The sequence below is a fragment of the Pseudomonas sp. Q11 genome (assembly GCF_024494355.1).
In the GTDB taxonomy this organism is placed as follows: domain Bacteria; phylum Pseudomonadota; class Gammaproteobacteria; order Pseudomonadales; family Pseudomonadaceae; genus Aquipseudomonas; species Aquipseudomonas hefeiensis.
The window spans coordinates 115,344-173,014 of the sequence record NZ_JAKNQY010000007.1; the positions used below are offsets into that span (position 1 = coordinate 115,344).

44 protein-coding genes and 1 pseudogene (2 of these 45 cut by a window edge) are annotated in these 57,671 nt (G+C 59.8%); 23 read left to right on the forward strand and 22 right to left on the reverse strand.

What is annotated here, in order from left to right:
* The 8 genes from ccoP (MA884_RS10125) to ccoN (MA884_RS10160) all read right to left on the reverse strand — a co-directional run.
* Positions 1 to 487, reverse strand: the 5' end (the start) of a protein-coding gene (gene ccoP, locus MA884_RS10125; protein ID WP_076385618.1) for a cytochrome-c oxidase, cbb3-type subunit III. 497 nt of this gene lie to the left of the window's left edge; 487 of the gene's 984 nt are visible here — the first part of the coding sequence; the start codon lies at positions 485 to 487; the stop codon falls past the left edge of the window.
* Positions 484 to 669: a CcoQ/FixQ family Cbb3-type cytochrome c oxidase assembly chaperone gene (locus tag MA884_RS10130; protein ID WP_003183474.1), complete on the reverse strand. Its 186-nt coding sequence runs from the start codon at positions 667 to 669 to the stop codon at positions 484 to 486. The genes ccoP (MA884_RS10125) and MA884_RS10130 overlap by 4 nt, the downstream gene beginning before the upstream one ends.
* Before the next feature lie 5 nt (positions 670 to 674).
* Entirely contained in the window at positions 675 to 1,283 is a 609-nt protein-coding gene (gene ccoO, locus MA884_RS10135) for a cytochrome-c oxidase, cbb3-type subunit II (RefSeq protein WP_014339380.1), read from the reverse strand.
* On the reverse strand, positions 1,283 to 2,725 hold the full coding sequence (gene ccoN, locus MA884_RS10140) for a cytochrome-c oxidase, cbb3-type subunit I (RefSeq protein WP_047227187.1): 1,443 nt from the start codon (positions 2,723 to 2,725) through the stop codon (positions 1,283 to 1,285). Before ccoN (MA884_RS10140) ends, ccoO (MA884_RS10135) begins: the two co-directional genes overlap by 1 nt.
* A gap of 498 nt (positions 2,726 to 3,223) precedes the next feature.
* Positions 3,224 to 4,180, reverse strand: a complete 957-nt coding sequence (ccoP, locus tag MA884_RS10145) for a cytochrome-c oxidase, cbb3-type subunit III (RefSeq protein ID WP_256230367.1) — start codon at positions 4,178 to 4,180, stop codon at positions 3,224 to 3,226.
* The gene (locus tag MA884_RS10150) at positions 4,177 to 4,380 is read right to left on the reverse strand and encodes a cbb3-type cytochrome c oxidase subunit 3 (protein ID WP_256230368.1); all 204 of its coding nucleotides are present in this window, start codon (positions 4,378 to 4,380) and stop codon (positions 4,177 to 4,179) included. Before MA884_RS10150 ends, ccoP (MA884_RS10145) begins: the two co-directional genes overlap by 4 nt.
* Positions 4,381 to 4,384: 4 nt before the next feature.
* Positions 4,385 to 4,993 carry a cytochrome-c oxidase, cbb3-type subunit II gene (gene ccoO / locus MA884_RS10155; RefSeq protein ID WP_256230370.1) on the reverse strand — a complete coding sequence of 203 codons (609 nt, stop codon included), beginning with the start codon at positions 4,991 to 4,993 and terminating at the stop codon, positions 4,385 to 4,387.
* Positions 4,994 to 5,003: 10 nt separating this feature from the next.
* Entirely contained in the window at positions 5,004 to 6,428 is a 1,425-nt protein-coding gene (ccoN, locus tag MA884_RS10160) for a cytochrome-c oxidase, cbb3-type subunit I (protein WP_256230372.1), read from the reverse strand.
* 96 nt (positions 6,429 to 6,524) lie between these two features.
* On the opposite strand from ccoN (MA884_RS10160), the gene MA884_RS10165 reads away from it, so the two are divergent.
* Positions 6,525 to 7,211, forward strand: coding sequence for an alpha/beta family hydrolase (locus MA884_RS10165; protein ID WP_256230374.1), 687 nt, complete (start codon positions 6,525 to 6,527; stop codon positions 7,209 to 7,211).
* Between the two features lie 235 nt (positions 7,212 to 7,446).
* Here the strand turns inward: MA884_RS10165 and MA884_RS10170 are convergent, their stop codons facing one another.
* On the reverse strand, positions 7,447 to 9,012 hold the full coding sequence (locus MA884_RS10170; protein WP_256230375.1) for a methyl-accepting chemotaxis protein: 1,566 nt from the start codon (positions 9,010 to 9,012) through the stop codon (positions 7,447 to 7,449).
* A gap of 76 nt (positions 9,013 to 9,088) precedes the next feature.
* Positions 9,089 to 9,877, reverse strand: a complete 789-nt coding sequence (locus MA884_RS10175) for a CPBP family intramembrane glutamic endopeptidase (protein ID WP_256230376.1) — start codon at positions 9,875 to 9,877, stop codon at positions 9,089 to 9,091.
* Positions 9,878 to 10,318: 441 nt separating this feature from the next.
* Between MA884_RS10175 and MA884_RS10180 the strand changes: the two genes are divergently transcribed.
* The gene (locus MA884_RS10180; protein ID WP_256230377.1) at positions 10,319 to 12,613 is read left to right on the forward strand and encodes an S-type pyocin domain-containing protein; all 2,295 of its coding nucleotides are present in this window, start codon (positions 10,319 to 10,321) and stop codon (positions 12,611 to 12,613) included.
* Positions 12,610 to 12,882, forward strand: coding sequence for a colicin immunity domain-containing protein (locus MA884_RS10185; RefSeq protein WP_256230378.1), 273 nt, complete (start codon positions 12,610 to 12,612; stop codon positions 12,880 to 12,882). Before MA884_RS10180 ends, MA884_RS10185 begins: the two co-directional genes overlap by 4 nt.
* A 77-nt stretch (positions 12,883 to 12,959) precedes the next feature.
* Here MA884_RS10185 and acnA read toward each other — a convergent pair whose 3' ends face one another.
* Positions 12,960 to 15,701, reverse strand: a complete 2,742-nt coding sequence (gene acnA, locus MA884_RS10190; protein WP_256230379.1) for an aconitate hydratase AcnA — start codon at positions 15,699 to 15,701, stop codon at positions 12,960 to 12,962.
* 172 nt (positions 15,702 to 15,873) lie between these two features.
* On the opposite strand from acnA, the gene rlmM reads away from it, so the two are divergent.
* Positions 15,874 to 16,962 (forward strand): 23S rRNA (cytidine(2498)-2'-O)-methyltransferase RlmM, encoded by a 1,089-nt coding sequence (gene rlmM, locus MA884_RS10195; RefSeq protein WP_256230380.1) that lies wholly within the window; start codon positions 15,874 to 15,876, stop codon positions 16,960 to 16,962.
* 158 nt (positions 16,963 to 17,120) lie between these two features.
* The gene (gene tusA, locus MA884_RS10200) at positions 17,121 to 17,372 is read left to right on the forward strand and encodes a sulfurtransferase TusA (RefSeq protein ID WP_047227197.1); all 252 of its coding nucleotides are present in this window, start codon (positions 17,121 to 17,123) and stop codon (positions 17,370 to 17,372) included.
* Here tusA and MA884_RS10205 read toward each other — a convergent pair.
* Positions 17,369 to 18,772 (reverse strand): MATE family efflux transporter, encoded by a 1,404-nt coding sequence (locus MA884_RS10205; protein WP_256230381.1) that lies wholly within the window; start codon positions 18,770 to 18,772, stop codon positions 17,369 to 17,371. The genes tusA and MA884_RS10205 overlap by 4 nt on opposite strands.
* 295 nt (positions 18,773 to 19,067) lie before the next feature.
* Here MA884_RS10205 and pdxB point away from each other — a divergent pair, with 295 nt between their 5' ends.
* The gene (pdxB, locus tag MA884_RS10210; RefSeq protein WP_256230382.1) at positions 19,068 to 20,210 is read left to right on the forward strand and encodes a 4-phosphoerythronate dehydrogenase PdxB; all 1,143 of its coding nucleotides are present in this window, start codon (positions 19,068 to 19,070) and stop codon (positions 20,208 to 20,210) included.
* A gap of 192 nt (positions 20,211 to 20,402) precedes the next feature.
* On the opposite strand, the gene MA884_RS10215 is transcribed toward pdxB, so the two are convergent.
* Positions 20,403 to 20,582 (reverse strand): PA1571 family protein, encoded by a 180-nt coding sequence (locus tag MA884_RS10215; RefSeq protein WP_092403097.1) that lies wholly within the window; start codon positions 20,580 to 20,582, stop codon positions 20,403 to 20,405.
* Between the two features lie 249 nt (positions 20,583 to 20,831).
* On the opposite strand from MA884_RS10215, the gene MA884_RS10220 reads away from it, so the two are divergent.
* The gene (locus MA884_RS10220) at positions 20,832 to 22,610 is read left to right on the forward strand and encodes an ABC transporter transmembrane domain-containing protein (protein WP_256230383.1); all 1,779 of its coding nucleotides are present in this window, start codon (positions 20,832 to 20,834) and stop codon (positions 22,608 to 22,610) included.
* Positions 22,611 to 22,830: 220 nt separating this feature from the next.
* Here the strand turns inward: MA884_RS10220 and MA884_RS10225 are convergent, their stop codons facing one another.
* Positions 22,831 to 24,759, reverse strand: coding sequence for a transglycosylase SLT domain-containing protein (locus MA884_RS10225; RefSeq protein ID WP_256230384.1), 1,929 nt, complete (start codon positions 24,757 to 24,759; stop codon positions 22,831 to 22,833).
* A gap of 225 nt (positions 24,760 to 24,984) precedes the next feature.
* Between MA884_RS10225 and MA884_RS10230 the strand changes: the two genes are divergently transcribed.
* Positions 24,985 to 26,901 carry an ATP-binding cassette domain-containing protein gene (locus MA884_RS10230; RefSeq protein ID WP_256230385.1) on the forward strand — a complete coding sequence of 639 codons (1,917 nt, stop codon included), beginning with the start codon at positions 24,985 to 24,987 and terminating at the stop codon, positions 26,899 to 26,901.
* Between the two features lie 119 nt (positions 26,902 to 27,020).
* Here MA884_RS10230 and MA884_RS10235 read toward each other — a convergent pair whose 3' ends face one another.
* Positions 27,021 to 27,461, reverse strand: coding sequence for a universal stress protein (locus tag MA884_RS10235; RefSeq protein WP_047227202.1), 441 nt, complete (start codon positions 27,459 to 27,461; stop codon positions 27,021 to 27,023).
* A 108-nt stretch (positions 27,462 to 27,569) separates the two neighbouring features.
* Here MA884_RS10235 and MA884_RS10240 point away from each other — a divergent pair, with 108 nt between their 5' ends.
* The 7 genes from MA884_RS10240 to MA884_RS10270 all read left to right on the forward strand — a co-directional run bounded on the left by MA884_RS10240 (position 27,570) and on the right by MA884_RS10270 (position 36,132).
* Positions 27,570 to 28,007, forward strand: a complete 438-nt coding sequence (locus tag MA884_RS10240; protein WP_256230386.1) for a hypothetical protein — start codon at positions 27,570 to 27,572, stop codon at positions 28,005 to 28,007.
* Between the two features lie 594 nt (positions 28,008 to 28,601).
* Positions 28,602 to 30,749, forward strand: coding sequence for a fatty acid oxidation complex subunit alpha FadB (gene fadB, locus MA884_RS10245; protein WP_256230387.1), 2,148 nt, complete (start codon positions 28,602 to 28,604; stop codon positions 30,747 to 30,749).
* A gap of 30 nt (positions 30,750 to 30,779) precedes the next feature.
* Positions 30,780 to 31,955 carry an acetyl-CoA C-acyltransferase FadA gene (gene fadA / locus MA884_RS10250; protein WP_025212747.1) on the forward strand — a complete coding sequence of 392 codons (1,176 nt, stop codon included), beginning with the start codon at positions 30,780 to 30,782 and terminating at the stop codon, positions 31,953 to 31,955.
* A 110-nt stretch (positions 31,956 to 32,065) separates the two neighbouring features.
* The gene (locus MA884_RS10255) at positions 32,066 to 32,302 is read left to right on the forward strand and encodes a DUF1653 domain-containing protein (RefSeq protein WP_047227205.1); all 237 of its coding nucleotides are present in this window, start codon (positions 32,066 to 32,068) and stop codon (positions 32,300 to 32,302) included.
* 115 nt (positions 32,303 to 32,417) lie between these two features.
* The gene (topA, locus tag MA884_RS10260) at positions 32,418 to 35,030 is read left to right on the forward strand and encodes a type I DNA topoisomerase (RefSeq protein WP_256230388.1); all 2,613 of its coding nucleotides are present in this window, start codon (positions 32,418 to 32,420) and stop codon (positions 35,028 to 35,030) included.
* A 237-nt stretch (positions 35,031 to 35,267) separates the two neighbouring features.
* Positions 35,268 to 35,792, forward strand: coding sequence for a DUF6586 family protein (locus MA884_RS10265; RefSeq protein WP_256230389.1), 525 nt, complete (start codon positions 35,268 to 35,270; stop codon positions 35,790 to 35,792).
* A gap of 106 nt (positions 35,793 to 35,898) precedes the next feature.
* Positions 35,899 to 36,132, forward strand: coding sequence for a hypothetical protein (locus MA884_RS10270; RefSeq protein WP_047227208.1), 234 nt, complete (start codon positions 35,899 to 35,901; stop codon positions 36,130 to 36,132).
* A 72-nt stretch (positions 36,133 to 36,204) separates the two neighbouring features.
* Here the strand turns inward: MA884_RS10270 and sulA are convergent, their stop codons facing one another.
* Both sulA and lexA read right to left on the reverse strand, forming a co-directional pair.
* On the reverse strand, positions 36,205 to 36,678 hold the full coding sequence (sulA, locus tag MA884_RS10275; RefSeq protein WP_256230390.1) for an SOS-induced cell division inhibitor SulA: 474 nt from the start codon (positions 36,676 to 36,678) through the stop codon (positions 36,205 to 36,207).
* 10 nt (positions 36,679 to 36,688) lie between these two features.
* The gene (gene lexA / locus MA884_RS10280; RefSeq protein WP_256230391.1) at positions 36,689 to 37,297 is read right to left on the reverse strand and encodes a transcriptional repressor LexA; all 609 of its coding nucleotides are present in this window, start codon (positions 37,295 to 37,297) and stop codon (positions 36,689 to 36,691) included.
* Positions 37,298 to 37,538: 241 nt separating this feature from the next.
* Here lexA and MA884_RS10285 point away from each other — a divergent pair, with 241 nt between their 5' ends.
* The 5 genes and pseudogenes from MA884_RS10285 (at position 37,539) to MA884_RS10305 (ending at position 43,594) form a co-directional block, all read left to right on the forward strand.
* On the forward strand, positions 37,539 to 38,246 hold the full coding sequence (locus MA884_RS10285) for a TetR/AcrR family transcriptional regulator (RefSeq protein ID WP_256230392.1): 708 nt from the start codon (positions 37,539 to 37,541) through the stop codon (positions 38,244 to 38,246).
* Positions 38,247 to 38,292: 46 nt separating this feature from the next.
* Positions 38,293 to 38,421 carry a hypothetical protein gene (locus tag MA884_RS10290; RefSeq protein ID WP_256230393.1) on the forward strand — a complete coding sequence of 43 codons (129 nt, stop codon included), beginning with the start codon at positions 38,293 to 38,295 and terminating at the stop codon, positions 38,419 to 38,421.
* Complete coding sequence (gene nagZ / locus MA884_RS10295; protein WP_256230394.1) at positions 38,418 to 39,428, forward strand: beta-N-acetylhexosaminidase; 1,011 nt, start codon at positions 38,418 to 38,420, stop codon at positions 39,426 to 39,428. Before MA884_RS10290 ends, nagZ begins: the two co-directional genes overlap by 4 nt.
* 11 nt (positions 39,429 to 39,439) lie before the next feature.
* A complete protein-coding gene (locus MA884_RS10300) occupies positions 39,440 to 40,180 on the forward strand; it encodes an S-methyl-5'-thioinosine phosphorylase (RefSeq protein WP_256230395.1) in 741 nt (246 codons plus the stop codon).
* A 119-nt stretch (positions 40,181 to 40,299) separates the two neighbouring features.
* Positions 40,300 to 43,594 (forward strand): annotated as a pseudogene (locus MA884_RS10305) (SNF2-related protein).
* A gap of 201 nt (positions 43,595 to 43,795) precedes the next feature.
* On the opposite strand, the gene MA884_RS10310 reads toward MA884_RS10305, so the two are convergent.
* Genes MA884_RS10310 through mfd form a run of 3 tightly spaced genes read right to left on the reverse strand, consistent with a single transcriptional unit; the run spans position 43,796 to position 50,527 of the window.
* The gene (locus tag MA884_RS10310; RefSeq protein WP_256230397.1) at positions 43,796 to 46,489 is read right to left on the reverse strand and encodes a DEAD/DEAH box helicase; all 2,694 of its coding nucleotides are present in this window, start codon (positions 46,487 to 46,489) and stop codon (positions 43,796 to 43,798) included.
* A gap of 11 nt (positions 46,490 to 46,500) precedes the next feature.
* Positions 46,501 to 47,067: a CsiV family protein gene (locus MA884_RS10315; RefSeq protein WP_256230398.1), complete on the reverse strand. Its 567-nt coding sequence runs from the start codon at positions 47,065 to 47,067 to the stop codon at positions 46,501 to 46,503.
* A gap of 10 nt (positions 47,068 to 47,077) precedes the next feature.
* Positions 47,078 to 50,527, reverse strand: a complete 3,450-nt coding sequence (gene mfd, locus MA884_RS10320; protein WP_256230400.1) for a transcription-repair coupling factor — start codon at positions 50,525 to 50,527, stop codon at positions 47,078 to 47,080.
* A 168-nt stretch (positions 50,528 to 50,695) separates the two neighbouring features.
* Here mfd and MA884_RS10325 point away from each other — a divergent pair, with 168 nt between their 5' ends.
* The gene (locus tag MA884_RS10325) at positions 50,696 to 52,159 is read left to right on the forward strand and encodes a glyceraldehyde-3-phosphate dehydrogenase (RefSeq protein ID WP_047227217.1); all 1,464 of its coding nucleotides are present in this window, start codon (positions 50,696 to 50,698) and stop codon (positions 52,157 to 52,159) included.
* 615 nt (positions 52,160 to 52,774) lie between these two features.
* Here MA884_RS10325 and MA884_RS10330 read toward each other — a convergent pair.
* Positions 52,775 to 54,073 (reverse strand): MFS transporter, encoded by a 1,299-nt coding sequence (locus MA884_RS10330; protein WP_256230402.1) that lies wholly within the window; start codon positions 54,071 to 54,073, stop codon positions 52,775 to 52,777.
* Between the two features lie 398 nt (positions 54,074 to 54,471).
* Between MA884_RS10330 and MA884_RS10335 the strand changes: the two genes are divergently transcribed.
* Positions 54,472 to 55,461 carry an FAD:protein FMN transferase gene (locus tag MA884_RS10335; RefSeq protein WP_256230403.1) on the forward strand — a complete coding sequence of 330 codons (990 nt, stop codon included), beginning with the start codon at positions 54,472 to 54,474 and terminating at the stop codon, positions 55,459 to 55,461.
* A 210-nt stretch (positions 55,462 to 55,671) separates the two neighbouring features.
* Positions 55,672 to 57,066, forward strand: coding sequence for a Si-specific NAD(P)(+) transhydrogenase (gene sthA, locus MA884_RS10340; RefSeq protein WP_256230404.1), 1,395 nt, complete (start codon positions 55,672 to 55,674; stop codon positions 57,064 to 57,066).
* 42 nt (positions 57,067 to 57,108) lie between these two features.
* Here the strand turns inward: sthA and MA884_RS10345 are convergent, their stop codons facing one another.
* On the reverse strand, positions 57,109 to 57,671 hold the 3' portion of the coding sequence (locus MA884_RS10345; RefSeq protein WP_256230405.1) for a glycerophosphodiester phosphodiesterase family protein. Its footprint extends 160 nt past the window's final position; only the last 563 of its 723 coding nucleotides appear in the window; its start codon lies beyond the right edge, outside the window; the stop codon is at positions 57,109 to 57,111.

Sequence of the window (57,671 nt, forward strand, 5' to 3'; positions counted from 1 at the left end):
AACCGTGGCAGACCGAGCAGTTGGAGGCGAACAGGCGGCCACCCATCTTCAGGGCTTGCGGGTCCTTGGCGACTTCTTCAATCGGCATGGAAGCAAACTTGGCGAAGATCGGACCGAACTTGGCGTCCGAACGAGCCATTTCCTTTTCCCACTCGTGAACACCGGTCCAGCCGGTCTGGCCATTGGCGAAAGGGGTCTGCTTTTCGGTGTCCAGATAGTTATAGCCTGGCAGCAGGCCTTTCCAGTTGCCCAAGCCCGGGTAGAGCACCAGGTAGCCCAAGGCGAAGACAATGGTGCCCACGAACAACATGAACCACCATTTCGGCAGTGGGTTGTCGTACTCTTCGATACCATCGAACGAGTGACCAACCGTCTCGTCCGTTTGTTCGGCGCGCTGGCCCTTGCGGGTCGACAGCAGCAGCCAGGTCAGGGCGAAGATCGTACCCAGACTGAGGACTGTGACGTACAGACTCCAGAACGTAGTCATTCTTTGTTACTCCTAGAAGCTTGCTCGACGTGCTTGATGGCTTCGGGATCATCCGCGAACGGCAGCAAGGTCGCGTCGTCAAACTCCGACTTGCGCTTGGGGCTGAACACCCACAACGCCAGACCGATAAAGGCCACCATCACGACGACGGTGCCCAGGCCACGAATCATCCCGATATCCATCTAAATCACCGTTTGCTTTTGATGATGGTGCCCAGGCCTTGCAGATAGGCCACCAGCGCGTCCATTTCAGTCTTGCCCTTCACGGCATCCTTGGCACCGGCGATGTCTTCATCGGTGTAAGGCACGCCCAGGGTACGCAAGACTTCCATTTTCTTGGCGGTGTCTTTGCCGTCGAGCTTGTTTTCTACGAGGAACGGGTAAGCCGGCATTTTCGACTCAGGCACTACGTTGCGCGGGTTGTACAGGTGCGCACGCTGCCAGTCGTCGGAGTAACGGCCGCCAACGCGAGCCAGGTCCGGGCCGGTACGTTTGGAACCCCACAGGAACGGGTGATCCCAGACGCTTTCACCGGCAACCGAGTAGTGGCCATAGCGTTCGGTTTCTGCGCGAAACGGACGGATCATCTGCGAGTGGCAGCCGACACAGCCGTTGGCGATGTAGACGTCGCGACCTTCCAGTTCAAGGGCGGTGCGCGGCTTCATGCCTTCGACCGGCTTGTTGGTCACGTCCTGGAAAAACAGCGGAACGATCTGGGTCAGGCCGCCGATGCTGACGGCGATGACCATGAAGAAGGCCAGCAGGCCAATATTCTTCTCTACTGTTTCGTGCTTCATCAGTGAGCTCCAACTACGGCGATCTTGGCGGCGGCTTCAGCTTCGGCCGGGTCAGAGGCACGAACAGTGCGGTACACGTTGTACGCCATGAACAGCATGCCGCTGGCGAAGAACGCGCCGCCCAGGGCACGGACGATGAAACCAGGGTGGCTGGCTTGCAGCGCTTCGACGAACGAGTAGGTCAGGGTGCCGTCGTCGTTGATTGCACGCCACATCAGGCCCTGGGTGATGCCGTTGACCCACATCGAGGCGATATAGAGCACGGTGCCGATGGTGGCGAGCCAGAAATGGGTGTTGATCAGACCGGTGCTGTGCATCTGCGCACGACCGAACAGTTTCGGGATCATGTGGTAGATCGCGCCGATGGAGATCATCGCAACCCAGCCGAGCGCACCGGCGTGTACGTGGCCGATGGTCCAGTCGGTGTAGTGGCTCAGGGAGTTGACGGTCTTGATGGCCATCATCGGGCCTTCGAAGGTCGACATGCCGTAGAACGCCAGGGAAACCACCAGGAAGCGCAGGATCGGGTCGGTGCGCAGCTTATGCCAGGCGCCCGAGAGGGTCATCATGCCGTTGATCATGCCGCCCCAGCTTGGCGCCAGCAGGATGATCGACATCGCCATGCCCAGGGACTGCGCCCAGTCCGGCAGCGCGGTGTAGTGCAGGTGGTGCGGGCCGGCCCAGATGTACAGGGTGATCAGCGCCCAGAAGTGGACGATGGACAGGCGATAGGAATAGATCGGACGCTCGGCCTGTTTCGGCACGAAGTAATACATCATCCCCAGGAAGCCGGTGGTCAGGAAGAAACCCACGGCGTTGTGGCCGTACCACCACTGGATCATCGCATCGGTGGCGCCCGAGTAGGCCGAGTAAGACTTGAAGAAGCTCACCGGCAGGGACGCGTGGTTGACGATGTGCAGCATGGCGGTCACGACGATGAAGGCACCGTAGAACCAGTTGCCGACATAGATGTGCTTGGTCTTGCGCTTGACGATGGTGCCGAAGAACACCAGACCGTAGGTCACCCAGACGATGGCCAGCAGAATAGCCAGGGGCCATTCCAGCTCTGCGTATTCCTTGGTGGTGGTGAAACCCATCGGCAAGGTCACGATCGCACCGACGATGACCGCTTGCCAACCCCAGAAGGTGAAGGCGGCGAGGCTGTCGGAAATCAGTCGCGTTTGGCAGGTTCGCTGCACGACGTAGTAGGAAGTGGCAAACAACGCACAACCACCGAAGGCGAAGATCACCAGGTTGGTGTGCAGCGGGCGCAGGCGTCCAAACGTCGTCCATGGCAGATCGAAGTTCAACTCCGGCCAGACCAGTTGCGAGGCGATGAAGACACCTAGCCCCATGCCAAGGATCCCCCAGACCACCGTCATGATGGCGAACTGGCGGACTACCTTATAGTTATAAGCAGTCGGACTGATTGCTGTGCTCATTCTAAGGTTCCACGGTTTGGGTGTTTTATTAGGATAAAAATCGGTCGCAAGTATGGAGAAAGCGGGGGGTCATTGCAACGCGCCATGACCTGGGTCAATGCTTTCCAAAGCTGATTCTGCGGCCTTTCCATGCGCGAGGTAGGGACAAAATCGGTCCTCGGCAAATTGTCGCGGCGAAGGAAAGAGGCGAGGGGGTCGGGTCGGTTGTAACGGGGTGTGTTCCAACACGGCATTCGGGTCATGGGAGGCCCTGGGCGCAATAGCCGGTATCCACCGGCCTTTGCGGCCTTTTTATCGACCGGATTGTGGAACACATCGGTTCGGATCGACCTGAAACCGGCAGTCGCCAGTGCACGCTCGGGCAAGCTTAGACCCGATTGCGGGTAACCGAAAGGCGCGAAGAGAAGGGGTGCGACAATGAGTCGCAAAGAAGCAGCTACAAGCTTTGAGCTGCAAGCTCCAAGTGGGTACTCGTCGCTTGCAGCTTTGCTTTTGCCGTTACTTGTCGCTTGTTGCTTGCAGCTTGCCGCTCAACTGCTCATTGCTCTTCGAAAGGCTATAGACGTAAGCCGCGAGCAGTTGCACCTTGTCATTGCCGAGCAGCTCATTCTGCGCAGGCATATGGCCCTGGCGGCCATGACGGATGGTCTGTTGCAGTTGCGCCAGGCTGCTGCCGTAGATGAAGCCGGCCGGCAAGGTCAGGTCTGGCGCGCCCATGGCTTCGGTGCCTTTGCCGGTTGCACCGTGGCAGGCGACGCAGGTGGTGTTGAACGCTTGCTGGCCTGCCAGCAGGTCGGCGCGGCTGTCTGCCGGCAGCGGCAGGCCCGCCAGATCATGGCGTACATACGCGGCCACGTTCTTGACGCCCGCTTCGCCCAGCACTTCGCCCCAGGCCGGCATCGCGGCCATGCGACCGCCCATGATGGTGGTCTTGATGGTTTCGGCACTGCCGCCCCAACGCCAGTGGCTGTCGGCCAGGTTCGGGAAGCCGAAGGCACCCTTGGCGTCCGAGCCGTGGCAGACCGAGCAGTTGGAGGCGAACAAGCGGCCACCCATCTTCAATGCCTGCGGGTCCTTGGCGACTTCTTCCACCGGCATGGCGGCGAACTTGGCGAAGATCGGCCCGAATTTGGCGTCGGCCCTGGCCATTTCCTTTTCCCATTCATGGGCGCCGGTCCAGCCATTTTCGTAGCCGGGCAAGATGCCTTTCCAGTTGCCCAGGCCCGGGTAGAGGACCAGGTAGCCGACGGAAAACACCAGGGTGCCGGCGAACAACAGGAACCACCACTGCGGCAGCGGGTTGTCGTACTCCTCGATGCCGTCGAAGCTGTGGCCCATGGTCTGGTCGACGCTGCCCTTGGTCTCGCCCTTGCGGGTGCCGATCAGCAGCCAGGTCAGACCGATCAGGCTGCCGATGGTCAGTACGCTGATCCACGTACTCCAGAAGGTGGTCATGGCCGGGTGCTCCTTGTTGCTGGGTCTTGGGGGTTGGCGATGTCGGCGGGCGGCTCGTCGGCGAACGGCAGCAGGCGCGCCTGGGCGAACTCCGGGTTGCGCTTGCTGCTGAAGACCCACAGGGTCAGGCCGATGAAGGCCACGAACACCACGACCGTGCCCAGGCCGCGGATCATTCCAGTGCTCATTTCAAGGAACATGGGCTCACCTCTTGCTCTTGATGGCAGTGCCGAGCACTTGCAGGTAGGCCACCAGGGCGTCCATCTCGGTCTTGTCCTTGAGGGAAGCCACGCTGGCGTTGATGTCGTCGTCGGTGTACGGCACGCCGAGGGTGCGCATGGCGCGCAGCTTGGTTTCGGTGTGGCTGCTGTCCACCGCCTGAGTCACCAGCCAGGGGTAGGCCGGCATCTTCGACTCAGGTACTACGTTGCGCGGGTTGTACAGGTGGGCGCGATGCCAGTCATCGGAGTAGCGCGCGCCGACCCGGGCCAGGTCCGGCCCGGTGCGCTTGGAGCCCCACAGGAACGGGTGGTCCCAAACGCTTTCCCCAGCCACCGAATAGTGGCCGTAGCGCTCGGTCTCGGCGCGGAACGGACGGATCATCTGCGAATGACAGCCGACGCAGCCTTCGCGGATATAGATGTCGCGACCTTCCAGTTGCAGCGCGGTGTAGGGCTTCATGCCGTCCACCGGTTTGTTGGTCACGTCCTGGAAGAACAGCGGCACGATCTGCGTCAGGCCGCCAATGCTCACAGCCAGAACCATCAGCAGCATCAGCAAGCCGACGTTTTTTTCGATTGTTTCGTGTTTCATGGCGGACTCCTCAAGCCATCTGCGCGGCAGCGGCGGCTTCGGCAGGCTCGTAGGCCCGCACGGTGCGCCAGGTGTTGTAGGCCATCAGCAACATGCCGAAGAGGAAGATTGCCCCGCCCGCCAACCGCACGACGAAGCCGGGGTGGCTGGCCACCAGGGTTTCGACGAAGGAGTAGGTCAGGGTGCCGTCCTCGTTCACCGCACGCCACATCAGGCCCTGGGCGATGCCGTTGACCCACATGGAGGCGATGTACAACACGGTGCCGATGGTCGCGAGCCAGAAGTGCGCGTTGATCAGGCCGATGCTGTGCATTTGGGTGCGGCCGAAGACTTTCGGGATCATGTGATACAGCGCGCCGATGGAAATCATCGCCACCCAGCCCAAGGCACCGGCGTGAACGTGACCGATGGTCCAGTCGGTGTAGTGGGAGAGGGCGTTGACGGTTTTGATTGCCATCATCGGGCCTTCGAAGGTCGACATGCCGTAGAACGCCAGGGATACCACCAGGAACCGCAGGATCGGGTCGCTGCGCAACTTATGCCAGGCGCCCGAGAGGGTCATCATGCCGTTGATCATGCCGCCCCAGCTCGGTGCCAGCAGGATCAGCGACATCACCATGCCCAGTGACTGTGCCCAGTCCGGCAGTGCGGTGTAGTGCAGGTGGTGCGGGCCGGCCCAGATGTACAGAGTGATCAGCGCCCAGAAGTGGACGATGGACAACCGATAGGAATACACCGGGCGCTCGGCCTGTTTCGGCACGAAGTAATACATCATCCCCAGGAAGCCTGCGGTGAGGAAAAAGCCCACGGCATTGTGGCCATACCACCATTGCACCATCGCATCGGTAGCCCCGGCATACACCGAGTAGGACTTGGTGAAGCTCACCGGCAGTTCCAGGTTGTTGACGATGTGCAGGATCGCCACGGTCAGGATGAACCCGCCGAAGAACCAGTTACCGACATAGATGTGTTTAGTGTTGCGCTTGGCCACGGTGCCGAAGAACACGATGGCGTAGGCGACCCAGACGATGGTGATCAGAATGTCGATCGGCCATTCCAGCTCGGCGTATTCCTTGGAGCTGGTGTAGCCCAGTGGCAGGCTGATGGCCGCCAGCAGGATCACCAGTTGCCAGCCCCAGAAGCAGAATGCGGCGATTTTCGGCGCGAACAACTGCGTCTGGCAGGTACGTTGCACCGAATAGAACGAACTGGCGAACAGGGCACAGCCGCCGAAGGCGAAGATCACCGCGTTGGTGTGCAGTGGGCGCAGGCGGCCGAAGCTGGTCCATGGCAAATCGAAGTTGAGTTGTGGCCAGACCAATTGAGCGGCGAGAAAAACCCCGAGCCCCATGCCGACGATGCCCCACACCACCGTCATAATGGCGAATTGGCGGACCACCTTGTAGTTGTAGGCGGTACTGATAGAAGTGTTCATGGTTCCCCATCCACGGTTCAGCCGAAGTGAGCGCCTGCGCAAGGCAGTGCGGCGTTCTTCGCCTGGAGTTATAGGCAGACTAAAAGCGAGGCAAGCATGGACAAACAGCACAAGGCCAGTATTGACGGGGATCAATGGGCGCGATGTGTGGCCGAACACGGCTGGCTATGGACGGCTGCGCAAGCGGGTGTCAGCGCCAAGGCGCCGACCCTGATCCTGGCCCATGGCGCCGGTGCGCCGATGGACAGCGGGTTCATGGACGAAATGGCCGCGCGCCTTGCCGGGTATGGCATCAACGTGTTGCGCTTCGAGTTTCCCTACATGACTCAACGACGCCTGGACGGCGGTAAACGTCCGCCGAACCCGGCCCCCAAGTTGCTGGAATGCTGGCGTGAGGTGTATGCCACGGTGCGGCCTTATGTCGCTGGGCGGTTGGCCATTGGCGGCAAGTCCATGGGCGGGCGCATGGCGAGTTTGCTGGCCGATGAGCTGAAGGCTGATGCCCTGGTGTGCCTGGGGTATCCCTTCTACGCGGTGGGCAAACCGGAGAAGCCGCGGGTCGAGCACCTGGCAGAATTGAAGACCCGAACCTTGATCGTCCAGGGCGAGCGCGATGCCTTGGGTAATCGTGAGGCGGTGCGGGGCTATGACCTGTCAGCGAGCATCGAGGTGATGTGGCTGGTGGCGGGGGATCATGATCTGAAACCGCTGAAGGCCTCGGGGTTTAGTCATGAGCAGCATCTGGAGGCGGCGGCGGGCAGGGTGGCCGGGTTTCTTCAGTAGGTTCCTTGCCGACTATCAAGGCCTCATCGCGAGCAGGCTCGCTCCCACAATTGGAATGCCTTTGAATGAGCAACCTTGACCCTCTGAGGGAGTAAGCCTGCTCCCACAATGGAATGCCTTTGAATGAGCAGCCTTGACCCCTTGTGGGAGCGAGCCTGCTCGCGATAGCGGCCTGTCAGGCAATAAAAAACCCGGAAGCTTGCGCTGTCCGGGTTTTTCATGAGGCAGGCTTCTATCAGCGGTTGAACCGCTCCACCAACGAATACTGCGTATTGGCGGTGCGGGTCAGTTCTTCGCTCAGCAGCGCCGAGCTATGGGCCTGGCCCGAGGTCTGGTCGGCCAGATCCGAGATGTTGCTGATGTTGCGGCTGATTTCCTCGGCCACCGCGCTTTGTTCCTCGGTAGCGGCGGCAATCTGGGTGGTCATGTCGGTGATGTTGGCCACCGCTTCACTGATGCCCACCAGCGCCGCGTCCGCCTCCATGACCCGCGCCACGCCTTCCTCGGCCTGGCGGTGGCCGGCGTCCATGGTCTGCACGGCATTGGTGGCGGTCTGCTGGAGCTTGGCGATCAGGGCGTGGATCTGCCCGGTGGACTCACTGGTACGTTGCGCCAGTTGGCGCACTTCGTCCGCCACCACGGCAAAGCCGCGACCCATCTCCCCAGCGCGGGCCGCTTCGATGGCGGCGTTGAGGGCCAGCAGGTTGGTCTGGTCGGCAATGCCTTTGATCACGTCCACCACGCCCCCGATCTCGTCACTGTCCTTGGCCAGTTGGGTCACGGTCTGCCCGGTCTCGCCCACCACCACCGACAGACGCTCGATGGCTTCGCGGGTTTCCCCGGCGATGTCGCGTCCGCGACTGGTCAGGCGATTGGCTTCCTGGGTGGCGTCGGCGGTGCGTTGCACGTGGCTGGCGACTTCCTGGGTAGTTGCCGCCATCTCGTTGACGGCGGTGGCGACTTGTTCAGTCTCCACCCGCTGGCGTTCCAGGCCGCTGGAGCTGTTATGGGCCAACGAGTTTGATTGCCGCGCCTGTTCGTTGAGGTGCTCGGCGGTGTCCTGCAAGCGGGTCAGGCAGGTTTTCAGGCGAGCTTCCTGGCTGAGGATCGACATCTCCAGACGCGCCTGGACGCCACGGCTGTCGGTGTACATCCGGGCGATCAACGGGTCGGAGGTGGTTTGCTCGGCCAGACGCAGCAGGCGCTTGATCCCGCGCTGCTGCCATTGCAGGCCCATCAGCCCCAAGGGCACTGACAGCACGGCAGCCAGGGCAAAACCCCAGGAGGAGTTGAGGAACGCGCCAACCACGAAACTCAACTGGCTGACCAGGATAAATGGCAGCCAGTCCTGCAGGATCGGCAACCATTTGTCGCTGCGCGGGATCGCCGGCTTACCTTGGTTGATGCGTTGATAGAGCGCCTCGGCCCTGGCGATCTGCTCGGCGCTGGGCTTGACCCGCACCGACTCGTAGCCAACCACCTGGTTCCCTTCGAACACGGGCGTAACGTAGGCGTTGACCCAGTAATGGTCGCCGTTCTTGCAGCGATTCTTGACGATGCCCATCCATGGCAAGCCTTGTTTCAGTGTGTTCCACATATGGGCAAACACGGCTGACGGCACATCGGGATGGCGTACCAGGTTGTGGGGCGAGCGGATCAGTTCTTCCTTGGAAAACCCGCTGATTTCAACGAACGCGTCGTTGCAATAGGTGATCACACCTTTGGCATCGGTAGTGGAAATCAGGCGTTGTTGGGCCGGGAAGGTCCTTTCGCGCTGTGTGACGGGCTGGTTGTTACGCATGGTGTGTAGGTCCGCAAGGCTTTGAAAGGTTGTCGGCGCCGTCAGGTTTTTGTTGAAGTTATTTTTCCGGTCGGTATCACGCCAGCATCGGGTAGGTAAACAGGGCGAAATGAAGCAGGTTGATGCCAAAATGAGTAGCAATCGCCGCGCCCAGTCCGCCAAAGCGATAGGCAAGGCCATAGCCGACCCCCGCCATGCCCGACAGCAGCACCCATTGCCATCCCGCGCCGGCATGCACCAGGCCGAACAGCAGCGAGGCCAGGATCAATGCCAGATTGTCGCCATAGCTCAGATGTTTGAAGCGCCGGCTCAAGCCACCCTGAATGTAGCCACGAAACAACGCTTCCTCCACCAGCGTCACCAATAAAAGATTATTGAGAAGCCATAACCAAGCCGGTTCCGGCCACTTCGGTGCCCAATGGATCATTCCCAGCAGCATCGCCCCACCCAGGGCCAGCACTGTGCTGAGGGTCAGGCCCAGGGCCGTGGCCTGGACCGACAAGCGAAACGAGCGCCTGCCGACGATCCAGGGACACGCCAGTAGCAACCAGAAACCAATCAGCGGCTTGTCCTGGTTCAGGTACATGGCAAACGGCACGGCATCATCGGTGAAGCGTTGCGGCGGGATCGCCCTCCCGTTGAAAAAACCCGGCATCCAGTGCAGGGCCAGTGCCAGGGCCATCACCACAAACAGGGCGTGGCCGAGAAACTGGCCGACCGGCGTCTGCTGCTGGCGAACCGCATACCCGGCGAACAGCAGCAGCGCGACCGAGATCGCAGCAGTCCAGGCCATTTGACCGAAGGCCAGGGCCAAGGCATAGCCGATGGAAAGGAAGGCCAGGTATGGCCAGGGCAGGGCAGGCATATCACATCCTTTGAGACTGAAGAACCGTTTGTGGCGATGGGGCTGACAGGGCCGGCGGGATTATAGGCAGACCTATAGAAAAACACCGCCTGTTAAGAGACGTTGTTTTCGTAAGGCGCTTCTTTTTTTCCTGCGGTCAATTGCCGTAGGGCATCGTACCGGGTCCCTCAGCCTGGAAATATCCCACTTCATTAAAGGTATCGATCTGACACAACACTTCAATTCGCACCAAGCCACCTCTTCGGGCGATAACTAATATGTTGTTTAGATGTTTCTTCAGCGCTCTTGCAAATTCGGACAAAACGTAACGGTGGGTTGTTTCTGTGGTCGTTTTTATATACGTTCGGAGAGTGAATAAAAATATAGGACAAGGCCAATTGTTTGTTAAGTGTTCTTGGTGAGGGGCGCGATTATATATTTGTACTTAAATGGAGTTTAAGCATGTCGGACGTAGGCGAAGGATTTGTCCCGGGTCAGCCTTATCATATTAAGCCAACTTTTATAGCAGGAGAACAGCCTGTTGTTTTCGAAACAGGTGGTGGGGGCGGGTACATTGGAAATGGCAACGGATGGGGGTTGCAGGAAGGGCCTCGCAGAGGAGAGGGACCAGGAAGGACGATTCGTCCCATTACATTTCCTAATGTAATGAGCGAATTCATGAATGAGCATAAAGCTAATAAGTTGGCTATTGATACAGAATATAGTCCGATCTTCAAGACTCTGCGTGCTGATGTGGAACGAGCGTTGGCGCAAAAGCAACAAGCGGCAAAGGTTTCGAAGGGTTCTCCAATAGCGTCCGTGAAAAGCGATCAAAAAATCACGCTTGACCTCATTGCATCGAAACAAACTCAGTATATTTCTAAAAGACCTGTAGCGCTCAGTCTGTATAAAACGAATCCGCTGTATTTGATGAAGGATTTACCGTCGGCAAAAATTCGTAATATGCTCAATAACGCGCCTTTTACTCCTGAGATTTATTTGGCGACGTATAAGGCGATTGATGATGCGTACAAAGCAGCCTTGGATCTCAAGATTCTATCGATGTCGATAAGACTTCTTAGTGGCAAGCTTGAAGGGTATGCCAAAAAATCAAACGATGCTGAGGTGGCCTATCGATATAACGACGAGACATGGGCCGCTTTACTCAGTCAGCGGTTGATTGTTATAGAGTCAGAAAAAAATATTCATGTCCAACTTTTGGCGGATTTCCTTCAAAAAGAGGTTATTGCTGCATCCGGTTCGGTTAAGGGGTTAGCACCGGCTCAGTCTTTGCTTCACCATAAGGCAACGTTGGATAGGATGATTAAGATAAAGCAGGGGGCGGTAAAATCCTACGTCCGTCCGAATCCTAATATTTCATCTCCGTTAAGCAAGCCGGAGTTGGAAGCGCTCAAAGATCTCGTGGATTTGCAATTAAAACCGAAGTTCGGTAAGCGATGGCAAGATTACCATAGAGCTCTATTGAATTCTGAGGCCGCCAAACACTTGGTTGTAACCTCAGCTGCCTTCGGCGCCTTGGCTGCGCGTGCAAAAGAAGTGACTGATGAACAGGCCCGTCTTGCCGCAAAAATCAAAGCGCAACGATCGGCGGCTGAACGAACTCGTATTGAAGCTGAAGCTCGAGCTAAGCAAATGGCAGATGAGCAAGCTCGTAAAAAGTCTGAAGTCGAAGCAAAAAAGATCGCGGACAAGTCTGCCGAACAGGCCAGGCGTATAGCAGAAGCCAATGCCCTGAAGGCAGCGCATACATTCAAGGTTTCAGATTTTAGGACGACCCAGCTGAATGCTGCAGCGGGTTCCATTTCTATTGCCGCCGGTTCCAGTCTGACGCTGGAGGCGGCTATTCAAGCTGGAATACGTGGCTTGAAATCGCTTGGCGGTGTTCTTCTCGATCGAGCCACCGGTGTAGGGATTGGCCTGCTGCTTTACTCCTCGCCTTTAGGGAACGGTGATCTCTATCCGCCAACCACACTCAGCCTGCCAGCGGAAGATCTGATTCCCGACTTACCAGGAAACCTGCCAGCGCTGGCCGCTGCCGGTGGTACGGTTGAGGTGCCTTATCGGATTTACGGCGACCACTCCACCTATTCAGTAGTTGCAACGCAAGCCGATGGAGGCGTATCACCCAAGGTGCCGGTGAGGGCTCTGACGCTGGACCCGGTGAGCAATGCATATACGTTCAGCACTGCCGACACTCCTCCGATCACCCTGACTTTTCCGATTGCAGCACCGGGCAACAGCTCGACGACGACCTCCGGACAGCCAGCGAAGACGCCGGCCTATACCGGCGTTACGCTAACCCCCATAGAGGTGATTGCCGAACACCTGCCAGCGGTTGATCAACTGGACATCAGGGATGCTATTTATGTCTTCCCGCTGGACGCTGGGCTAAAGCCAATCTACGCAGTCTTTAGTGAACCTCTGGACTCAGGTGGGTTTACCCGCAAGCAACTGGACAAAAAATATAAGCATGCCGCTGATTTTGGGGTTTCGGATGCAAAGAAAAATACCGAAACGCTGACTAGATTTCGGGATGCGATTGAAGCGCATTTGGCGGATAAAGAAACAATAGAAAAGGGAACATACCTTAGGAAGTCCGGCTCGAAAGTATTTTTTAATCAGAAAACGAATAATGTGGTGGTGATTGATAAGGAAGGAAATTTTTCGACGGGATGGCGTCTGGATCCCAATACGCCTCAGTTCTGGAATTATATTAAAAATGGAGGTTTGCAATGAGTCTTGAGTTGATTGTTTTTGCAAGGCGGTTTGTTGAGGGTAGTCTTTCTGCTGAAGCGTTTTCCGATCCTTATATGGCTCAGTGGAAGGAGGAGCGAGATCTAAACAAGCTCAAGGATGATTCAGCTAGTGTGTCGGAGTGTGCATCCAGTATTTTTGTATTGGCTGACTGCTTTAATCCTGAATCTGACCGGGACGCCGATGAATTGGATGAGGTTGGGTTGAAACAAGAGGTGGAAGCGACGTTAAGGAAATTCGGTTTCCTTTAAATGCTCATGGAATTGAGAGAAGCAGCCCCCGTGAACGGGGGCTGTGGTCGAAGATCTGTCGATCATATAGCCTTGTGTTACCCGGTAATCAACTGACGCAGCACATAGTGCAAAATCCCCCCAGCCTTGAAATATTCCACTTCATTCAAGGTGTCGATCCGGCACAACACGTCAACCCGCTCCTGGCGGCCGTCCTCGCGGGTGATGACCAGTGGCAGGTTCATGCGTGGCGTCAGTTCGACGTCGCTCAGGCCGAGGATGTCCAGGGTTTCCTTGCCGGTAAGGTTCAGGCTCTTGCGATTCTGATCGAGCTTGAACTGCAACGGCAGCACGCCCATGCCTACCAGGTTGGAGCGATGGATGCGCTCGAAACTCTCAGCGATCACCGCCTTGACCCCCAACAGATTCGTGCCCTTGGCTGCCCAGTCCCGGCTCGAGCCGGTGCCATATTCCTGCCCGGCGATCACCACCAGGGGCGTGCCCATGGCCTGATACGACATGGCAGCGTCGTAGATCGGCATTCTTTCGCCACTGGGGATGTAGATCGTATTGCCGCCTTCTTCGCCGCCGAGCATTTCGTTGCGGATGCGGATATTGGCGAAGGTGCCGCGCATCATTACCTGATGGTTACCGCGCCTTGAACCGTAGGAGTTGAAGTCCCGGGGCTCCACGCCCTGTTCGCGCAGATAATGTCCGGCCGGGCTGTCGGTCTTGATATTGCCGGCCGGGGAGATGTGGTCGGTGGTCACCGAGTCGCCGAGCAAAGCCAGGATTTTCGCACCTTCGACATTGTTGATGGCCGGTGGCGGCCCACTGATGTTCTCGAAAAACGGCGGGTGCTGGATGTAGGTCGAGTCCGATTGCCAGACGTAGGTCGCCGCTTGCGGCACCTCGATAGCCTGCCATTGCTCATCACCGGCAAACACGGCGGCGTATTCCTTGTGGAACATGCTGGTGTTCACCTGGGCAACCGCGCTGGCGACTTCCTGGCTGCTGGGCCAGATATCTCGCAGGTACACCGGGTTGCCGTCGCAGTCATTGCCCAGCGGTTCACTGCTGATGTCGATGCGCACCGTGCCGGCCAGGGCATAGGCGACCACCAGAGGCGGTGACGCCAGCCAGTTGGTTTTTACCAACGGGTGCACGCGGCCTTCGAAGTTACGATTACCCGACAGCACCGATGCCACCGTCAGGTCGGCGCTCTGGATGGCTTTTTCGATCGGCTCGGGCAACGGCCCCGAGTTGCCGATGCAGGTCGTGCAACCGTAACCCACCAGATCGAAACCCAGTTTGTCCAGGTATTCGGTCAACCCGGCGGCCTTGTAGTAATCGGTAACCACCTTCGAACCTGGCGCCAGGGAACTCTTGACCCACGGCTTACGGGTCAGGCCTTTCTCCACGGCTTTTTTCGCCAGCAGCCCAGCGGCCATCATCACGCTGGGATTGGAGGTGTTGGTGCAGGAGGTAATGGCCGCAATCACCACCGCGCCGTTTTTCAGGCGATGGGTCCGGCCCTCGAATTCGTAGTCGGTTTCCCCCACCTGATCGGCGTTGCCTACCGCGACCCCACCGCCACCCTCGCTTTCCAGGCGGCCTTCTTCCTTGCTGGTGGGTTTGAGGTTCAGGCCCAGGAAGTCACTGAAAGCCTGGCCGACATTCGGCAGCGAGACCCGGTCTTGAGGACGCTTTGGCCCGGCGAGACTGGCCTCGACGCTCCCCATGTCCAGTTCCAGCGTGTCGGTGAATACCGGTTCCTGGCCGGGCAGCCGCCACAGGCCTTGGGCTTTGCAATAGGCTTCCACCAGCTTCACGGTTTCCGCTGGGCGTCCGGACAGGCGCAAGTAGTCCAGGGTCACGTCGTCCACCGGGAAGAACCCGCAGGTGGCGCCGTATTCCGGAGCCATGTTGGCGATGGTGGCGCGGTCGGCCAAAGGCAGGTCGGCAAGGCCGTCGCCATAGAACTCGACGAATTTCCCCACCACCCCTTTCTTGCGCAGCATTTGGGTGACCGTCAGCACCAGGTCGGTGGCAGTGATGCCTTCACGCAGCTTGCCGATGAGTTTGAAACCAATGACTTCTGGAATCAGCATCGACACTGGCTGACCGAGCATGGCCGCTTCGGCCTCGATCCCGCCGACGCCCCAGCCCAGCACGCCGAGGCCATTGATCATGGTGGTGTGGGAATCGGTGCCCACCAAGGTGTCCGGGAACGCGTAGGTGCGTCCGTCTTCCTCTTTGGTCCACACGGTGCGACCCAGGTATTCGAGGTTGACCTGGTGGCAGATGCCGGTGCCCGGCGGCACCACGCTAAAGTTGTCGAAGGCGCTCTGGCCCCAACGCAGGAAGGCATAGCGCTCCCCGTTGCGCTGCATTTCGATGTCGACGTTCTGTTCGAACGCCTGGCTGCTGGCGAAATTGTCCACCATCACTGAATGGTCGATCACCAGGTCCACGGGCGACAACGGGTTGATCCGCTGCGGATCGCCGCCGGCCTTTTCCATGGCGGCGCGCATGGCGGCCAGATCGACCACGGCCGGGACACCGGTGAAGTCTTGCATCAACACCCGAGCAGGGCGGTATTGAATTTCCCGGTCGGACCGACGCTCCTTCAACCAGCCGGCGAGGGCCTTGAGATCGGTGCCGGTGACGGTTTTTCCATCTTCCCAGCGCAGCAGGTTCTCCAGCAGCACTTTGAGGGACATGGGCAACTTGTCCAGGTCACCCAGGCTTCGGGCGGCGTCCGGCAGGCTGAAATAGTGGTAAGTCCTGGCGTCGATTTGCAGCGTTTTAAGGGTCTTCAGGCTATCGAGGGACGGCATTGAAATCACTCCTTTGAGTCCGCACGGCTACGGACTGACGGGACGGGCAGAGCCTTTAACCTAGCCCTGTTTTACGCTTATGACTAATCACAGGACACCATGGGCAGGTTTGGGGTTCCGAACTCCGCTATCATGCGCCGGTTTTCGTGACAGGCTTTGCTACGGAGTTTCAATGAATACGCTTTTCATGCACTGCCGACCAGGTTTCGAAGGCGAGGTCTGTTCCGAGATCGCCGAACACGCCGCACGGCTGGACGTAGCCGGTTACGCCAAGGCCAAGCCGGCCAGTGCCTGCGCTGAATTTGTCTGTACCGAAGACGACGGCGCCGAGCGACTGATGCGCGGTCAGCGTTTCGCCGAGCTGATTTTTCCGCGTCAGTGGGCGCGCGGCACCTTCATCGATCTGCCGGAAACCGACCGCATCAGCGTCATCCTGGCCCACATGGGCGCTTTTCCGACCTGCGGCAGCCTGTGGCTGGAGGTGGTGGACACCAACGACGGTAAAGAGCTGTCGAACTTCTGTAAAAAATTCGAAGGGCCGCTGCGCAAGGCGCTGACCGGGGCCGGCAAACTGGTGGATGACCCGCACAAGCCGCGCCTGCTGTTGACCTTCAAGAGCGGTCGCGAAGTGTTCCTGGGCCTGGCGCAGGTCGATAATTCGGCCATGTGGCCGATGGGCATTCCACGCCTGAAGTTCCCTCGGCAGGCGCCGAGCCGGTCCACCCTCAAGCTTGAGGAGGCCTGGCACCACTTTATTCCTCGGGATCAGTGGGACGAGCGCCTGCACAGCGACATGACCGGTGTGGACCTCGGCGCCGCGCCGGGCGGCTGGACCTGGCAACTGGTCAATCGCGGCATGCTGGTGACGGCCATCGACAACGGGCCGATGGCCGAAAGCCTGATGGACACTGGCCTGGTGCAGCACCTGATGGCGGACGGCTTTACGTTCAAGCCCAAGCAGCCGGTGGACTGGATGGTCTGTGACATCGTCGAGAAGCCGGCGCGTAATGCGGCGATGCTGGAAGAGTGGATCGGCGAAGGGCACTGCCGCGAGGCGGTGGTCAACCTCAAGTTGCCGATGAAGCAGCGTTACGCCGAAGTGAAACGCCTGCTCGAACGTATCGCCGACGGTTTCAAGGCCCGGGGCATCAAGGTCGAGATTGGCTGCAAGCAGCTGTACCGCGACCGTGAAGAAGTGACGTGCCATCTGCGGCGGTTGGACACCAAAAAGCCCCGTGGGAGCAAAGCTTGCTCGCGATGAACGATGACGCGGTCAGGAGACCGAGGTGCCTGCATCGCGGGCAAGCCTTGCTCCCACAGCCTTGCTCCCACATGTTTGCTTCCACATGTTTGCTATTCCACAGGCTTTGCTCTCACCCGACATTGCGCGACAATGCCCGCATGTTTCAGGAGTAGAACATGAGTGAAATGAACGATACGCCGGTCGACGGCACGCTGGATGCCACCGGCCTCAATTGCCCGGAGCCGGTGATGATGCTGCACCAGCACATCCGCGACCTGATGCCCGGCGGGCTGTTGAAGGTGATTGCCACCGACCCCTCGACCCGTCGCGATATTCCCAAGTTCTGTGTGTTCCTCGACCACGAACTGGTGGCCCAGGACGAGGTCGATGGCACCTACCGCTACTGGATCCGCAAGAAGCTCGCTTAGTCCGCCGAACGACTGATGCGGATCTGCTTGCGTGCGCTGCGTGCCAGGCGGATCGACAGCATCAGTGCCGCGCAGCTCAAACCCACGATCAGGCCTTGCCACAAGCCGCTCGGGCCGCTGGCCGTGCCGAGCCAGTCGGTCAGGCCCAGGATGTAACCCACGGGCAGGCCAATGCCCCAGTAGGCGAACAGCGTCAGGATCATCGTCACCCGAGTGTCCTGGTAGCCGCGCAACGCGCCTGCCGCCGTGACCTGGATCGCATCGGAAAACTGAAACAACGCCGCATAGACGATCAGCATCGACGCCACTTCGATCACCACCGGATCGCCGGTATAGATCGCCGCGATGGGCCCGCGCAGCCAGAACATCAGGCTCGCCGACAGGCAGGCATATGCCAGCGCCGTTCCCATGCCGACCCCGGCGGCGAAGCGCGCTTCGCGAGGCTGGCACCGGCCCAGGGCCTGGCCGACACGCACCGTCACGGCCATGCCCAACGAATAGGGAATCATGAACACCAGGGAGCTGAAGTTCAGGGCGATCTGGTGTCCGGCCACCACGGTGGCGCCGAGGCTGCCGATCAGCAAGGCAATCACCGCAAAAATGCTCGACTCGGCAAATACCGCGATGCCAATCGGCAGGCCGATGCCCAGCAGGCGCTTGATGACGTTCCATTGTGGCCAGTCGAAGCGATTGAATAACCGGCTCGACTGGTAGGCCGGCGCCCAGCGAGCCCAACCAGCCATGCCCAGGGCCATGAACCACATCACCAGGGCCGTGGCCCAGCCGCAACCGACGCCGCCCATGGCGGGCAGACCCAGATGCCCGTAAATGAAGATGTAATTGAGCGGAATGTTCAGCGCCAGCCCGCACAAACCCAGGACCATCGCCGGTCGTGTCCGGCCCAGGCCGTCGCTGAAGCAGCGAAGCACGTGATACAGCGCCACCGCCGGAAGGCCGGTGGCGATGCCTTGCAGATACTCCATGCAGGGGCCGATCAGTTCGGGGTCCACGTTCATGATGTGCAGGATCGGTTCGGCGCCAAGTAGCGCCAGCGTCGCAATCAACCCCACCACCAGCGCCAGCCACAACGCCTGACGCACCAGCGGACCGATCTCGTCGAATGTGCCCGCGCCGAAGCGCTGGGCGACTTTCGGCGTGGTGGCCAATAGTGTGCCGGTCATCAACAGGAACACCGGCACCCAGATCGAATTGCCCAGTGCCACGGCCGCCAGGTCCCGTGGCCCGACTCGACCGGCCATCACCGCGTCGACAAAGCCCATGGCAGTGGTCGCTAACTGCGCCACCATGATCGGCAACGCCAGGGCCATCAGCGTTTTGAGCTCCAGGCGAACCCGGGCCGGGCGGGAGAGGGTGGTGGCGTGGTCGATCACAGGATTCACAGGCGAAACGTCCGAAAAAAGATAAGCGCGAGGCGGCGCATTCTACGCCTTGACGTAGTGGTCAGGAAAAAACCTGTGTTGTGGATTTGTAATTGCTTTTTCAATTTTCGAGCACCTGTGGGAGCAAGGCTTGCCCGCGATGAAGATGATGCGGTCTCCCTAGGAACCGAGGCGCCTGCATCGCGAGCAAGCTTTGCTCCCACATAAATCCCCTCGCCACAACATCATTCGCTTCGGGTAATGCACAGGCCTAACGGAACGCCTACACTGCCCATCCCGCCAAAGGAGCTCTGCCATGCTGATCGTCGCTGACGAAAATATTCCCCTGCTCGATGCGTTCTTCCAAGGTTTCGGCGAGATCCGCCGGGTCCCGGGGCGGGGCATTGACCGAGGGATGGTCGAGCAGGCCGATGTGTTGCTGGTGCGCTCCGTCACCCAGGTCAATCGCACGCTGCTGGAAGGCAGCAAGGTGAGGTTCGTCGGCACCTGCACCATCGGCACCGATCACCTGGACCTGGATTATTTCGCCGAGGCCGGTATCCGTTGGGCCAGCGCACCGGGTTGCAACGCCCGTGGCGTGGTGGACTACGTGCTGGGCAGCCTGATGACCCTGGCTGAGATCGAAGGCGCGGACCTCAAGCAGCGCACCTTTGGCGTGGTTGGCGCCGGGCAGGTGGGCGGGCGGTTGATCAACGTGCTCAAGGGCCTGGGTTGGACGGTGAAAGTCTGCGATCCACCCCGTCAGGCTGCCGAAGGTGGCGACTACGTGAGTCTGGAGCAGATCATCGAGCAGTGCGATGTGATCAGCCTGCACACACCGCTGACCCGCGACGGCGCGCAACCGACCTGGCATCTGTTCGATGAGCAGCGCCTGCGCCGGCTCCAGCCCGGAACGTGGTTGATCAATGCGGCCCGTGGCCCGGTGATCGACAACACAGCGCTGCGCGAGGTGTTGCTGGAGCGCGAAGACCTGCAAGCGGTGCTGGATGTCTGGGAGCATGAGCCGACCGTCGATGCGGATCTGGCCGACCTGTGCGTGATCGCCACCCCGCACATTGCTGGCTACAGCCTCGATGGTCGCCAGCGTGGTACGGCGCAGATCTACCAATCCCTGTGCGCGTTCCTCGAACAACCGGTTGGGGTCCGGCTGAGCGATCTGCTGCCCCGGCCATGGCTGGGCGGCATCACGCTGGACGCTGAAACTGATCCGGCCTGGGCGCTGGCGATGTTGTGCCGTGGTGTGTACGACCCGCGCCGTGACGACGCGGATTTTCGTCGCAGCCTGGTGGGAACGGTCAGCGAGCAACGCAGCGCTTTCGATGCCCTGCGCAAGCATTATCCGCCGCGTCGGGAGATTGATAGCTTGAAGGTTTGCATCGAGGGGCATTCACCGGCGTTGCAACAGATCGTGACCGCCCTGGGCGCCACCACTCTTTAATCGTGGATCGCTCTTGTGGCGAGGGAGCTTGCTCCCGCTGGACTGCGCGAAGCAGGCCCAAAACCTGGCGTCTGCTGCGCAGCCGAGCGGGAGCAAGCTCCCTCGCCACAAGAGCCAACCCACAAGAGCCCGCAAAGGCTGCGGGCATAAAAAACCCGACATCAAGGTCGGGTTCAACGAAGACGGGCTGTATCACTTTTGTTCGGCAGGTTTGACCAGTCGTTTTTCCAGCTCGCTGCAGGCTTTCTGGATCATGTCTTCAGTGATCGGTACTTCGCGTCCATCTTCATCGATGATCGAACAGCCCAGAGACTGGTCCGGTTGCGTGCGAATCACTTGAATCTTGTCGTCGCTGCTGTGTTGCAAGGACATGGCCTGTCTCCTCATCAGGTTGTGTGCCTATGTTAGTGTCGCCAGGTGACCGAGCCATGACACTCCTTGCAGGTTCATGGCGACAGCTCCACTCAATCAGAAACACACTCGCGTTTCCAGCCAGACTTTAGATCGATAACATCTAGCCTCTAGTCGCTACGGTCATATTTAACCTGACTCATTCTGATTCAACCAAGTTCCGCTGCGCTTCGGTGCCGGTGGTCGGTTCATTTCCTGCAGCATTATCGGATGCTTCTGATGCTTTCTTCCCAACAACGCCGCGCCATACGTCTGGCCAGTGGCTTTATCGCCCCTTATCGCAAGCAGGTTGCTGGCGCCTTATTGGCCCTCATCGTCACCGCCGGTATCACCTTGTCCATGGGGCAAGGCATCCGGTTGCTGGTGGACCAGGGTTTCATGACACGCTCCCCGCATCTGCTCAACCAGTCCATAGGCTTGTTCATGGTGCTCGTGGTAGGGCTGGCGATCGGCACTTTTTCCCGTTTCTACCTGGTGTCCTGGATTGGCGAGCGCGTGGTGGCCGATATCCGCCGGCAGGTCTTCAACCATCTGGTGTATTTGCACCCCGGCTTCTACGAGAACAACCGCAGCTCGGAAATCCAGTCGCGCCTGACCGCCGATACGACGTTGCTGCAATCGGTGATCGGTTCGTCTCTGTCGCTGTTCCTGCGTAATGCCTTGATGGTGGTCGGAGGCATTGTGTTGTTGTTCATCACCAACCCCAAGCTCACCAGTATCGTGGTGATTGCACTGCCCTTGGTATTGGCGCCGATCCTGCTATTCGGGCGGCGGGTGCGCAGCCTGTCGCGCCAGAGCCAGGACCGCATTGCCGATGTGGGCAGCTACGTTTCCGAGACTCTTGGCCAGATCAAAACCGTCCAGGCCTACAACCATCAGGTCCAGGATGAACGGCGCTTTGCCGTGACGGTGGAGCAGGCCTTCGACACCGCCCGCAAGCGCATCGCCCAGCGGGCCTGGCTGATCACGCTGGTGATCGTGCTGGTGTTGGGGGCGGTAGGGGTGATGCTCTGGGTCGGGGGCATGGACGTGATCGCCGGGCGGATTTCCGGTGGTGAGCTGGCGGCGTTTGTGTTCTACAGCCTGATCGTCGGCAGCGCCTTTGGCACCCTGAGCGAAGTCATCGGAGAGTTGCAGCGGGCGGCCGGTGCGGCTGAGCGCATTGCCGAATTGCTGCGTTCGGAAAATATCATCCAGCCGCCGGCCTCTGGCCTGGTGACCCTGCCTGAACGGGTTCGGGGTGATTTGCGTCTCGAAGGCGTGCGCTTTTGCTATCCCTCCCGGCCGGACAGCTATGCGGTCGACGGCTTGGATCTGACCGTCCATGCTGGCGAGACCCTGGCCCTGGTCGGGCCGTCCGGTGCCGGCAAATCAACGGTATATGACCTGCTCCTGCGTTTTTACGACCCCGTGCAAGGGCAGATTCTCATCGACGATGTGCCGCTGACGCGACTCGATCCACTGGACCTGCGCCGCCATTTCGCCCTGGTTTCGCAGAACCCGGCACTGTTCTTCGGTACGGTTGAAGAGAACATCCGCTACGGCAACGCCGAGGCGACGTCCGAGCAAGTGCGCGAAGCCGCGCAGATCGCCCACGCCCATGATTTCATCGAAAAAATGCCGGATGGTTACCAGACGCACCTGGGTGACGGCGGCCTCGGGTTATCCGGCGGCCAACGCCAACGCCTGGCCATAGCCCGGGCGCTGCTGGTGGACGCACCGATCCTGCTATTGGACGAGGCCACCAGTGCCCTCGACGCGCAAAGCGAACACTTGATCCAGCAAGCCCTGCCCAACCTGATGAAAAACCGCACCACCCTGGTCATCGCCCACCGCCTGGCCACAGTGAAAAATGCCGATCGGATCGCGGTAATGGACCAGGGAAAAGTGGTTGCCGTGGGCACCCATCAGGAGCTGGTGGCCAGTAACGCGTTGTATGCGCGATTGGCGGCGTTGCAGTTCAATCAGCAGGGCGATTCTGTTCCGTGAGCCAGACGTGTTGAGGGTCTGACGAGCCGAAACCAACGTGGGAGCGAGCCTGCTCGCGATAGCGGCAGATAGGCAACCATGATGTCGACTGTCACACCGCTATCGCGAGCGGGCTCGCACAGGGTCGGCAACCGAGCAAAAAAATGCCCGCATCGAAAGATGCGGGCATTTTTTTCAGGAACAACTTGCCGCTTGAAGCTTATGGCTTGCTGCTGCCCACTCACTGATCATCAAAATAGCGCTCATGCCAGTCCACCAACGGTTGCGGCGAGTTGAGTTTCTGGCCGTAGATCACCGAGTACGACAACACGTTCTGCACGTATTGACGGGTTTCGTCGAAGGGGATGCTTTCGACCCAGACATCGAAGCTCAGGTGGTCGGCACCGCGCAACCACTGGCGCACCCGGCCGGGGCCGGCGTTGTAGGCGGCGGAGGCCAGGACCCGGTTGCCGTTGAACTGGCTGTGAACCTGGCTCAGGTAGGCCGCACCAAGCTGGATGTTCTTGTCCGGGTTCAGCACTTGTCTGGGCGAGGCCAGCGGGATATTGAACTTGCGCGCGGTTTCCTTGGCGGTGGCCGGCATCAACTGCATCAGGCCGCTGGCGCCGACACCGGAGCGCGCATCTTCCATGAAGGCACTCTCCTGACGGGTGATGGCGAACACCCAGCTTGAATGCAGGCCGCGAACCTTGGCTTCACGCACCAGGGTATCGCGGTAGGCCATTGGGAACCGGATATCCAGGTCGTCCCAATATTTGGCCTGGCTGATGGTACGGATCGCCGGGAAATACCATTTCAGGTCGTAGGCCAGTTTCGCCTGGGCGACCATTTCGTCCCGGTTGAAGTGGCGTGTGACGTGATACCACTCGCGACGACCGTCGACGATCTGTCCCCGGGCATGAAACTCCAGCGCCCGACGAATACCCGGCGTGTTGCGCACTTTATTGATCAACGCCTGGCTCATCACCAGGGGCTTGTTGTTAAGCGAGTAGGGCGATTGGGAGCGATCGGCGGCCAGGAAGCCGTAGAAGTCCCGCTCACGGGCCAGATGCTTGTAAAGCGTCAGCGCCTCGGGGTTCTGTGGCTGCGCCAGCTCCAGGCTGCGGGCCTGCCAGTAGCGCCAGCGGCTGGTGCCGGCCAGTGTCTCGGGCAGGCGGCGAGTCAACTGATAGGCGTCGTCCCAGCGGGCCAGGCGCAACAGCAGGCGCAAGCGCCATTCCGAGACCGTATCGTCGCGCAGTTCCGGGTCGTATTTTGTCATCACGCCCAAGGCGCGGCTGTCGAAGCGCTTGGCCAGGGTCAGGCCTATTTCCCGGGCAATGGCTACTTTTTCATGCTTGGAAAAATGCATGGTGCTGGCATAGCCGTCCAGCAGCGCCATGGCTTTCTCTGGATCCTGACGGGCCAGGCGCCGCAAGCCGAGGCTGACGATATCGGCCATCGGCTCATCGGCCGGGCTGAAGCGCGATGGCTGGTTGAGTAATTCGGGCTTTTGCGCCACGTCCACCAACAGCTTGCCGCGGGGGGTGAGGGTGGTCAGGCCGCTGATCAAGCTTTTGGCTAGCGGATAATTGCGAGCCTGGGCGGCCAGTTTGGCGCGCTCCCAGCGCTTCTGTTCAGTCAACTGACCCTGGGTCGCCCACAGGCCGAACAGCGCATCGCAAGCGGCCGGTTGGGATTTTCCGGTGAGCCAAAGCTTTTCGGTGTTGGCGTAGCCTTCGGCCTTGAGGCCATGGCTGAGCTGATACCGGGCGTTGAGACAGTCCAGTTCGGTGAAGTTGAGCTTGGGATCGTAATACTTGACGAAGGTCGCCCAATCGCCACGGTCGGCCAGCCAGCGCAACCAGCGCAGCTTCATCCAGTTGGCCTGGGGCAGGTCGCCGTGCTCGGCGAGGAACTTCTCGATTTCGGCATTGCTCGCGCTCTTGAGGCGAGCGGTCAGTTCGTCGTAGGCCAGGTAGGGTTCCAGCGGATAGTCACGCAGGGCCTGGCTGTAGCGAAAGTAGGGGCCGGAATCACCTTTGGCCAAGGCGCGCTTGGCTTCGTCGTAATACTGACGCTGTGTGGAAATATCCACCGCCTGGGCGGTTTGAACGGCAGTGGCACATACAAATAGGCAAGATAAAACACTGAAAAGGCGACTGCGCATGATACGTCCGGGCAAAAAAAACATGACAAGCCCAAGGGTTAACCCAGGGTAACTGTCTGTAGCTTAGCCTTTTGCCAGCAATGGGCGAAAGCTTTGCGGAGTCATCCGCGCAAGTTCGCAACATTTGTTATGCAGAGTGCTTCGCAGATTGCTTCAGTGGCGAAATTGGCGGACTTCTGGGACTTCATCTCAGGTAGAATGCGCGCCCGGTTTTTGGAGAAGCTCATGACCCTGCTCAAATTCAGCGATGTGTCCCTTGCTTTCGGCGCTATGCCGTTGTTGGACAAGGTGTCCTGGCAGATCGCCCGTGGTGAGCGGGTGTGCATCATCGGCCGCAATGGCACTGGCAAGTCCAGCATGATGAAGCTGGTCAAGGGCGATCAGAAGCCCGATGACGGCTCGGTCTGGCGCGCGCCAGGCCTGAAAATCGGCGAATTGCCCCAGGAACTGCCGGTGGCCGACGAGCGGACGGTGTTCGACGTGGTCGCAGAAGGCCTGGATGGTGTCGGCGCGTTGTTGGCGGAATATCACCACCTGAGCCAGAACATCGTCACCGACGCCGACCTGGACAAGTTGATGCATGTCCAGCACGACCTCGAGGCTCGCGATGGCTGGCGTCTGCAGCAGTTGGTTGACAGCACGCTGAGTCGACTGCAACTGCCGGCCGACAAGACCCTGGCCGAGCTGTCCGGTGGCTGGCGTCGCCGGGTCCTGTTGGCCCAGGCCCTGGTGTCCGAACCGGACCTGCTGCTGCTCGACGAACCTACCAACCACCTGGACATCGGTGCTATCGCCTGGCTTGAAGAAGCCTTGAAGGACTTCCAGGGCGCGGTGCTGTTCATCACCCACGACCGTTCTTTCCTGCAAAACCTGGCGACCCGGATCCTCGAACTGGACCGCGGCGGCCTGATCGACTGGAACGGCGACTACGCCAGTTTCCTGGTGCACAAGGAAGCGGCGCTGGCGGCGGAAGAAACCGCGAACGCGTTGTTTGACAAGAAACTGGCCCAGGAAGAAGTCTGGATTCGCCAGGGTATCAAGGCCCGTCGCACCCGTAACGAAGGCCGTGTTCGGGCGCTCAAGGCCCTTCGCATGGAGCGCAGTGAGCGTCGCGAACGCACCGGCAAGGCCAATATTCAGTTGGACACCGCTGACAAGTCCGGCAAGCAGGTGATGGTTCTTGAGAACGTGAGTTTTGCGCACCCTGGCGGTCCGTTCCTGATCAAGGATTTTTCCATGGTGCTGCAGCGTGGTGACCGCATTGGCCTGCTGGGCGCCAACGGCACCGGCAAGACCACTTTGCTCAAGCTGATGCTCGGCGGTCTGGTACCGACCAATGGCAAGGTGGAGGAGGGCACGAAGATCGACGTCGCCTACTTCGACCAGTTGCGCCATCAGTTGGATCTGGAGAAAACCGTCATCGACAACGTGGCCGAAGGCCGCGATTTCATCGACATCGATGGCCAGAGCCGCCATGTGTTGAGCTATCTGGGTGACTTCCTGTTCAGTCCTCAACGTGCCCGTACCCCGGTCAAGGCGCTGTCCGGTGGCGAACGTGCCCGTCTGCTGCTGGCCAAGCTGTTCAGCAAGCCGGCAAACCTGCTGGTGCTCGACGAACCGACCAACGACCTGGACGTGGAAACCCTCGAGTTGCTGGAAGAGGTGCTACTGACCTTCAACGGCACTGTACTGATGGTCAGCCACGACCGGGCATTCCTCGACAACGTGGTCACCAGCACCCTGGTGTTCGAAGGCGAAGGCCTGGTTCGTGAATACGTCGGCGGCTATCAGGACTGGCTGCGCCAGGGCGGTTCGCCGCGCTTGCTGGGCGTGACCGAGAGCAAATCCGGCAAGGCCGACTTGAATTCGGCCGTGGTCAAGGCCGAGCCTGCTCCGGTTGCGGCGGCAGCGGTGGCACCGGCAAAGAAGAAGCTCAGCTACAAGCTGCAGCGCGAGCTGGAAGCATTGCCAGGTGATATCGACGCGAAGGAGAAGCAGATCGCGGCGGTGGAAGCCGAAATGGCTGACATTGGCTTCTACCAGCGTCCTGCGGCCGAAACCGCCAAGGTGATCGCCCACCTGGAGCAGTTGCAGGCTGAGCTGGATGCATTGGTCGAGCGCTGGGCTGAACTGGACGCTTGATCCCTTGAGATAGAAAATCCCGGCGCTCAGCAATGAGCGTCGGGATTTTTATTTGAAACGCTATTCCCCTGTAGGGGTGAGCCTGTGGGAGCAAAGCTTGCCCCCACAGGCTCAGGTTTTTATGTGCGCTTGACCAGGTGTACTGCCAATACATCGCAAGGCGCGCCGTGTAGCACGTCATTGGCGGTAGAGCCTAGCAGCAGCGCCAGGCCGTGACGGCCATGGCTGCCCACGACGATCAGGTCGCATCCCTGTTCCTTGGCCAGGTGATGGATCTCCTGGCGTGGCTGGCCGTAGGTCAGGTGGCTGTATTCCTTTTTCAGGGCTGGGTATTTCACGATCAGCCGGTCAAGGCGTTCCTTGGCTTGATCGAATTGTTGTTGCTGCAACTGCGAAAGGTCCATCGGCACATCACCACCGAAGGCCATGGCCATAGGTTCGACGATGTGAACCAGCGACAGTTTGGTGTCTCGACCTTCGCAAAGGGCCAGAGCACGCTTGACGACGGGATCACATTCTTCAGTGAGGTCGACGGCGACCAGGACGTGTTCGTAGTACATGGAAGGCACTCCAGAGAATTGCGATACGGTAAGTATGGCTGGTTTCAAGCACATCGACGGCGACGTGGGTCAATCGTCATGGCTCATCAGAATTCGGGGAGTACGAATATGACGGTCTGGATAGTGGTGTCAATCCTGTTGGTGGTTTTAAGCCCCCTGGCATGGTTGCGCCCGTCCCGTGTTCAGAGCGGTCGCATGGCGTTGCGCATGGAGGCGCGGCGCCTTGGCCTAGCCATGCAACTGGCCCCGCAGGAGTGGCCTCACTGGCTCGGGCAGCAAGCGCCAAACCCCTGCGCCCAGTACCATCGGCCCCGGCGGGGCAGGCAACCGGCTCTCTGGACCTACTGGCAAACTGCGCCGGGCGTATGGGTCAATCAGTGGCGTGAAGTCTGCCAGGATGAGTCGCTGCTCAATCATTTCGAAAAATTGCCAGCCAACGTCTACAAAATCGAAGCCGACGGGCAAATGATCGCTTTGTACTGGGGCGAGAAAGGCGAGGCGAGTGTTTTGCAGGAGATTTCCTCGGTGCTGAAAGCGCTGGCTTGAAACGCTGTAGGAGCTGCCGAGCGAAGCGAGGCTGCGATCTTTGGCCATTGAGTCTCAATTGAAAGATCAAAAGATCGTCCGAACGCGGCCCGAGCCTTCGCCAGTGCCCATAAAAAAGCCCGACAGTCTCATCGGGCGGGTTGGCCAGGCAGGCCGGTAATCGAAGCTGTTTGCGGGGCGTTCGTTCGAAACGTCCTTCTCCACAGATTAAAAAGCGTTTCCGCCAGCTTAGCCGGTTGAGTCCGGCGTGCATGGAATTAGGGCGACTTTTCTAATTATTGATTCTATGAATGGCCATGTATGCAGCGCCGTGTTGCGGATCCGTGCGGTACGCAAATGACCGGGAAGTCGCGTTCGAACCCCTGTTTAGGGCGATTGACAATTGTCGGAAATTCCGTGAAGGTGGCGTACCCAAATCAAACGGGCGTATGAATTGAGCGTTTGTATTTTCCGAACGTTCCTACAGAACCCCGACTATCGCGTTGACGGGTGTGCCTGGCGGATTGGCGTAGCATCGGCGGTAAACGTCAATGCCGAACCAGCAGTCAGCGTTCAACGTGTACTGTTCAGCTTCCATATCGTGGAGATCAGTTGATGATTTACGAAGGTAAAGCCATCACGGTTAAGGCTCTTGAAAGTGGCATCGTCGAACTGAAGTTCGATCTCAAGGGTGAGTCCGTCAACAAGTTCAACCGTCTAACCCTGAATGAACTGCGTCAGGCCGTGGACACCATCAAGGCAGATGCTTCGATCAAGGGTGTGATCGTCAGCAGCGGCAAGGACGTCTTCATCGTCGGCGCCGACATCACCGAATTCGTCGATAACTTCAAGCTGCCCGATGCCGAACTGATCGCTGGCAACCTCGAAGCGAACCGTATTTTCAGCGACTTCGAAGACCTCGACGTACCGACCGTCGCGGCCATCAACGGCATCGCCCTGGGTGGCGGCCTGGAAATGTGCCTGGCAGCGGATTACCGCGTCATGTCCACTGTGGCCAAGATCGGTCTGCCGGAAGTCAAGCTGGGCATCTACCCGGGCTTTGGCGGTACCGTTCGCCTGCCACGTCTGATTGGTGCGGATAACGCCATCGAGTGGATTGCCGCCGGCAAGGAAAACCGTGCTGAAGACGCGCTGAAAGTCGGCGCCGTGGATGCCGTGGTCGAGCCCGGCAAACTTCAGGAAGCGGCCCTTGAAACGCTCAAGCGCGCCATCAGTGGCGAGTTCGACTACAAGGCCAAGCGCCAGCCCAAGCTGGAAAAGCTCAAGCTCAACGCCATCGAGCAAATGATGGCTTTCGAAACCGCCAAGGGTTTCGTTGCAGGTCAGGCAGGCCCGAACTACCCGGCGCCGGTCGAAGCGATCAAGACTATCCAGAAGGCCGCGAACTTCGGTCGCGACAAGGCCCTGGAAGTCGAAGCCACCGGTTTCGTCAAACTGGCCAAGACCTCGGCTGCACAAAGCCTGATTGGTCTGTTCCTCAATGACCAGGAACTGAAGAAAAAGGCCAAGGCCTACGACGAAATCGCCCGTGACGTGAAGCAGGCCGCCGTACTCGGCGCCGGCATCATGGGCGGCGGGATCGCCTACCAGTCGGCGTCCAAAGGCACGCCGATCCTGATGAAAGACATCAACGAACACGGCATCGAGCAGGGCCTGGCTGAAGCCGCCAAGCTGCTGGTCGGCCGCGTCGATAAAGGTCGCATGACCGCTGCGAAGATGGCCGAAGTGCTCAACGGCATTCGTCCAACCCTGTCCTACGGCGATTTCGGCCATGTCGACCTGGTGGTCGAGGCTGTTGTCGAGAACCCGAAGGTCAAGCAGGCGGTACTGGCTGAAGTCGAAGACAAGGTCAAAGAGGACACCATCCTCGCGTCGAACACCTCGACCATTTCCATCTCGCTGCTGGCCAAGGCCCTCAAGCGTCCGGAAAACTTCGTCGGCATGCACTTCTTCAACCCGGTGCACATGATGCCGCTGGTGGAAGTGATCCGTGGCGAGAAGTCCAGCGAACAAGCGATCGCCACCACCGTGGCCTACGCCAAGAAAATGGGCAAGAATCCGATCGTCGTCAACGACTGCCCGGGTTTCTTGGTTAACCGCGTACTGTTCCCGTATTTCGGCGGTTTCGCCAAGCTGGTCAGCGCCGGTGTGGACTTTGTACGCATCGACAAGATCATGGAAAAATTCGGCTGGCCGATGGGCCCGGCGTACCTGATGGACGTGGTCGGCATCGACACCGGCCACCACGGTCGTGACGTCATGGCCGAAGGCTTCCCGGATCGCATGAAAGACGACCGCCGGTCGGCTGTCGACGTGCTCTACGAAGCCAAGCGCCTGGGCCAGAAGAATGGCAAGGGCTTCTACGCCTACGAGACTGACAAGCGCGGCAAGCAGAAGAAAGTAGCCGATTCCTCGGTGCTGGAAGTGCTCAAGCCGATCGTCTATGAGCAGCGCGAAGTCACCGACGAAGACATCATCAACTGGATGATGATCCCACTGTGCCTCGAAACCGTGCGTTGCCTGGAAGACGGTATTGTCGAAACCGCCGCCGAAGCCGACATGGGTCTGGTCTACGGTATCGGTTTCCCTCCATTCCGTGGTGGTGCGCTGCGCTACATCGATTCGATCGGTGTTGCCCAGTTCGTTGCCCTGGCTGACCAGTACGCTGATTTGGGCGCGCTGTACCACCCGACCGCGAAGCTGCGTGAAATGGCCAAGAACGGCCAGAGCTTCTTCGGTTAAGCGCCCAACGACTAGAGCGAGAGAACATTTATGAGCTTGAATCCTAGAGACGTCGTGATTGTCGACTTCGGTCGTACGCCGATGGGCCGCTCCAAGGGCGGCATGCACCGCAACACCCGCGCCGAAGACATGTCGGCGCACCTGATCAGCAAGCTGCTGGAACGTAACGTCAAGGTCGACCCCAACGAAGTCGAAGACGTGATCTGGGGCTGTGTGAACCAGACCCTGGAGCAGGGCTGGAACATTGCCCGCATGGCCTCGCTGATGACCCAGATCCCTCACACCGCGGCCGGCCAGACCGTCAGCCGCCTGTGCGGTTCGTCCATGAGCGCGCTGCATACCGCTGCTCAGGCGATCATGACCGGTAACGGTGATGTGTTCGTCGTCGGTGGTGTCGAGCACATGGGCCACGTGAGCATGATGCATGGCGTCGATCCGAACCCGCACATGTCGCTGTACGCGGCAAAAGCCTCGGGCATGATGGGGCTGACCGCGGAGATGCTCGGCAAAATGCACGGCATCACCCGCGAACAGCAGGACGCCTTCGGCGTGCGTTCCCACCAGCTCGCGCACAAGGCGACCGTGGAAGGCAAGTTCAAGGACGAAATCATCCCGATGCAGGGCTACGACGAGAACGGTTTCCTGAAGCTGTTCGACTACGACGAAACCATTCGTCCGGAAACCACCCTGGAAAGCCTGGCGGCCCTCAAGCCGGCCTTCAATCCAAAGGGCGGCACCGTGACAGCCGGTACTTCCTCGCAGATCACCGACGGTGCTTCGTGCATGATCGTGATGTCGGCCCAGCGTGCCCAGGACCTGGGCATCCAGCCGATGGCGGTGATTCGTTCGATGGCCGTGGCCGGTGTTGACCCGGCAATCATGGGCTATGGTCCAGTACCGGCGACGCAGAAAGCCTTGAAACGTGCGGGTCTGAGCATTTCCGATATCGACTTCTTCGAGCTCAACGAAGCTTTCGCCGCACAGGCCCTGCCAGTGCTGAAAGATCTGAAAGTGCTCGACAAGATGAACGAGAAGGTTAACCTGCACGGCGGCGCGATCGCTCTGGGTCACCCGTTCGGTTGCTCCGGTGCGCGTATCTCCGGCACGCTGCTCAACGTGATGAAGCAGAACGGTGGCACCTTTGGGGTGTCCACTATGTGCATTGGCCTCGGCCAGGGCATCGCCACTGTCTTCGAACGCGTCTAAGCGTTACGTCGATGGAAGCCGGGGCCAAGTGCCCCGGTTTTTGTTTTTCCGGGTTTAGAAAAAAAAAGATTTTGTTTTTATTTTGAAAAGATTTCAGTGAGGGCCAAAGCATGCCGATACAACCTGGGCTCTACCAACATTACAAAGGTCCGCAGTACCGCGTATTCAGCATCGCGCGGCATTCCGAGACCGAGGAAGAAGTGGTCTTCTATCAAGCCCTGTATGGCGATTACGGCTTTTGGGTGCGACCGTTGAGCATGTTCCAGGAGTCTGTCGAAGTTGACGGCGAGCAGGTGCCACGCTTTGCTTTGGTGCAGGCCGAAGAGAGCCTTTTTTCCAAGCCTTGAGGTCGATGCCGGGGCAACCCTGCGCTTGACCTCACCTTGCAGCCACTATATATAGCGGTGCCGCGTCAGGCGCCAACCGCCTTTCACTTTTTTGAATTCAGGAATTTTCTGATCCATGGGCAAATCGCTGGTCATTGTGGAATCCCCGGCTAAGGCCAAGACCATCAACAAGTATCTGGGCAACCAATACGTGGTGAAGTCGAGTATCGGCCATATCCGAGACCTGCCCACCAGCGGTTCGGCTAGCGCCAGCAAGGAACCAGCCGCCAAGCGTGGCAAGGCTGCCGCCGGTGAAGCGCCGGTGCTGTCGCCAAAGGAGAAGGCGCGCAAGCAATTGGTCTCACGCATGGGGGTTGATCCGGACCACGGCTGGAAAGCCAAGTACGAGATCCTCCCGGGCAAGGAAAAGGTCATCGAAGAACTGCGTCGGCTCGCCAAGGATGCCGACACCATCTATCTGGCGACGGACTTGGACCGCGAAGGGGAAGCCATTGCCTGGCACCTGCGCGAAGCCATTGGTGGGGATGACAGCCGTTACAAGCGCGTGGTGTTCAACGAAATCACCAAGAAAGCCATCCAGGAAGCCTTCTCCCAGCCGGGCGAGCTGGACATTGATCGGGTCAACGCCCAGCAGGCGCGTCGCTTCCTCGATCGCGTAGTGGGCTACATGGTCTCGCCACTGTTGTGGGCCAAGATCGCTCGCGGTCTGTCGGCCGGTCGCGTGCAGTCCGTCGCCGTGAAGCTGGTGGTGGAGCGCGAGCGCGAAATCCGTGCGTTCATCCCTGAAGAATACTGGGAAGTTCACGCCGATCTCGGCACCGCCAAGGGCGCCACCGTGCGCTTCGACGTGGCCCGCGAGAAGGGCGAAGCCTTCAAGCCGCTCAACGAAGCCCAGGCCATGGCCGCGCTGGAGAAGCTCAAGGCTTCCAGCTACAGCATCGTCAAGCGCGAAGACAAACCGACCAGCAGCAAGCCGTCGGCACCGTTCATCACCTCCACGTTGCAACAGGCCGCCAGCAATCGCCTGGGTTTCGGCGTGAAGAAAACCATGATGATGGCCCAGCGTTTGTACGAAGCGGGCTACATCACGTATATGCGTACCGACTCGACCAACCTCTCGGCTGATGCCGTGACGATGGCGCGCACCTATATAGAAAGCGAATTCGGCAAAAAATACCTGCCGGAGACACCGAACGTCTACAGCAGCAAGGCAGGCGCGCAAGAGGCCCACGAAGCGATTCGTCCCTCCGACGCCAACACCGAGCCAAGCAAGCTGTCGGGCATGGAGCGCGATGCCGAGCGCCTCTACGAGCTGATCTGGCGCCAGTTCCTGGCCTGCCAGATGCTGCCGGCACAATACCTGTCGACCACGGTCAGCGTCGGTGCCGGCGACTTCGAGCTGCGCGCCAAGGGCCGCATCCTGAAGTTCGATGGTTACACCCGTGTCATGCCGCAAATCACCAAGCCGGGTGACGACGATGTCCTGCCAGATATGGCCCAGGGCGATGTGATGAAGCTGATCAAGCTTGATCCTACCCAGCATTTCACCAAGCCGCCGGCCCGTTATTCGGAAGCCAGCCTGGTCAAGGAAATGGAAAAGCGTGGCATTGGTCGCCCTTCGACCTACGCAGCGATCATTTCCACCATTCAGGATCGCGGCTACGTGGCGCTGCACAACCGTCGGTTCTATTCGGAAAAGATGGGAGACATCGTTACCGAACGTTTGTCCGAGAGCTTCTCTAACCTGATGGACTACGGCTTCACTGCCGGCATGGAAGAGAACCTCGACGATGTGGCCCAGGGTGAGCGGGACTGGAAAAACGTCCTTGACGAGTTTTATGGCGACTTCAAGAAAAAACTCGAAGTAGCCGAAAGTGCCGAGAACGGCATGCGGGCCAACCAGCCGGTCATGACCGACATCCCATGCTTGACGTGTGGTCGTCCGATGCAGATCCGCACCGCCTCGACAGGCGTGTTCCTGGGGTGCTCGGGCTACAGCCTGCCACCCAAGGAGCGCTGCAAGGCGACGGTCAACCTGGTGCCGGGCGATGAAATCGCTGCGGACGACGAGGGCGAATCGGAATCCTTGGTGCTACGCGGCAAGCACCGCTGTCCGATTTGCAGCACGGCGATGGATGCCTACCTGCTGGATGAGAAGCGCAAGCTGCACATCTGCGGTAACAACCCGGATTGCGCTGGTTACGAAATCGAAGAGGGCACCTATCGCATCAAAGGCTATGAAGGCCCGAGCCTGGAATGCGACAAGTGTGGCAGTGAGATGCAACTCAAGACCGGCCGCTTCGGCAAGTTCTTCGGTTGCACCAATCCGACCTGCAAGAACACCCGCAAACTGCTCAAGAGCGGTGACGCGGCGCCGCCGAAGATGGACCCGGTGAAGATGCCTGAGCTCAAGTGCGAGAAGGTCAACGACACCTATATCCTGCGCGACGGCGCGTCCGGCCTGTTCCTGGCGGCCAGCCAGTTCCCGAAAAACCGCGAGACCCGTGCGCCGCTGGTAATGGAGATCGTGCCGCACAAGGACGAAATCGATCCGAAGTACCATTTCCTCTGCGCAGCACCGCAGAAGGATCCGGAAGGTCGTCCGGCGGTCATTCGCTACAGCCGCAAGACCAAGGAGCAGTACGTGCAGACCGAAGTCGACGGCAAGCCAACCGGCTGGAAGGCGTACTACGACGGCGGCAAATGGACGGTTGAAGACAAGCGCTGATTGATAAAGTGCTTTCTTGTGGCGTACGGGGCCTCTGTGATGAGGGAGCTTGTTCCTGCTGGACCGGTCCGATGTTTCGGGCGAAGCTGTCCCAATAACCTCAAGTAAACAAAAGGCCGCATGATCACCCCGGTGGTTTTCATGCGGCCTTTTTGTTTTTGCCTTGCAGTGGCCTCGGTTGTTCCATGAAACTGTCGCACTTGCGTGAAGCTTTTATTCGTTGGGGAGAATGCCGCCATGGCCCACGAACTCTATACCCGCACCAATCAGAAAATATATTTCGCCGGCCTGTCGCTCGAAGCGCTCGCCAGGGCAGAAGATGGGCGGGCGATGAATTCCCCGGCGTTGACCCAGGCCGGGCGCGAATCAGCGCTGTTTCATCTGTATGGCGCGTTATTGGGGTTGTGCCATGAAATTGCCGGGTTCTACCGCCTGCCGCAAGCAAATGCGCCCCGGGCCGAACTGCTGTTGACCCGCGAAGTATTGGAAACCATCGCCATCCCGGAACTGGCCGAAATGGTCGAACTGGCTCACAACCCGCAAACCTGGCTGGCCAAGCTGTTGGCGGCACACGCGGCACTGTTCGAGCCGCCCCGGGCTTCTCGCAAGCCCAAAGGGGACGTAACCCAGCCGTTGATTGTTGCGGTTAATCTCGACGAAGAAGATCCCGAGCAGGACCTGAGCCGGGAGGAGCTGGAAAGCTGGCGGCAGAACCTAAAAAGCCTGGCGATTCGCTTTCGCGAAGGATTGAACGAGTGTTGAGTTTTCCTTCGCCGCGCCATTTTCGTCGATAACGCTTGGTCAAGATCCTGAGCGAAGCCTGGCCGATGACTATATAATCCTCGCCTTTCGTGGAGAACAGCCTTTTATGCCTACGTCCTTTCTAGAAATTGTCGAACTTCCTGATGGCCGCATCGAGCTGCGCAGAGCCGAGGACGAAGGTTCTCTGGTTACCCTGAACTTCTCCGAAGATGCCAAGGCTTTCCTGCAAGGCCAGCACGTCGAAGTCGCCAAGGCGATGCTGAGCGTGGGCGTGCAAATGGCTGGGCGCCTGGTTGAAGGCGAATTCAACAAGGAAGAGGGGCCGCGGGTTCTTCATTGATCCCGCCTGTCGGCTTTTTCAAGATGGTTTTGCTGGCCGGCTTCTCTGTCCTGGAGAAGCCCTGCGTTTGCCTTAGCCCAATCGAATATTCAGGCTTTGTGCGTCCCCGGTGCGAGCGGCGCTGATCAGCTGTTGCCGTGCTGTCGTGGTCAACGGATTGAGCCAACTGACCACCGTATGGCTGCGGCCCAGGCGCAACGCTTCGCAGGTCAGCTGCTGGGCGCTTTGAGTGCCCCGCGGCTGCAGCAGCAGGATACGCTCACGGTTCAGGCCAGCATCCCGCAGCCAGGCCTGGGTGACGCTGGCCGGAGGTGCGATCAGCGTCAACCAGCGGGCGTCCTGGTCCTGGCTCAGCTCGCGCAGAATCGGCGCCAGCAGGTTCAGGCAGTTCCCGGCCGCACCACGTAACGACAGTTCGCTGAAGGCTTCGGGCTCGATGCCCCAGGGCGACTCGATCACCTCTTTGAGGGCTGGAACCAGCGGTTGGGCCATGAATGCCTCGAACAGCGGAAGTTGAGTGTGTTGTGGTGTGTGTGGGAACTGCATAAAGCCTCCTTTAGCGGCGTATAACGCCGACACTCAAGCCTTCGATGACCAGGTCCTGATCTTTCAGGTTGACTTCGATGGGGGCGAACTCGGGATTCTCGGCAATCAGCCAGACCTTGCTACCGTCGCGCTTGAAGCGCTTGACGGTCACTTCATCACCGATTCGCGCCACCACGATCTGGCCGTTGCGGGCTTCGCGAGTGGTGTGGACCGCCAGAAGATCACCGTCGAAGATACCGATGTCCTTCATGCTCATGCCGTGCACGCGAAGAAGATAATCAGCTCGTGGATGGAAGAACGATGGGTTGATGTTGCAGGATTCTTCGACATGCTGCTCGGCGAGGATCGGGGCGCCTGCTGCTACGCGGCCGATGATCGGCAGGCTGGTCTCGTCGGCCTTGGCTTCGAAGCCTGGGATACGAATGCCGCGGGATGCGCCGGGCGTCATTTCGATAGCGCCCTTGCGAGCCAGCGCCTTAAGGTGCTCTTCAGCCGCATTGGGCGACTTGAAGCCCAGTTCCTGAGCGATTTCCGCACGGGTCGGCGGGTAGCCGTTGTCTTCGAGGCAGCGTTTGATGAAGGCCAGAATCTCTGCTTGGCGTGGCGTCAGCTTTAGCATATTGATCGCTCTGTCTTTTTATACAGTGACTGGGATTATATACAGTGAACGCAGCTTGGCAATCCTCCTTTTCTCCCGGGCCGCTGGACGGTCGGTCGGGCTGCTGAAAACGACATGGGCTACAGCCCGCCGAAGGTGTGGTTAAATATCTGACCGGGCGTTCGCAAAACGCCCCGGCAGGCTTGACAACCCCAAGGCTGAAACGTATGTTTCAAACAAGTGTTTGTCAGGCGGAGTAGCCATGGCCCAGTCGGAAACCGTTGAACGCATTCTCGATGCTGCCGAGCAATTGTTCGCGGAAAAAGGTTTCGCTGAAACCTCGTTGCGTCTGATCACCAGCAAGGCCGGGGTGAACCTGGCGGCGGTGAATTATCACTTCGGTTCGAAAAAAGCGCTGATCCAGGCGGTGTTTTCGCGTTTCCTCGGGCCTTTCTGTGTCAGCCTGGATCGTGAGCTGGAGCGGCGTCAGGCCAAGCCTGACGTCAAGCCGAGCTTGGAAGAGCTGCTGGAGATCCTGGTCGAACAAGCCCTTGTCGTGCAGCCACGCAGTGGTAACGACCTTTCCATTTTCATGCGCTTGCTGGGCTTGGCATTCAGCCAGAGCCAAGGCCACTTGCGGCGCTATCTGGAAGACATGTACGGCAAGGTGTTCCGCCGCTATATGCTTCTGGTCAACGAGGCCGCGCCGCGCATTCCGCCGATCGAGTTGTTCTGGCGCGTGCATTTCATGCTCGGTGCCGCTGCTTTCAGCATGTCCGGGATCAAGGCGCTGCGGGCCATCGCTGAAACCGATTTCGGTGTGAATACATCGATTGAGCAAGTGATGCGCCTGATGGTGCCATTCCTGGCCGCTGGCATGCGCGCCGAAAGTGGCGTCACCGATGAGGCCATGGCTGCCGCGCAGTTGCGTCCGCGCAGCAAGTCAGTCCCGGCGCTCGCCAAGGCCTGAGTGCGCGGGTGGGCGCGGCTGCCCACTTCCGCTAAGCTAGCGGCCCATGCCGACTCTCGTTTCGAACCCGCTTTATATTTCATTGCATAACCGTGACCTGTCGGGCCTGGAGCCCGGCGGCGCGGTCGTGCGTGCGCCGCTGTGCGGGTTCATTGTTATCAAGGAATTATTATGACTGCTGGTCTGCAAGGCTCGTTGATGGTGGACGTCGCCGGTACCTGGTTGACGGCCGAAGATCGCCACCTGTTGCGTCAGCCCGAAGTGGGTGGCCTGATCATTTTTGCTCGCAACATCGAGCATCCACGTCAGGTGCGCGAGCTGAGCGCCTCGATTCGCGCCATCCGTCCGGACCTGCTGCTGGCGGTCGATCAGGAGGGCGGGCGCGTTCAGCGCCTGCGCCAGGGGTTTGTGCGTTTGCCGGCAATGCGGGCGATTGCCGACAACCCGAATGCCGAGTATCTGGCCGAGCAGTGCGGCTGGATCATGGCCACTGAAGTGCTTGCGGTCGGCCTCGATTTGAGTTTTGCCCCGGTGCTGGACCTCGATTATCAACGCAGCGCGGTGGTCGGCAGTCGTGCCTTCGAAGGCAATCCCGAGCGCGCCGCGCAGTTGGCCGGTGCCTTCATTCGGGGCATGAACGCCGCCGGTATGGCCGCCACTGGCAAGCATTTCCCTGGCCACGGCTGGGCCGAAGCTGATTCTCATGTGGCCATTCCCAACGATGAGCGCAGCCTTGAACAGATCCGCGCCCACGATCTGGTTCCGTTCGCCAGACTGAGCAAGCAACTGGCGGCAGTCATGCCGGCCCATGTCATTTATCCGCAGGTCGATGCCAATCCAGCCGGTTTCTCCCGGCGCTGGCTGCAGGACATCCTGCGTGGCGAATTGCAGTTCGATGGCGTGATCTTCAGCGATGATCTGTCTATGGCAGGCGCTCACGTGGTCGGGGATGCCGCCAGTCGTATCGAGGCGGCGTTGTCGGCCGGTTGCGACATGGGCCTGGTGTGCAACGACCGCGCTGCCGCGGAACTGGCCTTGAGCGCCGCCCAACGGTTGAAGGTCAAGCCATCGGCGCGGATCGCACGCATGCGCGGGCAGGCATTCGCCTCCACCGAGTACCGCCAGGACCCACGCTGGCTGACGGCAATCGGCGCGCTGAAAACCGCCCAACTGATCGATTAAGGACGTTTGTCATGACCGTTTACGCAATTATCGGCGGCACTGGCCTGACCCAGCTTGAAGGCCTGACCATTCGCCAGTCCCTGGCAGTAGAAACGCCCTATGGTGCGCCATCGGCGGAGGTGCAGATCGGTGACTACGCCGGGCGCGAAGTGCTGTTTCTGGCTCGCCACGGCCATCCGCATCGCTTGCCACCTCACCAGGTGAACTATCGCGCCAACCTTTGGGCGTTGAAGCAGGCCGGTGCCGAGGCAATCCTGGCGGTTAACGCCGTGGGCGGGATTCATGCCGCGATGGGGACCGGGCATTTTTGCGTTCCTCACCAATTGATCGATTACACCAGCGGCCGTCAGCACACCTATTTTGCCGATGACCTGGATGCGGTTACCCATATTGATTTCAGCTACCCCTACAGCGAGGTGCTGCGTCAGCAACTGATCGCCGCCCTGGCCGCCGAAGGCTGTGGCTACAGCAGCCATGGCGTATACGCCTGCACCCAGGGGCCGCGCCTGGAAACCGTGGCTGAAATCGCCCGCCTGGAGCGCGACGGTTGCGACATCGTCGGCATGACTGGCATGCCGGAAGCGGCGCTGGCGCGTGAATTGGAGCTCGATTACGCCTGTCTGGCGTTGGTGGTGAATCCGGCGGCGGGCAAGTCCACGGCCGTGATCACCATGGCGGAGATCGAGCAGGCGCTGCATGACGGAATGGGAAAGGTGAAGTCGACGTTGGCGCGGGTATTGATGGCTGGCTAACGGAACAGGCAGCAAAAACGGGCGCAAAGGTTTCCTGCTGCCAGCATGGGCTATTCGTACAACGCTCTCGGAAGGCTCCGATTTTCGGTGTCGTTATCCCTCATTAAAGTCCTGAACCCATGATTAAATCGATTGCAGAACTTCTTGAGACTGAGTGGGCGGAGTCGTTCGATCAGCGTACGCTCGCTCGTGGATTCGACTACGCCGAGGGAGAACGCGTCCGGATACTGCAAGTAGATGAGCGATCGGTTCACGCTGAATGCGAGGGTACTGGTGCTAATGTCTACCAGCAGGTGATCAAGCTCATTCGTTATCGGGGTTACGACGAGGTTCGTTACGAATGCTCATGCCCGGTTGGCGGCGATTGCAAGCACTGTGTCGCCGTCATGTTCCATTTGGTGGGGGATGAACAAGCGCTGCAAGCCGGCTGCGGTGACGAACATCTGAGCCGCGATCTCGAAGCCTGGATTGAGCATATTCCTGCGCAAGGTGCCGATTTGACTGTCACCGGCAATAGCTCCGATGTCCGGCTCTTTTACAAACTCAAGAGCGCAGATACCGGGAGGTGGGTGCTGGAGCTCTTCAAGGGACGTCAGCTCAACGATGGTTCCCTGCGGGATCTGAAAGCGTTCTACCAGCTTGCCGACATGCTGATTCGTTTGCCGAACTACATGTCAGACATTGACCTGCAGATCGGTCGGTTGCTGATCAGCAGTCAACATTTTCATGGTCAGATGAACAGCTATCCGCTGCAAGGACGCAATGGCGCCGATGTACTGGCGCTTGCATTGCAGTCTTCGCGCTTGTTCTTCGAACTGGACCCGCCGCAGCCGCTCAGCGCAGGGGCTCAGAAGCCGGCGCAGTTTTCCTGGGCGGAGCAACCCAACGGCAACTACAGGCCTCAGTGGCAACGTGCCGATCAACGGCCGGGTAAGATTCTGCCGCTTGAGCCGCTTCATTATCTGGATGTGTCGCGAAGGGAGCTTGGTCGGCTGACCTACGAAATGGACGACAAGCTGGCCTGCCATTTATGCCTCGCGCCAGAGATTCCCGCTCGCCAGGCCGTGCTGTTCAGCCATCGAATCAATGCTGTCGACCGCCCCATCCCTGCGCCAAAAAAACTGAGCGAGCGCATCATCGACGATGTTGAGCCACGGGCGGTGCTGAAGTTGGGAAGCGAACTCAACCTTAGGCACTGGAAATCGGTTCCAGAACATCGTGCGGCGTTGACCTTTATTTACGACGGTCATGTTGCGGACGATAAAGAAGTCACGCAGGTATCGGTCCTGTCCGGGACCGAGACGTTGCGCATCCGGCGTAAGCCGGATGTCGAGCAAGCCTTTCGCAACGTTCTGCGGAAGCTAGGTTTCAAAAAGGCCAGTCGCAAGAGCCTTGCACTGGCGGGTAGCGCGGGTGAGATGTTACAGATGCCGGATGACGCCGCCTGGTTGGCGTTCATGGATAAAGGCCTGCCGAAGTTGCGGGCCGCCCATTGGCAAATCGATATCGAAGACGGCTTTCATTTCGATCTGCAACCGGTGGAGCAGCTGTACGCCGACATTGAGGAGTCTCCTGGTCGAGAGTGGTTCGATTTACAGTTGGGCATTGTCGTCAATGGCAAACGACACAGCCCTGCTGCCGATTTTGCTTCATCTGCTTCGCTCGAACCCCGAAATGATGGACCCGGACAAGCTCGACCAGCGCCGTGATGAGCAGTTGATGTTGATCGATCTCAACGACGGAAAATTCATGGTGGGGGCCGGCGTGAAGGTCGCATTGCCGTATGGGCGGGTCAAGCCGTTGATGGCTACCCTCGGCGAGTTGTACATGAAGGAACATCGGGGCGACTCGATACGTTTGAATGCCTTTGATGCGGCCAGGCTGAATACACTCGAAGGTCTTCCCCTGGTCTGGCAGGGTGGCGAGCGGTTGCGTGCTTTCGCAAAGCGATTGCATAAGTCAACTCATGTACATGTCCCTGCGCCCGAGGGGCTCAAGGCTATGCTGCGACCGTATCAGCTCGAAGGGCTCAATTGGATGCAAACCCTGCGGGAGTTGGAAGTCGGCGGCATCCTGGGCGATGACATGGGCCTGGGTAAAACATTGCAGACCCTGGCTCATCTGCTGTGCGAGAAGCAAGCCGGACGTCTTGATGTCCCGGCGCTCGCGGTCATGCCCACCAGCCTGATTCCTAACTGGCTCGACGAAGCGGCCCGCTTTGCGCCGCAGCTCAACGTCCTGGCGCTTCATGGCGCCGCCCGGCAAAAAGACTTCGTCAGCCTGGCACAGTACGACCTAGTATTGACGACTTATGCCTTGTTGCCACGGGATCTTGAGGTGTTAAAGCCCCAGGCCTGGAGTGTGCTGGTTCTCGATGAAGCGCAGAACATCAAGAACCCTGCCAGCAAGGCCGCCCAGGCTGCCCGCGAACTCAACGCCCGACAGCGTCTGTGCCTGTCCGGTACACCCCTGGAAAATCACTTGGGCGAACTCTGGTCGCTGTTTCATTTCCTGTTGCCCGGGTGGCTGGGGGACAGCAAAAGCTTTAACCGCAACTACCGGACCCCCATTGAAAAGCACGGCAACAGCGAGCGCATGCGGCATCTGACGGCCCGGATAAAACCTTTTTTGTTGCGGCGCAAAAAAGAACAGGTCGCCACCGAGTTGCCACCCAAGACTGAAATCGTGCATTGGGTCGACCTCAGTGACGGGCAGCGGGATGTCTATGAGGCGGTGCGCGTCGCCATGGACAAGAAGGTGCGCGACGAAATTGCCCGTAGCGGCGTGGGGCGCAGCCAGATCATCATCCTGGACGCGTTGCTCAAGTTGCGCCAGGTCTGCTGCGACCTGCGGCTGCTCAATACCACGCAGACCACCAAAGCGCTGCGTTCGGGCAGCGGCAAGCTGGTCAGTTTGATGGAGATGCTTGAAGAACTGCTTAGCGAGGGGCGCAAGATTCTGTTGTTCTCCCAATTCACCTCGATGTTGGCCTTGATTGAGGATGAGTTGCAAAAGCGCAGCCTTGACTATTCGTTGCTGACCGGCAGCACCACGGATCGCCGTACTCCGGTGAGGGATTTTCAAAGTGGCAAGGTGTCGCTGTTCCTGATCAGCCTCAAGGCCGGCGGTACGGGGCTCAATCTGACGGCTGCCGACACGGTGATTCACTTCGATCCGTGGTGGAACCCGGCGGTGGAAAATCAGGCGACCGACCGGGCTTATCGGATCGGTCAAAACAAGCCTGTATTCGTTTACAAGCTGATTGCCCGGGGCACGGTGGAAGAGAAGATGCAGGCTCTTCAGCAGGATAAGGCCGCGTTGGCTGGCAGTGTGCTGGATGGCGGAATGACGGGTGGATTGGCGCTTGAGCAGAGCGATATCGAAGCGCTGTTTGCGCCGTTGCCCAAGGCCTGATTTGCCCGGCACATCCCATACCTGTGTCACCGGTTAGTCAGCTATCGCGAGCAGGCTCGCTCCCACAGGAGATTCGGGCTGCAGACACATCCTGCGCTCACCTCAGGATAATGTGGGAGCGAGCCTGCTCGCGATGACGGCGGCACAAACTGAACCACCGCTATCGCGAGCAAGCCCGGCTCCCACAGGGGTCGCTGTGAATCAGCGCTTTTCCAGCTTATCCGGCAACGGCGCAAACAGCGCCTCGATGTCGTCGCTTTGCAGTTTCCAGTCTCCGGCCACGCGTCCGTCCAGTACGCCGGCCGCGAGGTCGGATTTCTCCTTCTGCAGCAGCTGAATCTTCTCTTCCACCGTGCCTCGGGCAATCATTTTGTAGACGAACACCGGCTTCTCCTGGCCGATGCGATAAGCCCGGTCGGTTGCCTGGTTTTCGGTGGCGGGGTTCCACCACGGGTCGTAGTGGATCACCGTGTCGGCCTCGGTCAGGTTCAGGCCCACGCCGCCGGCCTTCAGGCTGATCAGAAAGATCTGGCGCTTGCCGCTCTGGAACTCCTTGACCGGCGTACGTCGGTCCCGGGTCTGGCCGGTCAGGATGGCGTAATCGACGCCGCGTTTCTTCAGTTCGTCTTCGATCAGTGACAACATTGATGTGAACTGGGAAAACAGCAGCACCCGACGACCTTCTTCAAACAGCTCTTCGAGCATTTCCATCAGGCTGTCGAGCTTGCCTGAAGTGCTGCCCCGGGCGGGCAGGGCGGCATCGTTGAGCAGGCGCAGGTCACAACAGACCTGGCGGAGCTTGAGCAGCGCTTCGAGAATGATGATCTGGCTGCGAGCCACACCTTTGCGGGTGATCTCGTCGCGTACCTTCTTGTCCATGGCCAGGCGCATGGTTTCGTAGACGTCACGCTGGGCATCGCTGAGTTCGACCCAATGGATGATCTCGGTCTTGGGCGGCAACTCCGTCGCCACTTGCTCCTTGGTCCTGCGCAGCAGAAAGGGTTTTATCCGACCGTTGAGGTGCTGCAGTCGCACATCGCTGCCGCGCTTTTCAATCGGCACACGGTAGTCTCGGTTGAAGCTTTTGACGTCCCCGAGCCATCCCGGCAGCAGGAAGTGGAACAGCGACCACAATTCGCCCAAGTGGTTTTCCAGGGGCGTGCCGGACAGGCACAGCCGTTGTCGGGCGTTGAGTTCGCGGGCGGCCTCGGCGGCTTTGCTGTTCGGGTTCTTGATGTACTGGGCTTCATCGAGGATCAGCACGTGCAATGGCTGCGCCGTCAGGCGCTCGACATCCTTGGGCAGCAGCGCATAGGTGGTGAGGACCAGGTCGTAATCGGCCAGCCGGTCAAAATGCTTCTTGCGCCCGGCGCCGTACAGGGCCAACACCTTGAGTTGCGGGGTGAAATGAGCGGCCTCGTCGAGCCAGTTGGGGATCAGGCTGGTGGGCATGACCACCATGCAGGGGCGGTCGAGGCGACCGGCGTTTTTTTCGCTGAGGATATGCGCCAGGGTTTGTAGGGTTTTGCCCAGGCCCATGTCGTCCGCGAGGATGCCGCCCACTTCCAGCTGCCTGAGCGATTGCATCCAGCTCAAGCCTTCGAGCTGATAAGGCCGCAACGTGGCGTTCAAACCTTCTGGCGCGGTGCTGGTGTAGTCCTTGATGTCCCGCAAGCGTTGGGCCAAACCACGGATGTGCTCGCCGCCTTCCCAGCGCAGGGGCATGTCTTGCAGCGGGTTCAGGCGCAGGGCATCCGCGCTGTTCAGGCGCAGCTTGGTGGTGCCGGGCTCCTGCAGGTAAAACTCGCCCAGGGTCGCCAGTACCGGTTTCAGCCGGCCATAGGGCAGGGCCACTTGCTGCGGGCCGAACTCGGAGTTCGGACGGTTGGGCAAGTTGACCAGAATGAGTTCGTCATCGCGACGCCTGGCCAGGCGTTCCGGGTTGAACAGCTCGATGTGCGAGCGCATCAGGTTCAGCAGGATCGGCAGCAGGCTCAATCGCTCGCCGTTGACGATAATCCCCAGTTCCAGGTCGAACCAGTCCCGTTCCGGCGTTTCTTCGACTGTGGCGTACCATTCGTCCACCGCCGTCAGGTCGAAACCGAAGTCCTCGTCGATCTGTAACTCCCAACCCTGGCTACGCAGTTTCGGCAGGTCATTGAGGGTGAACGTCAGCCAGGCACTGTCGTTGACCATCTCGTACAGCTCGCCGGCGCTTTCGGGCAGGGCCTTGCTTTGGCGGGTTGCGATCTTGAATCCGAGGATTCGTAGCTGTTCGCGGTAGGACTGCTCCACTTCCGTCTGGCGTTTTATCCGCAGCGTCTGTGTGTCCTGGCGAATCAGTACGTCAGTGTTGCGCTGGCCGCTGACATATTCGTCCAGGTAGCTGAAAGACAGGGCGGCGCGGTGCTGGATATAGCGCTGCATCTTGCCATTGCGCGGCTCGAAGGCGCTGAACTCGATGCTTGCCAGCCACAGTCGCGGCACTGGCTGGACGCTGTCCACCAGCACTTGCGGCGGGGCCTTGGGGCTGCGGTTTTCCAGCACGGCCTGGAGTTTCTCCAGCAACTGCGCGTCTTTCTCGGCGGCCGGGTAGGCCAGGGTTTCCTGGACTTGCAGCAGCACCGCCGCGCAGTGCTTGCAGTTGATGCGCACCGGGCAGGTACAGGCGGCTTCGAGCAGAATCAGCGTGCCTTTGGCTGACTCTTTAAGGCGAATCGTCTGCCGGTAAACGTTGCCCCCAGAGCCTTCACAACTGGCGGTGATGGTACTGTCGCCGGCCTCGACGATCCTGACGCGGTTTTCCAGCGCGTAACGGCGCCCACGCTCCAGGCTCTGTTCCTTGAATCGGTTGACCCAGGAGGGTGCCAGGGGTTTGCTCAGGGGCGAGGGCATAGGCGCGCCGATCAGTCCGGAATGACGTCAGGCGCCTGCCGTGGCGCGGGCGCAGTCAGCGAGGTGATTTTGATCAGCAGGCCGAGGTGGCCGTTGTCGAGGAAATTCAACTGGCCATTTTTGGTATGGCTCTGCTGTTTGAGACGTTCGCTGGAAGTGACCAGGCCATTGGTGTCGATCTGGTTGATCCAGAAGTCGGCATCCACGTCGGTAAAACGCCCCAGTTTCAGTTCCAGGGTCCCTTCGATGGGAAACTGACCGAACTGTTCGGCGCCGTCACTGACGGCGATTCTGCTGCCCTGTTCGCCCAGGTTCTGCTGCCAGGCTTTGTGCATCAGCACCGTGTACTGGCCGCTGGCGTTGAGTTTTTCCACGATGTGACCCAATGCAGGCGTGCGCTGGCTGTTCGCGTCCAGGCGTTGCGCGCCCGCGTCCCAATCTTCCGGCGCGGCGCGGCTGACAATCGCCGGTTCGGCGTTCTGGCGCACTAGGATCATTTCAACCTGATACAGGTCATCGGCAAACGCCAGGGGAGCGACCAGGGTCATCAACAAGGTCAGTGAGCGGAACAGGCGCATGGGGCGTCCTTCAAGCAGGGGTCGGAGTGAGGCGCTCGAACAGCGCTTCTACGGTATTGAAACGCTCTTCCGGGCGTTCCATGGGCACCATGAATTTGAACATCGTGGCACCTTCGAACTTGTAGCGTTTGGGCTGGCCCTGGATCAGCTTGATCAGCACCAGTGGATCGACCGGCGTCTGGGCTTCGAATTCGATACGACCGCCATTGGGGCCGCCGTCGACTTTCTTGATGCCCAGTTGCTCGGCCTTGAGCTTGAGCCAGGTGGTACGCACCAGGTTCTTGGTTGGCTCCGGCAGCAGGCCGAAGCGGTCGATCATCTCCACTTGCAGGTCCTTGAGGCCTTCTTCGTCGGTGGCCGAGGCGATGCGTTTGTAGAGAATCAGCCGTGCGTGGACATCCGGCAGGTAGTCTTCCGGGATCAGCGCCGGTACCCGCAGATTGATTTCCGGCCCGCCGCCCAACGGTTGGTCGAGGTTCGGTTGCTCACCCTTGCGGATCGACTTGACCGCCCGTTCGAGCATTTCCATGTACAGGGTGAACCCCACGGCCTGGATCTGGCCGCTCTGGCCGTCGCCCAGCAACTCGCCGGCACCACGGATTTCCAGATCGTTGGTGGCCAGCACGAAACCGGCGCCCAGGTCCTGGGTGTTGGCGATGGCCTCCAGGCGTTTTTCCGCGTCCGGGGTGATCTGCTGGCGCGGCGGTGTCAACAGGTAGGCGTAGGCCTGGTGGTGACTGCGCCCGACCCGACCGCGCAACTGGTGCAACTGGGCCAGGCCGAATTTGTCGGCGCGCTCGATGATGATGGTGTTGGCGCTCGGCACATCGATGCCGGTCTCGATGATGGTCGAGGCGATCAGCACGTTGAAGCGCTTGTGGTAGAAATCGCTCATCACCTGTTCGAGTTCACGTTCGCGCATCTGCCCGTGGCCGATGGCGATGCGGGCTTCCGGTACCAGTTCGGCCAGGTCGGCGGCGCATTTTTCGATGGTCTTGACGTCGTTGTGCAGGTAGTAGACCTGGCCGCCACGCAGCAGCTCGCGCAGTAGGGCCTCCTTGATCGTGCTTTTGTTCTGCTCCATGACGAAGGTGCGCACCGACAGGCGCCGGGCCGGCGGCGTGGCGATGATCGACAGGTCACGCATGCCCGACACCGCCATGTTCAGCGTGCGCGGGATCGGCGTGGCCGTCAGGGTCAGGATGTCGACCTCGCTGCGCAGGGCCTTGAGCTGTTCTTTCTGGCGCACGCCAAAGCGGTGCTCTTCGTCGATGATCACCAGCCCCAGGTTTTTGATTTTCACATCGTCCTGCAGCAGTTTGTGCGTGCCGATGACGATGTCGATCTTGCCCTCGGCCAGATCGGCCACCGCAGCATTCACTTCCTTGGTGGATTTGAAGCGGCTCATCACCTCCACGGTCACCGGCCAGTCGGCGAAGCGGTCGCGGAAACTGTTGTAGTGCTGCTGGGCAAGCAGGGTGGTGGGCACCAGGATCGCCACCTGCCGGCCGCCGTGCACGGCAATGAATGCGGCGCGCATCGCCACTTCGGTCTTGCCGAAACCAACATCGCCGCACACCAGCCGGTCCATCGGTTTGGGCGCGAGCATGTCGGCGCGCACGGCTTCGATGGTGGTCTGCTGGTCGACGGTTTCTTCAAAGGGAAACCCGGCGCTGAAGGTTTCGTAGTCGGCTTTCGGGTCGGCGAAGGCATACCCCTCACGGGCGGCGCGACGGGCGTAGATGTCCAGCAACTCGGCGGCCACGTCGCGCACTTGTTCGGCGGCCTTGCGCTTGGCTTTCTGCCAGGTTTCCGAACCCAGCCGATGCAACGGCGCCAGGGCGTCGTCGCTACCGGTGTAGCGGGCGATCAGGTGCAGGTTCGCCACCGGCACATAGAGCTTGGCACCCTCGGCGTATTCCAGGGTGAGAAACTCGGCAGCCTGATTGTCGATTTCCAGGGTCGCCAGGCCCAGGTAGCGGCCCACGCCGTGGTCGATATGCACCACCGGCGCGCCTTCGCGCAGTTCGGTGAGGTTTTTGATGACCGCGTCGTTGGCGGCGTCGGCGCGTTTTTCGCGGCGGCGGCGCTGCATGACGCGCTGGCCGAACAACGGGTTTTCGGCCACCAGCGCCAGGGCCGGGTCTTCCAGGACAAGGCCGTCGTTCAGCGGCGCGATGGTAATCGCCAGGCGATCTTTGCCGGCGACGAAGTCCGGCCAACTGTCGACGGTTTTCGGTCTCAGCTTCAGGCGTTCGAGCAATTCCAGCAGCACTTCACGACGGCCGGCGGACTCGGCGGTGAACAGCACGCGGCCAGGGAATCCGTCGAGAAAACCGGCCAGGGCCGCCAGTGGCTGCGTGGCCTTGGCTTCGATCGCCAGGTCCGGCAAGGCCTTGGCCGGGAAGCGTTCGCGGCCGACGCCGGTCTCCACGTCCTGCTGGCTTGCCACCACGCGTGGCCAGCTCTTGAGCCGGGCAAAGCAGTCTTCCACCGGCAGGAACAGCTCGGCCGGTGGCAATAAAGGACGGGAAGGGTCGACGCGGCGCTCTTCGTAGCGATTGCGCACATCGTTCCAGAAATTTTCCGCCGCCTGCTCGATGCCTGGCAGGGAAAACACCTGGGTGTCTTGGGGCAGGTAATCGAACAGGGTGGAGGTTTCTTCGAAAAACAGCGGCAGGTAGTACTCGATACCGGCGGGAGTGATCCCGCTGCTCAGGTCCTGGAAGATCGGGCAGCGGCGGAAATCCACATCGAAGCGTTCGCGAAAACGAGCCTTGAAGCGGGTCACGGCATCTTTTTGCAGCGGGAATTCCTTGGCCGGCAGCAGGCGGATCGACTGGACCTTATCGATGGAGCGCTGGTTTTCCGGATCGAAGGTACGCAGGGTCTCGATTTCGTCATCGAACAGGTCGATGCGATAAGGCAATTTACTGCCCATCGGGAACAGATCGATCAACGCACCGCGCACCGCGAACTCGCCATGCTCGTACACCGTGTCGACGCAACGATAGCCACTGGCTTCAAGACGGCTGCGCATTTGCTCGACGTCGAGCTTCTGGCCGATGTCCAGCACCAGGCTGCCGCCAAGCAAAAACTGGGTCGGCGCCAGGCGATGTAGGGCCGTAGTGATCGGCACTACCAAAACGCCATGACTGAGCTCCGGCAACCGGTAAAGGCTGGCGATTCGCTGGGAAATGATGTCCTGGTGGGGCGAAAACAGATCGTAGGGCAGGGTTTCCCAGTCCGGGAAATGCAGCACGGGCAAATCCGGGGCGAAGAAACTCAGCTCCTGTTCGAGCCGCTCGGCGCTTTGGCTGTCGGCGGTCAGCAGCAGGGTAAAGCGCTTTGCAGCGCTGGCAGCCTCGGCGATGGCCAGGCTCAGGGCGGCACCGGGCAGGTTGCCCCAGTGCTGTTTACCTGCCGCGGCAGGGAGAAGCGGGAGACGCAGAACGGGCACGGAAGGTTGAGCTCCAGCGTTGCGACAAAGTCGACAATTGTAGCGGGGGAAGGGGGCGGCTGTCAGTCGCAGACTACCCTGGCGAACAGGAAAACCACGGTGCGACAGGCGCGCATTGCTCCGCCGAGTACTCGGCGGCATAATGTAGCCCCTTTTTTCAGCCCCTACATGTGGAAGGTTCCCGTGACTCAGAAGCCCGACCAGTGTCTTGGTGAATGGATCGATCGTGAAGCACTCGCAGAAGCGATGATCCCTCTCATCGGTCAGCTCTACCGCAATAACAACGTGGTGAGCTCGATCTATGGCCGCAGCCTGATCAACCAGTCTGTCATCGCGATTCTCAAGGCTCACCGCTTTGCTCGCCACCGTTCTTCCGACGACAGCGAACTCTCCGTCCACGAAACATTCCCCCTGCTCAAGGCCATGAGCGAGCTCAAGCTCGGCGCGGCTTCGGTGGACCTGGGCAAGCTGGCGTTCAAATTCCGCAACGAAGGCAACGGCCGTAGCGCCGAGCAGTTCGTTCGTGAAGAAATGGCTGATGTGGTTGGCCAGCAAAACGTTTCGGCTCGCAAGGGCACCGACGTCGTGCTCTACGGCTTCGGTCGTATCGGCCGTCTGCTGGCGCGTATCCTGATCGAGAAAACCGGTGGGGGCGACGGTTTGCGCCTGCGTGCCATCGTGGTGCGCAAAGGCGCGGAGAACGACCTGACCAAGCGCGCCAGCCTGCTGCGTCGTGATTCGGTCCATGGTTCGTTCAACGGCACCATTACCATCGACGAAGAAAACAACACCATCACGGCCAACGGCAACCTGATCCAGGTGATCTACGCGAAGAACCCGACCGAGGTGGATTACACCCAGTACGGCATCAAGGACGCACTGCTGGTGGACAACACCGGTGTATGGCGTGATGCCGATGGTCTGGGCCAGCACCTGGCGTGCCCGGGTGTCGATCGCGTTGTTCTGACGGCGCCTGGCAAGGGCAAGCTCAAGAACATCGTTCACGGCATCAACCACAACGAAATCACCGCTGACGACAAGATTGTCTCCGCCGCATCCTGCACCACCAACGCCATCGTGCCGGTGCTCAAGGCGGTGAACGACAAGTTCGGCATCATCAACGGTCACGTTGAAACCGTTCACTCGTACACCAACGACCAGAACCTGATCGACAACTTCCACAAGGGCGACCGCCGTGGCCGCAGCGCCGCGCTGAACATGGTGATCACCGAGACCGGTGCCGCCACCGCCGCAGCCAAGGCTTTGCCTGAGCTGGCCGGCAAGCTGACCGGCAACGCGATCCGTGTACCCACGCCGAACGTGTCGATGGCTATCCTCAACCTGAACCTTGAGAAAGCGGCCACCCGTGAAGAGATGAACGAGTACCTGCGCTACATGGCGCTGCACTCCGACCTGCACAAGCAGATCGATTTCGTCAATTCCCAGGAAGTGGTGTCCACCGACTTCGTTGGCTCGCGCCATGCCGGTGTGGTCGACGCTGAAGCGACCATCGTTCAGGACAACCGCGTTGTGCTGTACGTTTGGTACGACAACGAGTTCGGTTATAGCTGCCAGGTCGTTCGCGTGATGGAAGACATGGCCGGTGTAAACCCGCCAGCGTTCCCGCGCTAAGCCTTAGCCGCCCATGAAAACGCCCCGACTTGTCGGGGCGTTTTTGTATCTGGAGGTTTTGTGTTGGCTGGGCCGACCTCTTCGTCGGATCGCCGCCCGGAGCAAGCCCGCTCCCACAGTTGACCGAGTTGTTGCTGATGTATGTGGTCCAATGTGGGAGATTCTATGGTGCATGAATAGCCCTAAACGCTTTTGCGGCGGTCCCCCAACCAGACTTGTTTGAGCAGGACCTGTGGGAGCAAAGCTTGCTCGCGAGACGGCCTTATAGCTGACCTGTTTCTCCCGGTTGTACGTCGATAAAACTGTGGGAGCGAGCCTGCTCGCGATGACGCCGGCACATCCAACATCCATGCAAACTGATACACCGCTTTCGCGAGCATGCCCGCTCCCACAGGGGAGTTGTGCCGGACGCAGGACCATGCACACCCGAGAACCAATGTGGGAACGGGCTTGCTCGCGATGACGCCGGCATATCCAACATCCATGCAAGCTGACCCTCCGCTATCGCGAGCAGGCTCGCTCCCACAGGGGAGTTGTGCCGGACGCAGGATCCATGCACACCCGAGAACCAATGTGCGAGCTTGCTCCGGGCGGCGATCCGACGAAGGCCATCTGTCAGGCGCCGCTCACCATCGAAGCTTGCGCAGCCCGCAGTTCATGCCGATTACCCTTGAACAGCACCAGGGTGGCAATCAACCCCAGCACCGCCGCACCACTGAGCCATATCCCCGGCGCGGCCTTGTTGCCCAGCACATGAATCAAATAAGTACAGGCCGCTGGCGTAAATCCGCCAAAGGTCGCTGTTGCCAGGCTGTACGCCAGGGAAAAGCCGGTGGTGCGCACTTCGAGCGGCATGATTTCCGTCAAGGCCACGACCATGGCGCCGTTGTACGATCCATACAGAAACGACAACCACAACTCCACGATCAGCAAATGGCTGAAGCTGGGGTTCGCCACCAGCCAGGACAGCGCCGGATATGCCGTGAGGATCGCCAGAATAGTCGCACCCAGCAGCAAGGGCTTGCGTCCGATCTTGTCGGAAAAAGCTCCCATCACCGGCAGCCAGAAGAAGTTCGACAGACCGATGCATACCGTGACCAGCAACGCATCCAGGTCCGACAGGTTCAGTTCGGCTTTACCGAAGGTCGGCGTATAAGCCGTGATCAGGTAAAACGACACCGTGGTCATCACCACCAGCGCCATGCCCGCCAGGACGATGCCGAAGTTCTGACCGATGGAACGGATGATTTCCGACAAGGTAGGGCGATGTTTTTTCGCCTGGAACTCAGGTGTTTCTTCCAGGGAGCGCCGGATCAAAAATATCACCGGCACAATCATGCAACCCACCAGGAACGGCACGCGCCAGCCCCATTCGCCCATCTCCTGGGGACTCAGCCAGTGATTGAGGCCAACGCCCAGCAGGCCGGCGAACACTACGGCGGCCTGTTGACTGGCGGATTGCCAACTGACAAAGAAACCCTTGCGCCCCGGCGTGGAAATTTCCGCCAGATACACCGACACGCCACCCAGCTCAACGCCAGCGGAGAAGCCTTGCAGCAATCGCCCCAGCAGCACCAACAGCGGTGCCGCCACGCCGAGGGTGGCGTAACCCGGCACGCAGGCGATAAGCACGGTGCCGGCGGCCATCATCGCCAAGGTGATGATCAAGCCTTTGCGGCGGCCGTGCCGGTCGATGTAGGCGCCGAGGAAAATCGCCCCCAGCGGGCGCATCAAGAACCCGGCGCCAAATGTGGCCAGGGACAGCATTAGCGAGGCGAAAGCGCTGTCGGTCGGGAAGAACGTCTTGGCGATGGCCGTGGCGTAGAAGCCGTAGACCATGAAGTCGAACATCTCCAGGAAGTTGCCGCTGACAACCCGGAAAATCGCCTTGCCGTTGCTGGTGTTGGAAGACATGGGTAGCTACTCGTTCTGGTAAATCTTGTATGAAGGCGCTGCCCCCCTGTGGGAGGCTTGCAGGAACCTTGGAACCTTGGAACCTTGGAGCCTTGGAGCCTTGGAGCCTTGGAACCTTGGAACCTTGGAACCTTGGAACCTTGGAACCTTGGAACCTTGGAATCTTGGAGTCTTGGAACCCGTGGGAGCAAAGCTTGCTCGCGATCCAGGCGATGCGGTTCAACTGCAAGACCGAGTCATCGTTCATCGCGAGCAAGCTTTGCTCCCACAGGGCTCCATTGGCTCTCACAGGGCTCCATTGGCTCCCACAGGTTTTTTTGCGTGCGCTGGCGTTCATAATGGCTGGCGCGGTTTCGAGGGGGGATGAAGATTTGTTAACTGGACGATGGATTGGGCTTGTGGTGCTGGTCAGTGTGTTGTCCGGCTGCGGCAACGGCGACAGCCTGGAGCGCTTCGACGGCCCGACCATGGGTAGCCGTTACTCCATCCAGTACGTCAGACATTCCGCCACGCCCGGTCCGAACGCGCTGCAGGTCGAGGTGGAAAACATCCTCGCCGAAGTGGATCGACAGTTCTCCACCTATCGCAGCGACTCGGACATCGAACGATTCAACGCGCTGCCTGCCAATAGCTGTCAGCTCATGCCTGGCCCGGTCCTGGAGCTGGTCCGCGTGGGTGAGCAACTGTCGGTTCAAAGCGACGGCTCCTTCGACCTGACTGTGGAACCGCTGCTGAACCTGTGGGGTTTCGGACCTCAGTCCCGAGAAGAGAATGTGCCGACCGCAGAAGCCTTGGCCCAGGTGCGTCAACGCGTCGGCCGTGGTCATTTGCGTATCGACGGTGAGCGGCTGTGCAAAGACGCCGCAGTGGAAGTCGACTTCAACAGTATCGCCGCGGGCTATGCCGTCGACCGCATCGCGGCCAGACTCCAGGCCCTGGGTATCGACAGTTATCTGGTCGACGTCACCGGCGAACTCAAGGCCGCCGGACACAAACCCGAGGGTGCCGCCTGGCGTATCGCCCTGGAAGAACCCCGGGACGACCGACGGGTGGCTGAGCGCGTCATCGAGGTCAACGGCTACGCAGTCTCGACGTCCGGTGACTACCGTCGTTATTTCGAACAGGACGGGGCGCGTTACTCCCACACCTTTGATGCGCGCACCGGTGCACCGGTCCTACACAATCTCGCGTCAGTCACGGTGATTCATCCTTCGGCGTTGATGGCCGATGGACTATCGACGCTGTTGCTGATTCTCGGTCCCGAACGGGGTTGGGACTATGCCGAAAAATACGGTGTCGGGGTATTTTTCGTATTGCGGGACAATGACCGTTTTATCGTTCGCACCAATGAAGCATTTGAGCGGATGACTGGCGGAAAAACCCAATGATGACAGCGCGCTGAAAGCTTCCCTGTGGCGAAATAGCGCAGGCAAAACTAGCCTACGACGCGACCAAGGGGTAATGTGCGCGGCGTTGACGCTTCTATAGACTGTGGCCGGGCTTATGAACCGGCCCCAAATTGTTCCTTCATGTCGCTGGTCGGCATGATTTAGCCGTGGTGCCAAATGTGGCGCCGCGGCCTGTTCTGAGGAGTACGCATGGCTGTCTACAACTACGACGTGGTGGTATTGGGTTCCGGCCCGGCGGGAGAGGGCGCGGCAATGAACGCCGCCAAGGCAGGGCGCAAGGTTGCGATGGTCGACAGTCGTCGGCAGGTCGGTGGCAACTGCACCCACTTGGGCACCATCCCGTCCAAGGCCTTGCGTCACTCGGTCCGGCAGATCATGCAGTTCAACACCAACCCGATGTTCCGCGCCATCGGCGAGCCGCGCTGGTTCTCCTTCCCGGACGTGCTCAAGAGCGCCGAGAAGGTGATCTCCAAGCAAGTCGCCTCGCGCACCGGTTACTACGCCCGCAACCGTGTCGACGTGTTCTTCGGCACCGGCAGCTTTGCCGACGAGCAGACCGTTGAAGTGGTTTGCGGCAATGGCGTAGTCGAAAAGCTGGTGGCCAAGCACATCATCATCGCCACCGGTTCGCGCCCGTATCGTCCGGCCGATATCGATTTCAACCACCCACGTATCTACGATAGCGACACTATCCTGAGCCTGGGCCATACCCCGCGTAAGCTGATTGTCTACGGCGCCGGGGTGATCGGTTGCGAATACGCCTCGATCTTCAGTGGCCTGGGTGTGCTGGTGGAACTGGTGGATAACCGCGGCCAGTTGCTGAGCTTCCTGGACTCGGAAATATCCCAGGCCCTGAGCTATCACTTCAGCAACAACAACATCACCGTGCGGCACAACGAGGACTATGACCGCGTCGAAGGCGTGGACAACGGCGTGATCCTGCACCTCAAGTCCGGCAAGAAAATCAAGGCCGATGCCTTGCTCTGGTGCAATGGCCGCACTGGCAACACCGACACCCTGGGCCTGGAAAACATCGGCGTGAAGGTCAACAGCCGTGGGCAGATCGAAGTTGACGAGAACTACCGCACCTGCGTGACGAACATCTTCGGCGCAGGTGACGTGATCGGTTGGCCGAGCCTGGCCAGCGCCGCCCATGACCAGGGCCGCTCGGCGGCAGGCAGCATTGTCGACAACGGGAGCTGGCGCTTTGTCAACGATGTACCGACCGGCATCTATACCATTCCGGAGATCAGCTCGATCGGCAAGAACGAGCAGGAGCTGACCCAGGCCAAGGTGCCCTATGAAGTGGGCAAGGCCTTCTTCAAGAGCATGGCACGGGCGCAGATCGCCGGAGAGCCGCAGGGCATGCTGAAGATCCTGTTCCACCGCGAGACGCTGGAAGTGCTGGGCGTGCATTGCTTCGGTTACCAGGCGTCGGAGATCGTTCACATCGGCCAGGCGATCATGAACCAGCCGGGTGAGCTGAACACGCTGAAGTACTTCGTCAACACGACGTTCAACTACCCGACCATGGCCGAAGCCTATCGGGTAGCGGCCTATGACGGGCTCAACCGGCTTTTTTGAGCGGCTCCGGCCGGTGGCCTGAGCCGGCCGGGGAGACCGATTTCAGCAATTCTCGAGGGTGGCAGTGGCCAAACCGGGAAAGTCTGTAATCAGGCTGTCAACGCCGAAGTCGGCGAGCCTGCGCATCAGCGCGGGCTCGTTGACGGTCCAAACCGACACATGCAACCCCTGACGCTGGGCCTTGATCAGGCGTTCCGGCGTACACAGCGTCCAGTTGAGCGCCAGAATCTCGCAGCCATAACTTTGGGCAACCTTCAGCGGGTCGAGCCAGGCGTACTCGGCCACCAGCCCGCGGGAAATATCCGGGGTCAGGTCCAGGGCGGCCTTGAGCACTTCCCGGGAGCCAGAGGTGATGGTGATTTTGTCCAGCAACCCGAAACGCTGGGCCATTTCGCGGATCCCCAGCACGGTGGCGGCGGCGCGGGTGCGTGAGGCACTCTTGACCTCCAGTTGCCAGTGCTCGAAATCACATTTTTCGAACAGTTCCTCCAGGCGCGGGATCGGGCACGGCTTGATCCAGCCCGGGCCACCCTTGCGCGCATCGTAGGTCACCAGCTCGGCGGCCGAATGCTCCACCACCTTGCCCCGGCGATCGGTGGTGCGCT

Excerpts from the sequence above, each read along its gene's own strand:
- MA884_RS10130 (WP_003183474.1), bottom strand. The coding sequence starts at position 669 with ATGGATATCGGGATGATTCGTGGCCTGGGCACCGTCGTCGTGATGGTG.
- ccoO (WP_014339380.1), bottom strand. The coding sequence starts at position 1,283 with ATGAAGCACGAAACAGTAGAGAAGAATATTGGCCTGCTGGCCTTCTTC.
- ccoN (WP_047227187.1), bottom strand. The coding sequence starts at position 2,725 with ATGAGCACAGCAATCAGTCCGACTGCTTATAACTATAAGGTAGTCCGC.
- ccoP (WP_256230367.1), bottom strand. The coding sequence starts at position 4,180 with ATGACCACCTTCTGGAGTACGTGGATCAGCGTACTGACCATCGGCAGC.
- MA884_RS10150 (WP_256230368.1), bottom strand. The coding sequence starts at position 4,380 with ATGTTCCTTGAAATGAGCACTGGAATGATCCGCGGCCTGGGCACGGTC.
- ccoO (WP_256230370.1), bottom strand. The coding sequence starts at position 4,993 with ATGAAACACGAAACAATCGAAAAAAACGTCGGCTTGCTGATGCTGCTG.
- ccoN (WP_256230372.1), bottom strand. The coding sequence starts at position 6,428 with ATGAACACTTCTATCAGTACCGCCTACAACTACAAGGTGGTCCGCCAA.
- MA884_RS10165 (WP_256230374.1), top strand. The coding sequence starts at position 6,525 with ATGGACAAACAGCACAAGGCCAGTATTGACGGGGATCAATGGGCGCGA.
- MA884_RS10170 (WP_256230375.1), bottom strand. The coding sequence starts at position 9,012 with ATGCGTAACAACCAGCCCGTCACACAGCGCGAAAGGACCTTCCCGGCC.
- MA884_RS10175 (WP_256230376.1), bottom strand. The coding sequence starts at position 9,877 with ATGCCTGCCCTGCCCTGGCCATACCTGGCCTTCCTTTCCATCGGCTAT.
- MA884_RS10180 (WP_256230377.1), top strand. The coding sequence starts at position 10,319 with ATGTCGGACGTAGGCGAAGGATTTGTCCCGGGTCAGCCTTATCATATT.
- MA884_RS10185 (WP_256230378.1), top strand. The coding sequence starts at position 12,610 with ATGAGTCTTGAGTTGATTGTTTTTGCAAGGCGGTTTGTTGAGGGTAGT.
- acnA (WP_256230379.1), bottom strand. The coding sequence starts at position 15,701 with ATGCCGTCCCTCGATAGCCTGAAGACCCTTAAAACGCTGCAAATCGAC.
- rlmM (WP_256230380.1), top strand. The coding sequence starts at position 15,874 with ATGAATACGCTTTTCATGCACTGCCGACCAGGTTTCGAAGGCGAGGTC.
- tusA (WP_047227197.1), top strand. The coding sequence starts at position 17,121 with ATGAGTGAAATGAACGATACGCCGGTCGACGGCACGCTGGATGCCACC.
- pdxB (WP_256230382.1), top strand. The coding sequence starts at position 19,068 with ATGCTGATCGTCGCTGACGAAAATATTCCCCTGCTCGATGCGTTCTTC.
- MA884_RS10215 (WP_092403097.1), bottom strand. The coding sequence starts at position 20,582 with ATGTCCTTGCAACACAGCAGCGACGACAAGATTCAAGTGATTCGCACG.
- MA884_RS10220 (WP_256230383.1), top strand. The coding sequence starts at position 20,832 with ATGCTTCTGATGCTTTCTTCCCAACAACGCCGCGCCATACGTCTGGCC.
- MA884_RS10225 (WP_256230384.1), bottom strand. The coding sequence starts at position 24,759 with ATGCGCAGTCGCCTTTTCAGTGTTTTATCTTGCCTATTTGTATGTGCC.
- MA884_RS10230 (WP_256230385.1), top strand. The coding sequence starts at position 24,985 with ATGACCCTGCTCAAATTCAGCGATGTGTCCCTTGCTTTCGGCGCTATG.
- MA884_RS10235 (WP_047227202.1), bottom strand. The coding sequence starts at position 27,461 with ATGTACTACGAACACGTCCTGGTCGCCGTCGACCTCACTGAAGAATGT.
- MA884_RS10240 (WP_256230386.1), top strand. The coding sequence starts at position 27,570 with ATGACGGTCTGGATAGTGGTGTCAATCCTGTTGGTGGTTTTAAGCCCC.
- fadB (WP_256230387.1), top strand. The coding sequence starts at position 28,602 with ATGATTTACGAAGGTAAAGCCATCACGGTTAAGGCTCTTGAAAGTGGC.
- fadA (WP_025212747.1), top strand. The coding sequence starts at position 30,780 with ATGAGCTTGAATCCTAGAGACGTCGTGATTGTCGACTTCGGTCGTACG.
- MA884_RS10255 (WP_047227205.1), top strand. The coding sequence starts at position 32,066 with ATGCCGATACAACCTGGGCTCTACCAACATTACAAAGGTCCGCAGTAC.
- topA (WP_256230388.1), top strand. The coding sequence starts at position 32,418 with ATGGGCAAATCGCTGGTCATTGTGGAATCCCCGGCTAAGGCCAAGACC.
- MA884_RS10265 (WP_256230389.1), top strand. The coding sequence starts at position 35,268 with ATGGCCCACGAACTCTATACCCGCACCAATCAGAAAATATATTTCGCC.
- MA884_RS10270 (WP_047227208.1), top strand. The coding sequence starts at position 35,899 with ATGCCTACGTCCTTTCTAGAAATTGTCGAACTTCCTGATGGCCGCATC.
- sulA (WP_256230390.1), bottom strand. The coding sequence starts at position 36,678 with ATGCAGTTCCCACACACACCACAACACACTCAACTTCCGCTGTTCGAG.
- lexA (WP_256230391.1), bottom strand. The coding sequence starts at position 37,297 with ATGCTAAAGCTGACGCCACGCCAAGCAGAGATTCTGGCCTTCATCAAA.
- MA884_RS10285 (WP_256230392.1), top strand. The coding sequence starts at position 37,539 with ATGGCCCAGTCGGAAACCGTTGAACGCATTCTCGATGCTGCCGAGCAA.
- MA884_RS10290 (WP_256230393.1), top strand. The coding sequence starts at position 38,293 with ATGCCGACTCTCGTTTCGAACCCGCTTTATATTTCATTGCATAACCGT.
- nagZ (WP_256230394.1), top strand. The coding sequence starts at position 38,418 with ATGACTGCTGGTCTGCAAGGCTCGTTGATGGTGGACGTCGCCGGTACC.
- MA884_RS10300 (WP_256230395.1), top strand. The coding sequence starts at position 39,440 with ATGACCGTTTACGCAATTATCGGCGGCACTGGCCTGACCCAGCTTGAA.
- MA884_RS10310 (WP_256230397.1), bottom strand. The coding sequence starts at position 46,489 with ATGCCCTCGCCCCTGAGCAAACCCCTGGCACCCTCCTGGGTCAACCGA.
- MA884_RS10315 (WP_256230398.1), bottom strand. The coding sequence starts at position 47,067 with ATGCGCCTGTTCCGCTCACTGACCTTGTTGATGACCCTGGTCGCTCCC.
- MA884_RS10325 (WP_047227217.1), top strand. The coding sequence starts at position 50,696 with ATGTGGAAGGTTCCCGTGACTCAGAAGCCCGACCAGTGTCTTGGTGAA.
- MA884_RS10330 (WP_256230402.1), bottom strand. The coding sequence starts at position 54,073 with ATGTCTTCCAACACCAGCAACGGCAAGGCGATTTTCCGGGTTGTCAGC.
- sthA (WP_256230404.1), top strand. The coding sequence starts at position 55,672 with ATGGCTGTCTACAACTACGACGTGGTGGTATTGGGTTCCGGCCCGGCG.